The 46,551-nt window shown below is 56.5% G+C and carries 44 protein-coding genes and 1 pseudogene (1 of these 45 only partly in view); 20 read left to right on the forward strand and 25 right to left on the reverse strand.

The genetic code is table 11. From position 1 onward, the window contains the following. The 3 genes from aroC to cobO form a co-directional block, all read left to right on the forward strand. Positions 1-734 carry the 3' portion of a chorismate synthase gene (aroC, locus tag V7730_RS06320; protein WP_335746749.1) on the forward strand. The gene continues 370 nt to the left of window position 1, outside the view, so the window shows 734 of its 1,104 coding nt (coding positions 371-1,104); its start codon lies off the left edge, out of view; it ends in the stop codon at positions 732-734. 99 nt (positions 735-833) lie between these two features. Next, entirely contained in the window at positions 834-1,811 is a 978-nt protein-coding gene (locus V7730_RS06325) for a DMT family transporter (RefSeq protein WP_335746750.1), read from the forward strand. Positions 1,812-1,833: 22 nt separating this feature from the next. Next, positions 1,834-2,433, forward strand: coding sequence for a cob(I)yrinic acid a,c-diamide adenosyltransferase (gene cobO / locus V7730_RS06330; RefSeq protein ID WP_335746751.1), 600 nt, complete (start codon positions 1,834-1,836; stop codon positions 2,431-2,433). 23 nt (positions 2,434-2,456) lie between these two features. On the opposite strand, the pseudogene V7730_RS06335 reads toward cobO, so the two are convergent. Beyond that, positions 2,457-3,607, reverse strand: a pseudogene (locus tag V7730_RS06335) (amidohydrolase). A 237-nt stretch (positions 3,608-3,844) separates the two neighbouring features. Between V7730_RS06335 and V7730_RS06340 the strand changes: the two are divergent. Further along, the gene (locus tag V7730_RS06340; RefSeq protein WP_335746752.1) at positions 3,845-4,792 is read left to right on the forward strand and encodes a cyclase family protein; all 948 of its coding nucleotides are present in this window, start codon (positions 3,845-3,847) and stop codon (positions 4,790-4,792) included. A gap of 78 nt (positions 4,793-4,870) precedes the next feature. Here V7730_RS06340 and V7730_RS06345 read toward each other — a convergent pair whose 3' ends face one another. Then, positions 4,871-5,740, reverse strand: a complete 870-nt coding sequence (locus tag V7730_RS06345) for a branched-chain amino acid aminotransferase (protein WP_335746753.1) — start codon at positions 5,738-5,740, stop codon at positions 4,871-4,873. A gap of 163 nt (positions 5,741-5,903) precedes the next feature. Between V7730_RS06345 and V7730_RS06350 the strand changes: the two genes are divergently transcribed. The 5 genes from V7730_RS06350 (at position 5,904) to dxs (ending at position 10,303) form a co-directional block, all read left to right on the forward strand. Then, positions 5,904-6,413, forward strand: coding sequence for a MarR family winged helix-turn-helix transcriptional regulator (locus tag V7730_RS06350; protein WP_335746754.1), 510 nt, complete (start codon positions 5,904-5,906; stop codon positions 6,411-6,413). Beyond that, the gene (locus V7730_RS06355; protein ID WP_335746755.1) at positions 6,410-7,111 is read left to right on the forward strand and encodes a response regulator; all 702 of its coding nucleotides are present in this window, start codon (positions 6,410-6,412) and stop codon (positions 7,109-7,111) included. Before V7730_RS06350 ends, V7730_RS06355 begins: the two co-directional genes overlap by 4 nt. Positions 7,112-7,252: 141 nt before the next feature. After that, complete coding sequence (locus tag V7730_RS06360) at positions 7,253-7,495, forward strand: exodeoxyribonuclease VII small subunit (RefSeq protein WP_335746756.1); 243 nt, start codon at positions 7,253-7,255, stop codon at positions 7,493-7,495. 2 nt (positions 7,496-7,497) lie between these two features. Next, the gene (locus V7730_RS06365) at positions 7,498-8,364 is read left to right on the forward strand and encodes a polyprenyl synthetase family protein (protein WP_335746757.1); all 867 of its coding nucleotides are present in this window, start codon (positions 7,498-7,500) and stop codon (positions 8,362-8,364) included. Positions 8,365-8,374: 10 nt separating this feature from the next. After that, positions 8,375-10,303 carry a 1-deoxy-D-xylulose-5-phosphate synthase gene (gene dxs, locus V7730_RS06370; protein ID WP_335746758.1) on the forward strand — a complete coding sequence of 643 codons (1,929 nt, stop codon included), beginning with the start codon at positions 8,375-8,377 and terminating at the stop codon, positions 10,301-10,303. On the opposite strand, the gene V7730_RS06375 is transcribed toward dxs, so the two are convergent. From V7730_RS06375 to V7730_RS06410, 8 genes are all read right to left on the reverse strand, one after another. After that, positions 10,300-11,088, reverse strand: coding sequence for an ion transporter (locus V7730_RS06375; protein WP_335746759.1), 789 nt, complete (start codon positions 11,086-11,088; stop codon positions 10,300-10,302). The two genes, dxs and V7730_RS06375, sit on opposite strands and share 4 nt — an antisense overlap. A gap of 203 nt (positions 11,089-11,291) precedes the next feature. Further along, the gene (locus V7730_RS06380) at positions 11,292-11,495 is read right to left on the reverse strand and encodes an exopolysaccharide biosynthesis protein (protein WP_335746760.1); all 204 of its coding nucleotides are present in this window, start codon (positions 11,493-11,495) and stop codon (positions 11,292-11,294) included. A gap of 221 nt (positions 11,496-11,716) precedes the next feature. Beyond that, positions 11,717-12,583, reverse strand: a complete 867-nt coding sequence (locus tag V7730_RS06385; RefSeq protein WP_335746761.1) for an SDR family oxidoreductase — start codon at positions 12,581-12,583, stop codon at positions 11,717-11,719. Positions 12,584-12,686: 103 nt separating this feature from the next. Continuing rightward, a complete protein-coding gene (locus tag V7730_RS06390) occupies positions 12,687-12,923 on the reverse strand; it encodes a hypothetical protein (RefSeq protein ID WP_335746762.1) in 237 nt (78 codons plus the stop codon). 138 nt (positions 12,924-13,061) lie between these two features. Further along, positions 13,062-13,772 (reverse strand): YjbF family lipoprotein, encoded by a 711-nt coding sequence (locus V7730_RS06395; RefSeq protein WP_335746763.1) that lies wholly within the window; start codon positions 13,770-13,772, stop codon positions 13,062-13,064. Beyond that, on the reverse strand, positions 13,769-15,931 hold the full coding sequence (locus tag V7730_RS06400; RefSeq protein ID WP_335746764.1) for a YjbH domain-containing protein: 2,163 nt from the start codon (positions 15,929-15,931) through the stop codon (positions 13,769-13,771). Before V7730_RS06400 ends, V7730_RS06395 begins: the two co-directional genes overlap by 4 nt. 124 nt (positions 15,932-16,055) lie before the next feature. Further along, positions 16,056-17,942: a polysaccharide biosynthesis protein gene (locus tag V7730_RS06405; protein WP_335746765.1), complete on the reverse strand. Its 1,887-nt coding sequence runs from the start codon at positions 17,940-17,942 to the stop codon at positions 16,056-16,058. 140 nt (positions 17,943-18,082) lie between these two features. Beyond that, on the reverse strand, positions 18,083-18,700 hold the full coding sequence (locus tag V7730_RS06410) for a sugar transferase (protein WP_335746766.1): 618 nt from the start codon (positions 18,698-18,700) through the stop codon (positions 18,083-18,085). A gap of 480 nt (positions 18,701-19,180) precedes the next feature. On the opposite strand from V7730_RS06410, the gene V7730_RS06415 reads away from it, so the two are divergent. Further along, positions 19,181-20,290: a polysaccharide biosynthesis/export family protein gene (locus V7730_RS06415; RefSeq protein WP_335746767.1), complete on the forward strand. Its 1,110-nt coding sequence runs from the start codon at positions 19,181-19,183 to the stop codon at positions 20,288-20,290. Positions 20,291-20,298: 8 nt separating this feature from the next. On the opposite strand, the gene V7730_RS06420 is transcribed toward V7730_RS06415, so the two are convergent. The 6 genes from V7730_RS06420 to V7730_RS06445 form a co-directional block, all read right to left on the reverse strand. Next, entirely contained in the window at positions 20,299-21,549 is a 1,251-nt protein-coding gene (locus tag V7730_RS06420; RefSeq protein WP_335746768.1) for a glycosyltransferase family 4 protein, read from the reverse strand. 72 nt (positions 21,550-21,621) lie between these two features. Continuing rightward, on the reverse strand, positions 21,622-22,401 hold the full coding sequence (locus V7730_RS06425) for a carnitinyl-CoA dehydratase (protein ID WP_335746769.1): 780 nt from the start codon (positions 22,399-22,401) through the stop codon (positions 21,622-21,624). 12 nt (positions 22,402-22,413) lie between these two features. After that, the gene (locus V7730_RS06430) at positions 22,414-24,429 is read right to left on the reverse strand and encodes an acetate--CoA ligase family protein (protein WP_335746770.1); all 2,016 of its coding nucleotides are present in this window, start codon (positions 24,427-24,429) and stop codon (positions 22,414-22,416) included. 24 nt (positions 24,430-24,453) lie between these two features. Next, positions 24,454-25,614 (reverse strand): acyl-CoA dehydrogenase family protein, encoded by a 1,161-nt coding sequence (locus tag V7730_RS06435; RefSeq protein ID WP_335746771.1) that lies wholly within the window; start codon positions 25,612-25,614, stop codon positions 24,454-24,456. 74 nt (positions 25,615-25,688) lie between these two features. Then, entirely contained in the window at positions 25,689-26,444 is a 756-nt protein-coding gene (locus tag V7730_RS06440) for a class II aldolase and adducin N-terminal domain-containing protein (RefSeq protein WP_335746772.1), read from the reverse strand. Between the two features lie 73 nt (positions 26,445-26,517). Further along, a complete protein-coding gene (locus tag V7730_RS06445; RefSeq protein ID WP_335746773.1) occupies positions 26,518-26,943 on the reverse strand; it encodes a VOC family protein in 426 nt (141 codons plus the stop codon). 49 nt (positions 26,944-26,992) lie between these two features. Here V7730_RS06445 and ade point away from each other — a divergent pair, with 49 nt between their 5' ends. The 7 genes from ade to V7730_RS06480 all read left to right on the forward strand — a co-directional run bounded on the left by ade (position 26,993) and on the right by V7730_RS06480 (position 34,740). Next, on the forward strand, positions 26,993-28,789 hold the full coding sequence (gene ade / locus V7730_RS06450) for an adenine deaminase (RefSeq protein ID WP_335746774.1): 1,797 nt from the start codon (positions 26,993-26,995) through the stop codon (positions 28,787-28,789). Continuing rightward, on the forward strand, positions 28,786-29,592 hold the full coding sequence (locus V7730_RS06455) for a hypothetical protein (RefSeq protein WP_335746775.1): 807 nt from the start codon (positions 28,786-28,788) through the stop codon (positions 29,590-29,592). The genes ade and V7730_RS06455 overlap by 4 nt, the downstream gene beginning before the upstream one ends. Positions 29,593-29,603: 11 nt before the next feature. After that, positions 29,604-31,073, forward strand: coding sequence for an AMP nucleosidase (locus tag V7730_RS06460; RefSeq protein WP_335746776.1), 1,470 nt, complete (start codon positions 29,604-29,606; stop codon positions 31,071-31,073). Positions 31,074-31,209: 136 nt separating this feature from the next. Next, complete coding sequence (locus V7730_RS06465; RefSeq protein ID WP_335746777.1) at positions 31,210-31,500, forward strand: HU family DNA-binding protein; 291 nt, start codon at positions 31,210-31,212, stop codon at positions 31,498-31,500. 150 nt (positions 31,501-31,650) lie between these two features. Further along, the gene (locus tag V7730_RS06470; RefSeq protein ID WP_335746778.1) at positions 31,651-32,745 is read left to right on the forward strand and encodes a sensor histidine kinase; all 1,095 of its coding nucleotides are present in this window, start codon (positions 31,651-31,653) and stop codon (positions 32,743-32,745) included. A gap of 68 nt (positions 32,746-32,813) precedes the next feature. Continuing rightward, the gene (locus V7730_RS06475; RefSeq protein WP_335746779.1) at positions 32,814-33,683 is read left to right on the forward strand and encodes a DMT family transporter; all 870 of its coding nucleotides are present in this window, start codon (positions 32,814-32,816) and stop codon (positions 33,681-33,683) included. Positions 33,684-33,747: 64 nt separating this feature from the next. Continuing rightward, entirely contained in the window at positions 33,748-34,740 is a 993-nt protein-coding gene (locus tag V7730_RS06480) for a GlxA family transcriptional regulator (RefSeq protein ID WP_335746780.1), read from the forward strand. Here V7730_RS06480 and V7730_RS06485 read toward each other — a convergent pair. Beyond that, positions 34,737-35,255 (reverse strand): glutathione peroxidase, encoded by a 519-nt coding sequence (locus tag V7730_RS06485; protein WP_335746781.1) that lies wholly within the window; start codon positions 35,253-35,255, stop codon positions 34,737-34,739. The two genes, V7730_RS06480 and V7730_RS06485, sit on opposite strands and share 4 nt — an antisense overlap. A gap of 134 nt (positions 35,256-35,389) precedes the next feature. Here V7730_RS06485 and msrB point away from each other — a divergent pair, with 134 nt between their 5' ends. Both msrB and msrA read left to right on the forward strand, forming a co-directional pair. Continuing rightward, entirely contained in the window at positions 35,390-35,839 is a 450-nt protein-coding gene (gene msrB / locus V7730_RS06490; protein ID WP_335746782.1) for a peptide-methionine (R)-S-oxide reductase MsrB, read from the forward strand. Beyond that, positions 35,836-36,345 carry a peptide-methionine (S)-S-oxide reductase MsrA gene (msrA, locus tag V7730_RS06495; RefSeq protein WP_335746783.1) on the forward strand — a complete coding sequence of 170 codons (510 nt, stop codon included), beginning with the start codon at positions 35,836-35,838 and terminating at the stop codon, positions 36,343-36,345. Before msrB ends, msrA begins: the two co-directional genes overlap by 4 nt. 534 nt (positions 36,346-36,879) lie before the next feature. Here msrA and V7730_RS06500 read toward each other — a convergent pair. From V7730_RS06500 to V7730_RS06535, 8 genes are all read right to left on the reverse strand, one after another. Continuing rightward, positions 36,880-37,767 carry a CopD family protein gene (locus tag V7730_RS06500; RefSeq protein ID WP_335746784.1) on the reverse strand — a complete coding sequence of 296 codons (888 nt, stop codon included), beginning with the start codon at positions 37,765-37,767 and terminating at the stop codon, positions 36,880-36,882. A 6-nt stretch (positions 37,768-37,773) separates the two neighbouring features. Continuing rightward, positions 37,774-38,127, reverse strand: a complete 354-nt coding sequence (locus tag V7730_RS06505; protein WP_335746785.1) for a copper resistance CopC family protein — start codon at positions 38,125-38,127, stop codon at positions 37,774-37,776. Positions 38,128-38,139: 12 nt separating this feature from the next. Beyond that, positions 38,140-38,511: a c-type cytochrome gene (locus tag V7730_RS06510; protein WP_335746786.1), complete on the reverse strand. Its 372-nt coding sequence runs from the start codon at positions 38,509-38,511 to the stop codon at positions 38,140-38,142. A 128-nt stretch (positions 38,512-38,639) separates the two neighbouring features. After that, the gene (locus V7730_RS06515) at positions 38,640-38,999 is read right to left on the reverse strand and encodes a copper-binding protein (protein ID WP_335746787.1); all 360 of its coding nucleotides are present in this window, start codon (positions 38,997-38,999) and stop codon (positions 38,640-38,642) included. Positions 39,000-39,024: 25 nt separating this feature from the next. Further along, entirely contained in the window at positions 39,025-42,204 is a 3,180-nt protein-coding gene (locus tag V7730_RS06520) for an efflux RND transporter permease subunit (protein ID WP_335746788.1), read from the reverse strand. Next, on the reverse strand, positions 42,201-44,225 hold the full coding sequence (locus tag V7730_RS06525) for an efflux RND transporter periplasmic adaptor subunit (RefSeq protein ID WP_335746789.1): 2,025 nt from the start codon (positions 44,223-44,225) through the stop codon (positions 42,201-42,203). The genes V7730_RS06520 and V7730_RS06525 overlap by 4 nt, the downstream gene beginning before the upstream one ends. 275 nt (positions 44,226-44,500) lie before the next feature. Further along, positions 44,501-44,893 (reverse strand): hypothetical protein, encoded by a 393-nt coding sequence (locus tag V7730_RS06530; RefSeq protein ID WP_335746790.1) that lies wholly within the window; start codon positions 44,891-44,893, stop codon positions 44,501-44,503. A gap of 74 nt (positions 44,894-44,967) precedes the next feature. After that, a complete protein-coding gene (locus tag V7730_RS06535; RefSeq protein WP_335746791.1) occupies positions 44,968-45,426 on the reverse strand; it encodes a Crp/Fnr family transcriptional regulator in 459 nt (152 codons plus the stop codon). Between the two features lie 215 nt (positions 45,427-45,641). Here V7730_RS06535 and V7730_RS06540 point away from each other — a divergent pair, with 215 nt between their 5' ends. Beyond that, positions 45,642-46,202 carry a hypothetical protein gene (locus V7730_RS06540; RefSeq protein WP_335746792.1) on the forward strand — a complete coding sequence of 187 codons (561 nt, stop codon included), beginning with the start codon at positions 45,642-45,644 and terminating at the stop codon, positions 46,200-46,202. Positions 46,203-46,551: the final 349 nt, after the last annotated feature.

Genomic DNA, 46,551 nt, shown 5'->3' on the forward strand with positions numbered 1-46,551 from the left:
GCCGTTCCTCTGCGCGCGAAACCGCATCGCGGGTGGCAGCGGGTGGATTGGCACGCGAAGCGATCAAGGCCATCGCGCCGAATGTGGAGATCACTGGCTACATGGTCCAGATGGGCCCTCACCAGATTGACCGTAACGCCTTCGACTGGAACCAAATCGAACAGAACCCATTTTGGGTGCCAGACGCACAAGCAGCGACTGACTGGGCGGCTTATCTGGACGGCTTGCGCAAGTCAGGCTCGTCTGTGGGCGCGATTATCGAAGTCACAGCACGCGGCGTCCCCGCTGGCATCGGCGCACCCGTCTATGGAAAGCTCGACACCGATCTGGCCGCTGCAATGATGAGCATCAATGCAGTTAAAGGCGTAGAGATTGGCGAAGGCATGTCTGCCGCCATGCTCACCGGAGAATTGAACGCTGACGAAATTTTTATGGGGCCGGACGGACAGCCAGCCTATTTCTCCAACCACTCCGGCGGCATCCTTGGTGGGATTAGCACGGGTCAGGACATCGTCGTGCGCTTTGCGGTCAAGCCGACCTCGTCTATCCTCACCACCCGCAAAACGATCACGAAATCCGGCGAGGAGACCGAGATCATTACCAAAGGTCGTCACGATCCTTGTGTCGGTATTCGGGCGGTTCCGGTGGGCGAGGCGATGATGGCTTGCGTCATTCTGGATCACCTGTTGCTGCACCGTGGCCAGATCGGTGAGAATCGCGGTATCATCGGCTAATAGACCGAAATTCTGGCAAATTCCGATCCCTAACTCTCAAACATTTCGCGGCGACAATCACCTGCTTGATCTTTGTCTTTTGAAGGCGCAGACAAAAGCATGCCTCAAGACATGACCCAGAATAAGCCGGGCACGGCCATTGCTCTTCGGCTGTCCTCACTCTTTTTGTTCATGGTCATGGCCGCGCTTATCAAAGCCGCTTCTGAGACTGTTCCGCCCCCCCAGGCCGTCTTTTTCCGCTCTCTCTTTGCGTTTCCTGTGATCCTGATATGGCTTTGGCAAAAGCACGATCTGCGGCGCGGCCTGATTCCCCAAAACTTCATGGGCCATGTATGGCGCGGTCTTTTCGGGACCACGGCCATGGCGCTTACGTTTGGTGGGCTTGGCTTGTTACCGCTGCCCGAAGTCACCGCGATTGGCTATGCCACACCCATGTTCACCGTCCTGTTTGCTGCTCTGCTGCTGGGTGAGCGAGTGCGTCTGTTTCGCCTCTCTGCTGTAGCGCTCGGGCTGATCGGTGTGATGATCGTACTGGCGCCGCGTCTGTCGCTCGACAGCGATGCTGTCACGCGCACAGCAACCATCGGCGCGCTTATGGTTGTTGGCGCCTCGGTCCTGCGGGCACTGGTGCAAATTCATGTCAGAAAGCTGGTCCAGACCGAGAACACAGCGGCGATTGTTTTCTACTTTTCACTCACCGCGACCTGCCTGTCGCTGCTGACATACCCCTTGGGGGAATGGACGGGCTGGGCCGGACTTGACTGGGTCACGCCAAGCTGGCGCGTCGCGGGATATATGATTACTGTCGGCCTGATTGGTGGGATAGCGCAAATTCTGGTCACGTCGTCCTTGCGGTTCGGAGCTGCCTCTATGCTGGCACCATTTGACTACTCCTCAATGATCTTCGCGAGCTTTATTGGCTGGGTGGTCTTTGGAGAACTCCCAACCCCTGCCATTCTGGCTGGTGCCGCTCTTGTCATTGCCGGCGGTGTGCTGATTATCTGGCGCGAACGGCAATTGGGGCTGGACAGAAGCAAAGCAAAAGCCAATGTGGCGCCCCAAGGCGCCCCTGAATAACGCCGAATGATTGGAGACTCCCATGACAGACAGCAATGATCACAAGCAAAAGATGCAAGAGCGTCAGGCCGAACAGCGCAAACGCGTTTCTGAGCTGCAAGACCCTGAAAAAGGTCTGGTACTGGTGCACACTGGTGCGGGCAAAGGCAAATCTTCCTCCGCTTTCGGCGTGGTCGTGCGCGCCTTGGGTTGGAAGCAGAAAGTGGGCGTAATCCAGTTTATCAAAGGCAAATGGAAAACCGGCGAGCGGCAGTTCTTTGATCGGCTGGGCGAAGTGACATGGCACACCATGGGTGAAGGCTTCACTTGGGACACGCAAGACAAAGACCGCGACATTGCCGCAGCGCAAGCCGCCTTTGCCAAGGGCCGCGAAATGATGGAAAGCGGCGACTATGACCTCATCGTGATGGACGAGATCAACATCGCCATGCGCTATGATTATCTGTCAGTCGAGGATGTCATTACCGGCCTGAACGCACGCGACAAGCGGACCGGCGTGATCCTGACAGGACGCGACGCCAAGCCCGAGCTGTGTGAATATGCCGATCTGGTCACCGAAATGACCGAAGTGAAGCATCCGTTCAAAGCAGGCATCAAAGCCCAGCGCGGCGTCGACTTTTAGAGCAGGCGTCGTTCACCCGAAGGTCAGGCCGTCCCCAACAGATCTCGTGCGATCCGTTCAAAGATGGCTGACCCGATTGGGATCAGATCATCGTCAAAATCATAGTCAGGGTTGTGCAATACGGCATAATCCTGACCCGGTCCAAGGCAGAGCATTGCTGCCTTGGCGCCCCAGCCAAACACACCGAAATCCTCGGACGCCCGCATGGGCACGCCCGCGTCCCCATGCGGCACGTTGATGGATTCCATAGCTGCCACTGCGACCTGATAGGCTTCTGGGTAGTTGATTGACGCGCAAAATTATCTTGAACATCAAATTCGATACTCAATCCGAATTCGTCCGCCACTGAACTGGCAATGGCGCGTGCATCTGCCTCGATCTGTGCCATGCCTTCATCTAGTTAGGTCCGCAAAGTCGCATAAACGACAGCCGCGCCGGGGGCCACGCCGAACGAAGGGTCCCCGATCTGCGCATGTGTGATCGTGACCAACCGGAAGTCATCGTCAAGCTTCCCACCATGCCCAAGCGCATCACGCGCCGGAATGAGCTTTGCCACCGCGAGCGTCGGCGAGACTCCGTCTTCGGGATCAGCCGCATGGGCAGTCTTGCCAACCAGCTTGATCTGCAACCCCAATGAGGCACAGTTGATCAATCCCGAACAGGTCGAGACATACCCGAACGGACGTCCCGGTTCGATGTGGATAGCAAAGGCCCAATCGGCCTGAATATCTTTATACGCCGGATCAGCGACCACAGCTTTTGCCCCGCTGCCATCTTCTTCGGCGGGTTAAAACATCAGTACGACGCGTCCTTTGGCAACTGGCCTTCGTACGATCATCCGCCCAAGCGCAAGCAGCATCGTCATATGCCCGTCATGTCCACAGACATGGCTTTTGCCCAGCGCTTGTGATGCCCACGGGATGTCGTTGATTTCTTCAATCGGCAACGCATCAAGCACGGCCCTGAATAGGACGGCGGGGCCATCCACGCCACTGTCAAATACCGCCGCAACACCAAACCCGCCAAGGCCGGTCAGGATGCGTGTTGGTGCCAGCTGTTTCAGGGCAGCCGCGATGGTGCGCGCGGTTTGCACCTCTTCACCTGATATTTCAGGATAACGATGCAATTCACGGCGAAACGCGGTCAGTTCCATCAGATCAAGAGTTGTGAGCATGAGGCCCCCTGTTACTGAAATCAGCGTCGCAGTTGGACGGTTCGACGCCAAATTATCAGAATTGAGCGCGCAATTGTATCGCTAACCATCTGTTTAATTTACCTGTCCTGAAAAGAAATCCACCCCATCACCAAAGGAATTATTCCTGCCATACGGGAATCCCGTGCTAGCGTACCCTTACCGACAGGGCGAATCGTCCCGCCAGAGGACACGCCTGTCTAACCGTGGAAGATTGAAATGACTTTGAAAAATATTGCCGCACTTTGCCTTGGGCTGACGCTGGGCACAGGGGCCGCTTGGGCGGAGTGCAGCTCAACCAGCCAATGGGGCCCGGAAGACACTCTTGGCTCCGCCAATCTTGTGACCCCTGAGCGGACGCTGGAAACGGCCAAGCTGATCAAACAGGGCAAATCAATGCCGCTTGGCATCGCGATTGGCCCGAACACCCCGGCATTCCCGCCGCGCTCGCTCAACCTACAGATTGTGCAACCGAACCAGCAGGGCGGGCAAAAACTGTCCAGCTTTGGGTACGAGGGCAACTATAATGACGACATCCTGCAAACATGGATTGGCATCGGCTCACAACTTGACGGGTTGGGGCACCTTGGCGAAGGCGGGCACTATTACAACTGCCTCGACGAGAAAGAGATCAGCGCCATCACGGGCCTAACAAAGCTGGGCACACATGCGGTGCCCCCGCTGGTGGGCCGCGCGGTAATTCTGGATATGGCCGCACACGCTGGTGTTGAAGTGATGGCCGCCGGTCAGCATTTCGGTTCGGAAGACGTCAAAGCGGCAGCAGAAGCGCAGGGCGTGACGATGGGTGAAGGGGATATCATCCTGTTTCACACCGGCTGGACCGAAGGCATGCTGGAAAGCGACCCTGCCGCTTGGGGTGGGACCGAACCGGGCCTGAACAACGAAGGCGCGGTTTATGTCGCCTCGCTTAACCCGATGGCTGTTGGCGCGGACACTTGGGGGCTTGAACCGATCCCTGCCCCACAGGGAGATAAAGTGTTCTATGGGCACGTTACCCTGCTCAAGGAAAACGGCATCTATATTCTTGAGACGATGAACGTGGGCCCGCTGCTGCGCGAGGGCGTGAACGAGTTCATGTTTGTTCTGGGACAGCCACGGATCGTCGGCACGGTACAAGCCATGATCAATCCGGTAGCGCTGTATTGAGATGAGGATTTGCGCGGCCTGACGGCCGCGTTACGCCGCCAGCCAGAGCTGCGCTCTGGCTGGCGGCTATAATATAGATCAGGCGCGAACCAGCTGTTCGTAGCTTTCCGCGATGTCACGCGTCAGTGCACCCACTTCGAATGTATAGTCGCCGATCTGGCCGACTGGGGTGACTTCAGCTGCGGTGCCTGTCAGCCAGCACTGCTCAAAACCAGCAAGCTCTTCTGGCAGAATGTGACGCTCATGCACGGTGATGCCGCGCTCTTTGAGCATGCCGATCACGGTTTGGCGCGTGATCCCATTGAGGAAGCAATCAGGGTCCGGTGTGTGCACTTCGCCGTCTTTCACGAAGAAGATATTCGCGCCTGTCGCCTCGGCCACATAACCGCGGTAGTCAAACATCATTGCATCAGAGCACCCTTTCGCCTCGGCTGCGTGTTTGGACATGGTGCAGATCATGTACAGACCTGACGCCTTTGCATGGCACGGGATTGTCTCAGGTGAGGGGCGCTTCCACTTGGAGATATCAAGCTTTGCACCTTTCATCTTGGCGTCGCCATAATACGCGCCCCATTCCCATGCTGCGATGGCCATGCGGACAGGGTTGCGTAACGACGCCACGCCCATGTCTTCGCCTGCACCGCGCCACGCAACGGCACGCACATAGGCGTCCTGCAAACCAGATGCTTTGAGAACCTCGGCCTTTGCCGCCTCAATTTCGTCGATCGAATAGGGAATTTCGAAATCAATCATCTGGGCAGAGCGCTTGAGCCGCTCGGAGTGCTCACGACTTTTGAAAATCTTGCCGTTATAGGCGCGCTCGCCCTCAAAAACGGAGGAAGCATAGTGCATCGCGTGGGTCAGGATATGCACATTGGCATCCCGCCACGGGATCATCTTCCCGTCCATCCAGATGTGCCCGTCACGGTCATCATATCCGCCAGCCATACTATTTCCTTCCGAAGTTCTTCGTTATTTTCCATATATTGCGTAAAAGTCCAGATAATGGACATATAGTTACGTAAAACTAGGAACGGCCTAGCCTTTCAGGGTTGGAGTGTCAACAACACTGACATAAACTCACCTGCACACTATCCCAAGGAGACGACCCATGGACAGGCGTACATCCAGCCCCTCCAGCGGCGAGGCGCTGCTGTTTCTGACTGACGAACAACTCAGGCAGGGGATCGAGGCGATGTTTTTTGCCTATCGCGGGTTTACCGCTGATCCTGACCGGATTTTAGCAGATATGGCTTACGGGCGTGCCCACCATAGGGCCATCCACTTTATCGGCCGCGCCCCGGGAACCACTGTGAACAACCTGCTCAACATCCTCGGCGTCACAAAGCAATCGCTGAACCGTGTATTGCGCACTTTGATCGCTGATGGTCTGGTAGAGAGCAAAGTGGGACGCCAGGACAAACGCGAACGGCATCTCAACCTCACGCAGGCGGGACGGACCTTGGAACAAACCTTATCAGACGCCCAGCGTGCACGAATGCGCGCGGCCTTCCGCGAAGCAGGGCCAGAAGCTGTCGCCGGATTTCGCACCGTGCTAGAAGCGATGATGGATAGCGAAATGCGCTCTAGCTTTGGGCGCCTGAAGGATAGTGCTGCATGAACGCCCCTGACGCCCACCTATTGATCGTCGATGACGATGAGCGCATCCGCACTCTGTTGCAAAAATTCCTGATGCGTCATGGATTTCTAGTCACTGCCGCGCGCGACGCCGCCCATGCGCGGCGACTGCTGTCAGGACTGGAATTCGATATGATCGTCCTTGATGTGATGATGCCCGGCGAGGACGGCCTGAGCCTGACACGCTCATTGCGCGAAACGATGACAACGCCAATTCTGCTGCTGACTGCCAAAGGCGACACCGACAATCGGATCGAAGGACTAGAAGCTGGCGCCGACGATTACCTTGGCAAACCGTTCGAGCCTAAGGAACTGTTGCTACGGATCAACGCAATCTTGCGCCGCGTCCCTGAACCCGCCTCGCACGATACGGCACCGAAAGTGCTTACTCTTGGCCCAATCCGCTATGACATCGAGCGCGGAGAGATGTGGGAAGGAGAGGAGTTGGTGCGGCTGACAGCAACAGAAATCCAGCTCATGAAGATATTTGCAGCCAAGCCCGGCGAAGCCTTAAGCCGGTCAAATCTGGTGGAGGAACTGGGGCGCGACCGCGGACAGGCACAAGAGCGCGCAGTGGATGTACAAATCACCCGTCTGCGCCGCAAGATCGAAGCCGACCCCAAACAACCACGCTATCTGCAGACCGTGCGAGGCGCCGGGTACATGTTGGCGCCTGACTGACACCGTCGGACCAAGGGCCAGCCGAAACCGCCTCCGAAACGTTTTACCCAAAGAAAATAGGCAAGTTGACGCCATCCGTGCGCTGGCCATGAGACGGATGGGGCGGTATGGTCTGCGCGACATCAGACAAGAGAGATTTCTATGAGCGATACACCTGTTGAAGAGATGAGCTTTGAGGCTGCGATGGCAGAACTTGAGACGGTTCTGGGTAAGCTGGAGCGGGGCGATGTCGCGCTGGACGAGAGCATCACGCTGTATGAACGTGGGGCACTCTTGAAGGCACGCTGCGAGGCCAAGCTGAAGGAAGCCGAGGAAAAAGTTGCAGCGATCACGCTGGACGGGGACGGTAACCCAGAAGGACTGAAGCCGGTCGAGGGTCTCTGACCATGGGACTTCTGGCGCGGGCACTACAGGATGCAAGTGCGCTTGCTACACAAAGAATCGCTGCTGCGCTGGAGGGGACCGAAGGGTCGGTCCGAGATGCGATGCTGTATGCAACCACCGGAGGCAAAGGGTTGCGCGCGTTTCTGGTGCTGGAAAGCGCGCGGCTTCACGGTGTAAACGCGCAAGATGCGGCGCCCGCGGCTGCGGCAATTGAAGCGCTGCACGCCTATTCACTGATGCATGATGATTTGCCCTGCATGGATGACGACGACTTGCGTCGTGGGCAGCCGACCGTTCATCGCAAATGGGACGAGGCGACCGCTGTGTTGGCAGGTGATGCCCTTCAAACACTAGCATTTGAGCTAGTTGCCCAGTCAGGTTGCGCGGATGCTGCGCGTCTCACTTTGGTGCGCGGCCTTGCGTCAGCTTCCGGTGTGCGGGGCATGGTTGGCGGGCAAGCATTGGACATCGCGGCAGAAACGGCCCATGAGCCTTTGAATCTGGCTGAGATCACCAGACTACAAGCCGGAAAGACGGGCGCATTGATTGAATGGGCCGCCACCGCAGGTCCACATATGGCGCAGGCTGACGCGACCGCCTTGGGACTTTATGCGCGCGATCTTGGTCTCGCCTTTCAAATTGCAGACGACATTCTGGACGTGGAAGGTGATGCCGCGACGGTGGGCAAGGCTGTGGGCAAGGACGCGAACGCAGGTAAAGCCACTTTCGTGTCACTACTAGGGCTTGATGGCGCCAAGGCACGGGCGCAAACACTCGTGACGTCAGCCTGTGACGTGCTATCTGTTTATGGCACGCAGGCCGATACGCTGCGCGAAGCAGCACAGTTTGTTGTTGCACGCAAAAGCTAGGGACAAAGATATGACTGACAAACCGAACACCCCCTTGCTGGACCGGATCAGCCGCCCTGCGGATATGAAAAACCTGTCTGACCGTGAGTTGACGCAGCTTGCTGCAGAAGTGCGGGACGAGACGGTTTCAGCCGTATCGGTGACGGGCGGGCATTTGGGTGCCGGTTTGGGAGTGGTCGAGCTGACGGTGGCATTGCATGCCGTGTTTGACACGCCGCGCGACAAAATCATCTGGGACGTGGGTCACCAATGCTATCCCCACAAAATACTGACAGAGCGGCGCGACCGTATCCGCAGCCTTCGAATGAAGGACGGTCTGAGCGGTTTCACCAAACGCTCCGAAAGCCCCTATGACCCGTTCGGTGCGGCCCATAGCTCCACTTCTATTTCTGCTGCCCTTGGCTTTGCAGTTGCGCGCGATCTGGGTGGTGTGGTGCCCGAGGGCCTTGGCGATGCGATTGCGGTGATCGGTGATGGCTCGATGTCTGCGGGCATGGCCTATGAAGCGATGAATAACGCGGGTCATCTAAAAAAGCGCCTGATCGTGATCCTGAATGATAACGAGATGAGCATCGCGCCGCCGGTTGGCGCAATGTCCGCCTACCTGAGCCGTCTTTACGCCGAAGAGCCGTTTCAGGAATTCAAATCCGCTGCGAAGGGCGCTGTAAGCCTTCTCCCCAACCCCTTTCGTGAAGGCGCAAAGCGCGCCAAGGACATGCTCAAAGGTCTGACAGTTGGCGGCACATTGTTCGAACAATTGGGCTTTAGCTATCTTGGTCCTATTGATGGCCACGACATGGACCAGCTGCTGCCAGTGCTGCGCACGGTCAAGGCCCGCGCGACGGGGCCGATACTGATCCATGTGCTCACGAAGAAGGGCAAAGGGTACGGCCCTGCGGAAGCGGCCCGAGATAAGGGGCATGCCACCGCCAAGTTTAACGTGATCACAGGCGAGCAGAAAAAAGCACCAAGCAACGCGCCAAGCTACACAAACGTCTTCGCCAACAGCCTGCTGCAACTGGCTGCCGAAGACGACAAGATTTGCGCGGTCACTGCCGCGATGCCCGATGGCACCGGCCTGAACCTGTTCATGGAGCGCTATCCCTCACGATGTTTCGACGTTGGTATCGCAGAGCAACATGGGGTGACCTTCTCGGGTGCGCTGGCAGCTGGCGGGATGAAGCCGTTTTGCGCGATGTACTCCACCTTCCTGCAACGCGGCTACGATCAGGTCGTGCACGACGTGGCAATCCAACGGCTTCCTGTCCGCTTTGCAATTGACCGCGCGGGATTGGTGGGCGCGGATGGCGCAACGCATGCAGGTTCGTTCGATGTAGCGTTCCTTGCCAACCTTCCCGGCTTTGTCGTGATGGCTGCCGCTGATGAGGCCGAGCTTAAGCACATGGTCGCCACTGCGGCAGCTTATGATGATGGCCCGATCGCCTTCCGCTTTCCGCGTGGCGAAGGACGCGGAGTTGATATGCCCGAACGCGGCGTACCGCTGGAGATAGGAAAAGGCCGGATGATCCGCGAAGGCAAACGCGTAGCGCTGCTGTCCTTCGGCACCCGCCTTGAAGAAGTTGAAAAGGCCGCAGAAGCCCTTGAGGCAAAAGGCATCACTCCGACCATCGCAGATGCGCGTTTTGCCAAACCGTTGGACCGTGACCTGATTTTGTCACTGGCGCGAGACCACGAAGCGCTGATCACCGTCGAAGAAGGCGCCATCGGTGGCTTTGGTAGCCACGTGGCACAGCTTTTGGCGGAAGAAGGCGTGTTCGACAGCGGGCTGAAGTACCGTTCGATGGTGCTGCCGGATATCTTTATCGATCAGGCAAGCCCTGAGGACATGTATGCGGCCGCCGCCATGAACGCCGAGCACATCGAGGCGAAAGTCCTGAAAACACTTGGCATCGCGCAGATTGGCGCGCAGCGCGCCTAGTCTTTTTGCGCAGCGATCAGCGCATCCAACTTTGCCTCAAGCGCGTTGAGCTTTTCAGTCACTCCCAAGCGGTAGGCGTCGGTGCTGGCAACTGTTTCCTCTTGGTGCGCATCCTGCATTGAGTTCACGATAAGACCGACAAGCAGGTTCACCACAGCAAAGGTGGTCACCATGATGAATGGCACAAAGAACAACCACGCCTGCGGATAGACCTCCATCACGGGCCGGACGATTCCCATGGACCAGCTCTCAAGCGTCATGATCTGGAACAGCGAATACCCCGAGCGGCCCAGCGTTCCGAACCATTCATCAAATGCGCTTCCGAACAGCTTTGTCGCCATCACGGCGGCGATATAGAAGATCAGAGCCATCAGCAAAAACACCGATGCCATACCGGGCAGCGCGGTCACGAACCCTTCGACCACACGGCGCAAGCGCGGCGCGACCGAGACGACGCGCAGCACACGTAGGATGCGCAGCGCACGCAGGGCAGAGAACCCCTGCGCCAGGGGCACCAGTGAAATTCCAACGATGACAAAGTCGAAAATATTCCATCCGTCGCGGAAGAACCGCGTGCGATATGCAACCAGTTTAGCAAACAGCTCGACCACGAATACGGCAAGACAAAGCTTGTCGAGAAACACGATCAGGTCGCCGGCTCGTGCCATAATTGGCTTTGATGTCTCCATTCCCAAAATCACGGCGTTAAATAGAATAACGCCAAGGATCACGTTCCGAACACGATCGGATTCAAGATAGGTGGCAAGCTTGTCAGTGAAGGTCATTTGGGCTCCATGATCCGCAGTTAGAGCCTATATGGCCCGTCACCGGTACTGGGACAAGGCACTCCTACAATAGAAAATATGAAGCAATACCAATCGTCAGCGCGATCATGCCGTAGCCTGCCAGCACATAGAGGCCGTCGCGCGTAAACAGCCCGAAAACTAGCAGCGCTAGTGGTTAGGGCTCCCGTAGATGACACCAGCGGTCAGACCTCTAGAAAGGGCCTGCCCATCGGGATGATCACGCAAGCAGCCAGCGTAATGATCCGCATAGGCCCTTGGGTGAACAAGGCGAGTCTCGGGTGCGTGTGGCGGTCTACAAGACGCGAAGGCTTACGCAACCATCCCACCATTGATGACAGCCGCTTGCCCGACACCTTGCGCCTCAGCAGGATATCGGGGAGCCACAAATGTCTTCGCCCTGCCAGCGCCTGAACCGCCTAAAGGATGATGAGGCAGGCTGAGATGCTCGGGACACCCGATATCGGAGACAACGAGAATTACAGGAGTGATGGATCGATCACCCAGCTCGGTTAACACATCACGTATACTTTACCTGATCAGGTTCCTGCGCGGCGGCCGCAACACGGTCCAACAAAGCGTTCAAGTCACGGTGGCGTGGGTTGATCATTCAGCTTTCGGTATCACCGTGCTGCGCCAGCATCGCGGCAAGACCGCTCCGATAATCAGGGTATGCGGGTTCCCAGCCCAACGCGCGCTTGATGTGATCGTTCCGAACACGTTTGCTTTCGGCGTAGAAGCTACGCGCCATTGGCGTCAGATCTGCCGTCTCAAACGCTACGGCTGGAGGCATCGGCAACCCTAACAATTCTGCGGCATAGCCAATCACATCCTGCGGCGGCGCAGGATCATCATCACACATGTTGTATATGTCACCACCTTTTGGAGAAGCGAGCGACAGCTCAAGCCCAAGCGCGATATCCTCGACGTGGATACGGCTAAAGACCTGATCATACTTTATGATACGCCGTGCTGTGCCCTTGCGGACCTTTTCGAACGGCCCCCTGCCCGGCCCATAAATACCCGCCAAACGAAAGATGTGCAGCGGTAGACCCGCAATAGACTGCCATGCACGCTCGGCATCTACTCTGGCCTGCCCTCTCTTGGTGGAGGGAGAAAGCGGCGTCTGTTCATCAACCCAGCCACCGGCATGATCCCCGTAAACACCAGTGGTCGAGAGATAGCCAAGCCAGTGCATCCCGCCTGCCGCTTGCTCAAAGGAACTGCGCAGTGATGCCAATACTGGATCCCCGTCATGGCCCGGACCGGCAGAAATCAGAATGTTCGGAAATTCGTCGATCAGGGGTGCAAGATCAGTTCCCGGCCATAATACAGGTTCAACGCCTGTAGCAGAAATCCCGTCCATCTTGTCAGCGCTTCGGGTAGTGCCTACGATGTGCCACCCCTCTGGCACCAACCGCTTTGCCAATGCTCGCGCACTGAACCCGTGACCGATAGACAAGAGCCGTTTGTCCATGTGCACTCCACTTCTTTCGGGGCCATACGACAAAACCTAGCCCCGAAAACAGAAACAGCCTCCCGCTATGGAAGGCCGCTCCTCAAAACTAATCGACTAAAACTTAGTCAGCTGTTTCTGTAACTGTTGCCGTTGATTCGTCGTCATCGTTGGAAATCATAGCAGCAACTGCGCCTCCGAGCAGAAGGCCACCGATGATTACTGGCGCGCCGATGCCGGTGCCTTTTACTGGCAGAGCTTCTTTTACAGGCTCTGCTTCGTATGTTGTGTTCAAAGAACCAGCGAAAGAAGCTGTTGCGGATGCGAGCACGAGTGCTGCAATGGATACTGTTTTCATCATTTTTTTGAATTCCTTTTTAAAGTTCGCTGGGAATACACCCTTAGCCGTTTGATAGTAGAGTTAGTTTTTTTTCACAACGACATTTCCACTTTTTCAGTCAAAATTCAGGCGCACTATCGCCGATTGTGGTAACTTTGCCTATTTTCTAATAACTATGATCTCGAAGTGACCGGCTGACGGGCTGACCCATTGGCGTGATTTTCGAACCAGACCAGAGCCCGGCTGCACCCAATAATCGTTGCTCAAACGGACTATTTTCTGATGCCCACCAATGCAAACTTCCGTCATATGGATAGCTTCAAGCGATTGATTTGCAACACTAATTTCTTCACGCCCCAAATTACGCAAATCGCAGCTGAAGACATAGTCGGTTGTCGTGACGTCACCATCAGAAATCGTGTAGCGGCGGACCCCGCTTGCGTTTGCGCCTGATTGCAGTGCCCTGACTGTCACATTTGCATCTGCAGCAATTATATCGCTTCCAACACCCCGAGTTCCCACAAGAACGCCATTCCGCAGGATAATTTGCGCATTGTCGGACGAATTCCACACCTCAACCGTACCCAAAACCGAATCGTGGCGCGTTGCGGCGCGTGTCAAAAAATCGCTGCCACCTAACACCTCAGGATTGATCTGAATCACAGGTACGGTGATCTTCGACAGAATATCCGGAGTGACTACAGTCTTCTCGGGCGGGCCCGCACGGCGCGAAGTGAGTATCTTCTTTCCGATGGTGCTGAGCTGCGCTACCGAACTGGTCTCTTGGTCGTCGCGCGAGGAGTAGCTGCATCCGGCCAATAGAACGGCCAGTAGAGTTGCGCCTGTCAGATGTCGCATTGCGTAGTTCATTCCCATACTCCAGACCAGTTGCCGACCAAGCCTGCGCGATGGCCGCTGCGCACCTGTTCGTACAGGCGACCCGGCACACTGAGCCGCGCCCCGCCATCACGCTGGATCGGCCGGATCGTCAAAGATCTGAGATCCTTGCTTGGCTTGCCTACGAACCAGCTTAACGGGATTGTCAGCTTCATACCCTTGTCGAAAGACCCCTCACCAAATTCCTCTTTGGACACATCCGTGAGGGTGAAAAAGCCCCCTAGCCGCCAGCCATTCGAAAACTCGCGTTCAAGAGTAACAGTAGCTCCAACATCGCCTGCAAGGTAGCGCCCGACATCCAACTGGCCGGTAAAGCCATTTTTGAACTCGTAATATGCCGAAGCATGCCCCGTCGCGATACTATAGTCTTGAAAGCCAAGCAGGTCATCAAAGGTGCGCTGCTTCACATAATTAGCCTCAACACCAAGGGCGAGCCTGCTCGCAACCGGTTTCCACAAAACCTCGCCCGATAGACCGCCATACATTCGCTCAAGATAGCCGCCAGTGACACGTGCATAGACTTCTGGTGACACCTTCCATTGCTTGCTCAGATATAGATTATTGACGGATGTATTGCCGCCCTGATCATATTCAGCAGCATTCGTACGGACGCGAGGTAGCAAGTAGTTGTCGGTGGTTTCTGTATCATCAAGATTGCCGGTCAGACGGTGTTGCAGACTGCCTGCCAGCCTCCAGCCCGGTGCAGGTTGGAAAGACGCGGACACTTCAATGCCGGCGTCATAGCGTACAGGTTCATTTGGGTCAAAATAGCGCTGTCTGAGGTAGGGACCGATCGACCAGTTATAGGCTGGGAAAAGGTCCTCGTTGCGCGCACTACCAGCAAGAACTGGCTCAGCGCCTTCAAAACCGGTGACCGCCAGCAATGCGTTGGGCGCGTCAGATGAAAACTCCAACGCTTCCAGATCCGAGCGACGGAAAACTACGGTCGATTGCGCCAGATTTTCCACGACTGGTACGATCCGGAAAGTCTCAACCGAGTCAGGCAAAAGCCGCGCCAGCACACGTGCAACACGTCCAACCGAAACAGCCGTCGCCGCATAACGGCCGTTACTATAACGCACCTCAGTCTCGGACGGGGTTGTCCGCACCTCGATTAGGGTCAGGCCTTCGGCCTCTAGCAGCGGCACCAACGCGTCACGAATAAGGATCGAGCCACCTTCCTGTGAAGTGTACCAGTCTGTATTATAAGACTCCGGATTTTCGCGACGGTTTGGCCTTTTGTAATAGGGCCGCGGCGCTGGTATGCGCAAATTTGTGATGGGGCGATTTGGATGCAGCTGCATCTGGAGGTTTACCCCAACTTCGGAGCCAAACAGGTAGTAACCACCTAGACGGATACGCTCCGAGACCTGATATTCGGTCGCGAAGTTGAAGCGCGACTTACGATCGAAGTTTCCGTTGTTTGTTTCCAGTGTATACGCATCCGAGCTGTACTCAGCCTTCAGACCCCATTTATCACTCACCTGCCATTCCACGCCAGCAAAAGGCGCGGCATCACCGCGGAACCATTGGTCGACAGATAGCTCACCACCGGAATCTCCCGGTGTGAATGATGGACGGTCAGATCCAAATGGCGCACCGATGCTGCCCGAGCTGCCCAGACGCCCCCAACCAAGGCCCACTGTCGCTTTGATCGTGCCCGGAATGCGTTCTCCGGAAAAATTCTTGGTCGCGGCAATGAACTCACCCGCATAAATGCCGGTGCCTGCAAAATCCTGAAGTCCAACGGTCACGGAAGGCAAATAGCGGCTTTCACGATTGAGAAGGAACCTCACATCAAAGCTGCGGTCCCTATAGGTATCAAAGTTGCTGAAATCAGCATCCTTAATCCCGGAGTAGCGAAAGCTGGCCTGAATGCGTGGAAGCGCCTGAAAGGTAAGCGTGGTGCGGGTCTGGCCGGCAAAGTTTGACACCCCCACCGCGACCTGTCCGTCAGGCAGCGCCTCACCGGATGGCATATCGATCAAGCCCGGCACACCGTAAAAATTGAGTGTGGGGCGGCCCACCAGATTGAAGAAAGCATCCTCATCTTGTGCGGACGTAGCCGCAGGCCAAACCGCGGCACAGCCTAAAAGGGAAGCACTAAGGGCGGTTATTTTAGGAAATTGCATTTTTCTGCTCTCTGCCCGTTATTAATTTTTTTGCGCAAGTAATGCACGCCATCAGAATGAGTGCAACAATCCCGAGGTAAAGCGGGAATGATAGCGCCCCTGCGTGACAAATCTGCGCATCGCGTTAGGATACATCGGCCTTTGACATCACATCGTCAAACCCTTCAACCCAGCGCCGTACGACATTACGCGCCATGTCTTCGTCACAAGCCACGAAAGCCTCTCGAAGGCGCCGTAAAGCGCTGGCAATCTCGATTTGCGAAAGACCTTTTTCGCGTGTCATGAAGATTTTGGGATAGGCTGTTCCGAACAGGTCATTTGACAGCGTGAGCTCTTCTGACATTTTTTCGCCTGGGCGCAGGCCCGTAATCTCAATCTCAACATCCCCATCAGGGTTGTTCTCGTCACGTACCTCGTATCCGGCACTCTCAATCACTTGGCGCGCCAGCTGCAATATCGGCACCGGCTGCCCCATGTCCAAAACGAACACCTCCGCCCCTTGGCTGACCGAACAAGCCTGAAGCACTAACTGGACAGCCTCCTGAACAGTCATGAAATACCGTTCAACCCCCTTGTCGGTCACTGTCAGCGGCCCGCCACGGCTCAATTGTTCCTGAAACAGCGGCACAACAGAGCCGGAAGACCCAAGCACATTCCCAAAACGCACCATTGAGAACACCGTCCCGTCAGGCCCCTGACGCTTTGCCAAATCCTGCAAGACAAGTTCGGCCAGCCGCTTGGAGGCGCCCATTACATTTGTTGGACGCACGGCCTTGTCCGAAGATATTAGCATAAAACGCTCAACGCCCGCATTCACGGCCTGTTCAGCCAGCGTTTGGGTCCCAAAGACATTGTTGACCAAACCAGTCAAAGGGTTTGCTTCGACCAATGGCACATGTTTGTAGGCAGCAGCATGCAAGACAATGTTAACGCTGTGATTGGTCATCAACTTCCGAACCTGCCGACTGTCCGTAACCGAGCCAAGTACTGACACCAGTTCGATGTCGAGCGCGTCATGCCGCATCATGCCGCGCAGTTCCATGTCGATATTATACAAGCCAAGCTCGCTAAGCTCAAACAGGATCAATTTGGACGGCTTGCATTCGATCACCTGACGACACAACTCAGAGCCTATCGACCCCCCCGCGCCGGAAATCAGCACCACCTTGCCTTTATAACAAAGACTTGCATCGCCCAACGGGTGTGCAACTTCGGCGCGCCCCAGAAAACTGCGCGCAGACACAGGCGTCAACTTGTTCACCAGCGCGTCGGCTCCAATCAGCTGAGAGAATGATGGCAGCGTCTGTACTTCCAACCCCATCCGCTCCAGCCGACGCGCGATCTGCGCCTGCTTCAGGCGGTTCAACGATGGGACGGCAAGCAGCACGCGATCGATCTGCTTTTCCTTCACGATTTCCGCAATGCTCATCGGTGAGTATACTGGCAGGCGGTGTACACGCATCCCTTGTAAGCTTTTGCTATCATCTACAAACGCGACCACATGAATCGCCTCGTGTCCGCGCAGCGCCGCAACAAGTTGCACACCGGTTGTACCTGCGCCATAGATCAACACCCGCGTCCGCTTGCTCGAATTGCGGTAAACAGCAAAAACGAGTTGAAGCAACATCGCGCGACTTCCGACAGCGAGGCAGAAGAACACAACCCCAAAGATCAAATGCAGCCCAAGATTCAGATCAAGACCGGCAATATCTGCGAAAATACCAGAAGCGACTCCCAGCAACATCGCGTGAAGTGCAGTCAGACCAACCGATGCTGCATCATACGCGCTTACCTGGATATCGTTGATACCGAACCAGATCGAAACCCCAACCGCGATGACCACCATGTATGGCATCAGCAGCATGTAGCTACCAAGATTCCCCATCACGCCGCCGGGCAACGGATACGCAGCAAAGGCTATCGCCAGCGCAACAAGCACCAGTACACCGTCTAGCAAAAGCATGATCCGGCGCTTGTGCACCTTGTTCAGAGACTTAACCCAGTTCAACATGACCCGACCCACCCGTTTCACCATACGACCGGCAAAAATTCAAAACACCAAGCACCCCTCGGCGCACCTAAACGCTATCCACGCATTACCTTAACCGCAATGGATACGTTTTCATAACAAATCATCTGCTTCTAAATGGTTTAGACTTTTGTCCGCCTAAAGAGATTTCCAATCGTCTGGAAGACCAGATCAAAGTCATAACAGACATTCTGGTGACGCTGGTAAATCAGATCGAGCTTTGCCTTACGCGGTATGCAAATGCGACAATAAACATCATCGGTTTTCTCTGCCGTGTCACAGCGGGTCAGCAGCCGTTCTTCGTGCTTATGAAACCGGATCGTTGCCAGCCCCGTCACGCCCGGACGGGATTTCAGGACCTTACCATAAATCTCCGGGAACCGCTCGACGTATTCCCGCAACGGAGGCCGCGGGCCGACAAATGAAAGATCCCCCTTCAATATGTTCCAGAGCTGGGGAAATTCGTCTAGTCGCTTCGACCGCAACCTGGCTCCCAACAGCGTGACCCGGGAGGCTTTGTTCGCCCCTGAAACACCTTGATCCTGATCTACAACCGTCATGGTGCGAAATTTGATCAAGCCGAAAGACTCATCTGGCGCCTTCATACGCTCAGCAACGTAAAACAAAGGACGCCCCTGCTTGAGATAAATGTAGATCACCAACAACAAGATCACAGGCCCCAAAATGACCACCAACAGGCTCGCAAAGAACAGATCAAAAAGGCGTTTTCGCATTGTCATGATGGTCAGGATCCTTGTGTGGGTATCGCATCGCGTTTGCATCGGTTTCGCGGGGGTAGCCGCGCGGTTGCTGAGCAGCGCAGCCAGCATGGCTGATACCAGCTTTGGGAAAATAGATGCGAGCAGCTCCATTGGGGCGCATCTAAAACCCGCACAACTGTGGCTGTTCTGCCGCACTACAGAGGCTCACGATAGGCGACTTTCCGACCATCCTGTAGAACCGCATGGCTCGGTCCACTGTTCACCTTTGGCCAACCCGCTCCGCATCTGTCTATCGCCAGTGTGCTTTCTTTCGGTCCTGCAGCACCAAAATCGCCTTCCGGTGGTAAAAATGCCGATGCGGCTATGGATCATTACGCCGAACAGATTGACCTTGAGGCGTCATAGAGTATCTTGCCCGACAATAGTGATCAACGCGAACCCGCTGGCTACAAAGCGCGTAAGAAGTGTTGGATAAGCAATAGATGAGCGGTGGCGTAAATGAGTAAGTTGACCAAATACCTCCTATGGGCTGTGCTCTGCTTCTCAATGGCAGCCTGCGGAACGTTGCCACGCGGCGCAGCTATTCGAGCGGAGATAGTCAAAGGGTCGAATACGCCAGAAGCTGATTTTGCAGTATATCCAGTATCAAAATCATTCCTGCCCAGTCTTACTGAATGGCCATCCACCGGAGAGCGCCACTATAGCTGGCTTTCGCATAGCCACGGGTCAAACGCCCAAATTATCCGACCCGGTGATACACTTGACGTTGTAATCTGGGACAGTTCGGAAAATTCTCTCCTACTGAGCCCCGGGGCACGCAACACAAACCTTTCCGCTGTTCGCGTCTCGGAAAGCGGCACGGTCTTTGTGCCTTACGTAGGTAAAGTGCGCGTTGCAGACCGCACCCCCGATAGCGCACGCGAGTTGTTGCAGCGCCAACTTGAGGCTGTCGCACCGGGTGCGCAGGTTCAATTGTCGATGGCCGAAGGCCGCTTCAACTCGGTTGATATGGTCAGCGGAGTACGCACACCCGGCAACATCAAGTTGCCAGATCAGAATTTTTCAGTGCTTGCTGCGATATCGGCCTCTGGCGGCGCCAACGCGGCGCTCAAAAACCCGCAGGTCAAGCTGGTCCGCGGCCACAACACCTATCGCACCTCGCTAAATCGGCTGTTCGACAATCCGAAACTTGATACCCGCTTGAATGGTGGCGACCAGATCATCGTTGAAGCCGACAACCGCTATTTCCTTGCCCTTGGGGCCACCGGTACTGAAAACCAGTTCGACTTCAACCGCGACCAGATTTCCGCACTTGATGCGCTATCCATCATGGGCGGGGTGAACGACAACCGTGCTAACCCCAAAGGCGTACTGGTCTTGCGTGAGTACCCTGCATCAGCGCTCAGCTCGGGTCAGCGTGGCCCACGCAAACAGCGCGTTGTGTTTACCATTGACCTGACAACATCAGACGGCCTGTTTTCGGCACGGAATTTCTATATCAGCTCCGGCGATCTTGTCCTCGCCACCGAAAGCCCGATTTCAAGTGCCAGAGTAGTATTTGGACTTGTTGGATCGGCCTTCGGGTTGCTGAACGCAACCACGAACTAAACCGGCTATTACGGCATGGCTATTTGTTTGTCCTGTGGCAGCAGGGCATTCATTTCCGCGATATGTTCTGGCAAGCATTTTGTCAGAAAGTCATAGTGCTCAACCACATGGCGGCGCGCAGCTGGTCCAAGATGGGCAAAATCTTGCGGCCGCTCAAGCACCTTAACCACCTGCTGCGCCAGTGCTTTGTGGTCATGGAAATCAACCAGCAAACCAGTCTCACCATGAGTCATCGCCTCGCGGACCGGTTCGACGTCAGAGGCCACAATGGTCGCCTCCATAGACATGGCTTCGAGAAGCGACCAAGACAGCACAAACGGCATTGTCATATAGATATGGCAGCGGCTTATCTGGATGATTTTCTGGTATTCAGCGTAAGGCACCTGTCCCAGAAAATGCACCCGGCTCCAATCCACACGATCGCCAACTTCGGCCTCCATCTCTCCGCGTAGACCTCCGGGGCTTTTGCTTTTGGAACCGTAGGATACCTCGTTACCGCCAATAACCAAAACGCGGGCATTTGGTCTGGCCTCTAGGATATCGGGCAAAGCGCGCATGAATTTGTGAAACCCCCGCATCCGTTCAAGATTGCGCGCCATATAGGTAACGATTTCATCTCCACGGCCCACTGGCTTTTCGATTCGCCCCAGTTTCAGCTGCGCGTTTTGGCCCGGCTTGAGCTTGTCTGTCCGAATGCCGTCATGACACACATAAATCTTGCTGTGCATTTCTGGCGGAAAGCAGTCGCGCTGCCATTTCGTCGGGCTTAGGCCTCGATCCACTGACGTAATGTTCAAGGCGGGGACGACATTGCGCGCATGAAGCAGGAAAGGCGTGTGCGCATTGACGGGCTCTTCCTTGTCAAAGTTCACAGGCCCGCCAAAAAGGCGGTAGTAGTATTCAAAAAAGCCGATAATCGGGACATCCGGCCAGATCTGCTTGAAGAACGTCAGCTCGCCCCAACCGACATGTCCCACAACGAGATCGGGCTTGAACTCTTCGTCACGCTCAATCTTCTGGCAGGCCAGAGCCGCACCAAAGCCAGCACCGGTCGTTTCCTCCCAGACGTTACTCAGACCGTAGGCTTCTTTCGTCGGACTGTGATGGGGAGTGTAGAGGCGCGTCTCCACACCCGCAATCTTGGGTGCGTTTTTCCGTTGGGTAAGGAAATAAATCCGATGCTCGCCCTGTTCAGCCAACCATTGCACGAGTTCGCGGTACTGACCTGGCATATTCTGGTGCACAAACATAATATTCATTTGAAAATTCAGCCTTTTGTCATCTCAAAATTAAACCTGAATAACCCACTAAGTCCAGTTTTGGCAAATTTACTATTTACCCTTCCAGACGGGGTCCCGCTTTTCCGCAAAGGCACGCGCACCTTCCATCTGGTCCTCAGAGGAATAAAGTATATCTACGCTGCGCAGCTGCCGCCGCGTGATCCGGTTCATCGCGTCCTGAAATTTGGCATCTTCAGCGTCGCGCACAATTTCTTTGATCGCCGCATAAACCAGTGGCGGGCCAGAGGCCAATAGCCGCGCCAATTCCCACGCGCGGTCCATCAAGTCAGTTGCAGGGAGAATTTCATTGATCAGGCCCCAGCCCTTGCCTTCTCGCGCGTCAAACCAACGACCAGTCAGCAAAAGTTCCATCGCGATGTGGTAGGGGATACGCTTGGGCAACTTCACACTCGCCGCATCCGCCACAGTGCCAGAGCGGATTTCGGGAAGGGCGAAGGTCGCGTGATCCGCGGCAAGGATCATGTCAGCGCTCAATGCCAACTCAAGCCCGCCGCCGCAACAGATACCGTTCACCGCGGCAATCACCGGCTTGTTCAGGCCGGGCAATTCCTGAAGGCCACCAAAACCACCAACCCCATAGTCACCGTCAACAGCATCGCCGTCAGCAGCCGCTTTTAGATCCCACCCGGGGCAAAAGAACTTATCACCGCCGCCAGTGATAATCGCCACCCGCAACTCGGGGTCATCGCGAAATCCGGCAAAGACCTCACCCATTCGGCGCGAGGTGACTAGATCAATTGCATTGGCTTTGGGCCGGTCCAGCGTCACTTCTAGAATGGCACCTTCGCGACGGATTTTGATGGGGTCCATGGTCTCTTCTCCTCAGGCTTGACGCAGCAGCGCATCCACGGCCACTGCCGCATCGGGGGTACACATAAGCGGATTGATCTCTACCTCGCTGACAGAAGCAGCATTGGCAATGACATAGTCCTGAACCGCCATTACTGCGGCAATGATTGCGTCCAGATCAGCGCCGGGTTTCCCGCGATAGCCCTCAATCATCGGCCAAATGCGCAAACGCCGCAAAGCCTTTTCTACGGCTTGCGGATGGGCCGGAACCAACAACGATGCGGTGTCTTGCCAAAGCTCCGTTAGGATCCCTCCGGCGCCCAGCGTAAGAACAAATCCGTGCGCAGGATCGCGCAGCACGCCAATCAATAACTCTGCAACCGCACCCTGCACCATCTCCTCAATCAGATAGCCTGCGTCCGGCATATGCTCAGCCGTCGCCGAAACCTCTTCGGGCGCTAACCCAAGCCGGACGCCACCCGCTTCGGACTTGTGCGCAAGGCCGGTAACCTTCAGGACCAAAGGGCCTTCCAAAGTAGCCGCTGCCGCATCCAGTCCGGCGCGTTGATCAACGGCCACACCCTTTGGGACTGGCACACCAAAGCCGCTCAGCGCGGCCTTAGCTGTTGCTTCCTGCATCAAAGCCACCTCGCGGTCAGCGCCGGAAAAAAGCACAGGCAACTCATCAGGTTTACAAATGGTTGTAGCCACGGCTGCCGCCGCGATGGCCTCGCTTAGGCCATTCATCGGGACAACACCGCCGGCGGCCAGTTTGGCAGCGACGTCCAAGGGCATCAGCTCGGGCAACGTCGCGACAACAGCAACTGGTCTGCCGCTTTGCGCGCGGACCGCCAGTGCTGCCTCGGTTGCACAGACCCAATCAGTGGCATCGGTATGCGGATAGTCTACAATGATCATCGTCAGGCCGATATGAGGCGCGGCCATCGGCAACCAAGCCGCTGTCATTCTCTGTACGTCGCGCCAAATATAGGTGTGGTAGTCCAGCGGATTGCTCAGCGCGACCATTGGCCCAAGTGCCGCCGACAAATCAGCGCGCTGAACATCTGTAAGCGGTGGCAAAGAAACCCCTGACCCAACAGCCGTATCTGCTGCCAGACTGGCCTCTCCACCCGAACAGCTGATGGAAGACAACGTTGGCGCGTCCAGCGGGCCCACCATATGCAACAGTTTAAGTGTTTCCAGAAATACCGGCAGGCTCGTAACGCGCCCAATCCCCAAACGCTCCAACAGCGCGGTAGCCCCTGCATCGCTGCCAGCCAGAGAGGCCGTATGCGATATCGCAGCCCGCTGGGCCTGATTCGAACGCCCAACTTTCAGCGCAATCAAGGGGATGCCCTTTTCATACGCTCTACATGCCAGCGCATGCCAATCAGCCAAATCTCCAAACCCTTCGATATGCAGGCCAATCGCGGTCACGCGTGGATCGTCCAGCAGCTCCAACGCAATCTTTGCCTGCGTCGTCTGCGCCATGTTCCCGCAAGCGACCACATAAGCGATGGGCACGCCTCTAAGCTGCATCGAAAGGTTTATGGCGATGTTGGACGACTGGGTCAGGATCGCGACACCACTTTCCACGCGTGCACAGCCGTGCTGGTCTGGCCACAACAACGCACCGTCCAATGCATTTATGAAACCATAGCAGTTAGGCCCCAAAATGGGCATCTCGCCTGCGGCATCAACGAGGGCGGCCTGCAAATCCGCCCCGCTACCATCCTCTGCTGCCGCTTCGGAAAAGCCTGACGCAAAACATACAGCACCGCCTGCTCCCATCGCAGAAAGCTCACGGACAACCTCGATAGAAGCGACCCGGTTCACCCCGACGAAAACCGCGTCAGGGGCATGATCAAGAGAACTCAACGAGGGAAGTGACTGCACGCCCTCAATGACCTCCGAACGCGGATGAATAACGTCAATCCGACCTGTGAAATTCATCCCACGAGATTGCCTGACAATCTGCGCACACCAAGCGCCGCCACCAATCACTGCAATGGAATTAGGGCGCAGCAACCGCGAAAGATCACGCGACATTGTAGAGGTCCATCGAAGAGGTGGTCATGCGCCCAAGGCCCGCAACATTTCGCGGCTGATGATGTGCCGTTGGATTTCCGACGTCCCGTCCCAGATTCTTTCTACCCGCGCATCACGCCAGAACCGCTCAAGCGGGTAGTCGTCCATCAAACCCATCCCTCCGTGAACCTGTATCGTCGCATCCGTAACACGGGCGAGCATTTCGCTCGCATAGAGCTTTGCGCTGGCGATCTCCCGATTTGCAGGCAGCCCCTTATCAAGCCGGTCGGCGGCGGCAAGTGTGAGCAAGTCTGCTGCATCTATTTCGGTCACCATATCGGCCAATTGGAAAGAAACACCTTGGAACTTGCCGATCTTCTGGCCGAACTGTTCACGCTCGGCGGCATAGTTGAGCGCGTAATCAAATACACGTCTGGCCCTGCCAACGCTCATGGTCGCCACCGTGATGCGGGTGGCATAGAGCCACGTGTTCATCACCTCAAAACCACTATCGACCTCACCCAGAACTTGGGCGTCAGGCAGACGGCAATCGTCAAAATCCAGAATCATGTTTTTGTAGCCGCGATGGCTCACCGATTTATAGCCATCACGGATGGTGAAACCCGGCGTGCCCCGATCCACAAGAAAAGCGGTGATGCGTTTCTTGGGCCCTTTTGGCGTCTGGTCTTCACCGGTTGCGATGAACACGATGATAAAGTCCGCATGCTCCGCACCAGAGATGAAGTGCTTGGTTCCGTTCACCACCCAATCACCGCCATCGCGCACAGCGCTACACTTCATTCCGCGCACGTCTGATCCCGCGCCCGGCTCTGTCATGGCAAGCGCGTCCATCCGTTCTCCGCGCACGGCGGGCATCAGATAACGCTCAATCTGGTCGCCTTCGCAGGCCATCAGAATGTTTTGCGGCCGTCCAAAGAAGTGGTTTAACGCCATTGAACCGCGCCCCAGCTCTCGCTCTACCAACGCGAATTCAACGTGGGAAAGACTGGCACAGCCAACACTTTCCGGAAAGTTGCAGGCATAGAAACCCAGATCAATTGTCTTTTGCTTGATATGTTGGGCGATCTCGGCAGGGACTTCGCCGGTGCGTTCCACCAGTTCTTCGTGGGGATAGATTTCTTTCTCGACGAAAGTGCGCACTGTGTCCGCAATCATCTGGTGCTCTTCGGTCAGCCCGTAAATCATATTCAGCTCTCTCTATTCAGTCGGACATTGAACGGCACGGTGCCGCATGAATTTCTTTTGGCGCAAACACCATGTCATTTTGCATAATCGCTTCCTTCCGAATCCAGGATTGCTTTCAACTCGGCCAGATGCCGCGCGTCTTGTTCGGGGTAGTTTTCCAGTTCCCGTGCCGTTTTTTCTGCGATCTCGTCACTGATCCGGCGCAGGGGTAGGCCGGTTTGCAGCGCGCGGATATAGGTCTCGGCAGCGCGCTCGAAATAGTAGAGACGATTGAACGTGTCAGCGACGGTGTCGCCAATCACCATGACGCCATGGCTACCCATGACCATCACTTTTTGCTTGGGGTCTGTCAGGAGCGTGGCACAGCGCGCGCCCTCATCCGCGAAGGCCAAACCGCCATAGTCTTCATCAATCACAACGCGATCAAAGAAGGTACAGCAATTCTGGTCGATTGGTGGCAACCGGCTGTCTTGCAGGCACGCCAGCACCGTCGCGAAGATCGAATGCACGTGCATCACGCAACGTGCATGGCCGCATACCGCATGCACTCCGCCGTGCAGGCCCCATGCAGTCGGGTCCGGTGCGCTAGGCCCTTCATAAGTCTCGGGGTCATCCGCATCAATCAGCAGCAGGTCGCTTGCCTTGACCCTGCTGAAATGCACCTGATTGGGGTTCATCAAAAACTTTGATCCGCTGTCATTCACCGCAAGAGAGAAGTGATTGGCCACGCCTTCATGCATGTTCAACCGCGCGGTCCAGCGAAAGGCTGCCGCCAGATCTACACGTTCCTGCCAGTGATCCATGTTTGGCTTCATCTGAGTCACATTCATCTGCTTGTTCCTTCTTGTTGTTTCACAGGACAATTCCGCAATCTGTCAGTCCGTCTTGTTTGCGACATCATGCCTACGCTTCTAATGACCGGCTTGGTACCCACGCGTAGCCGTTCGTGCACAGGATATATGCTTCGCGCAGACCATGCGGCTTGTCCGTGGGTGTTTGCAAGACCGTGCCGCCCGCGGCTTCAGCCAAAGCACAGGCCGCATCTGGGTCCGTGTCGTAAAGCCGGATTTCGATTCCCGCTCCGCGCGGCGGCGTTTCCGGCAACAGGCCCAGCAACGGGTTCGAATGATAGGTCCCGTCGCTGTGCAACTGAAAGACCTGATCCGAATATTTCATGATGGCAAAATCCGTGGTTGGTTGGTACGATTTCATGCCAAAGACCGCCTCTAAAAAGGCAATCTGGGATGTCACATCGCGGACTAGCAGGTTCAGTCCGAACCCACGCAAGCTGCTACCGAACGCAGCGGCACCAACCTTATCATAGTCCATCCTACCCACCCCCGCTTGAACCCGCGCTGACCCTGTGAAAGATTGGGACATGACACAAGCAATATTTCCCTCTTGGCCCGATGTGGCCGCTGATCTGGTCAAGGTCGCGGCAGGCCGCGCGCATGCCGATATGATCATCACCAGTGGCACTTGGGTGAACGTTCACACCCGCGAAGCGCTGCCAAATCACGACGTCGCCATTGTGCGGGGCCGCATCGCCTTTGTTGGGCCGTCGGCTGCGCATTGTCGCGGGCCGGATACGCAGATGATCGACGCGCAAGGCCGCTACATGATCCCCGGCCTGTGCGACGGGCACATGCATATCGAATCCGGCATGCTAACACCGGCCGAGTTTGCCCGCGCCGTGATCCCGCATGGCACCACCTCCATGTTCACCGATCCCCATGAGATCGCGAACGTACTGGGCTTGGAAGGCGTGCGCATGATGCACGACGAGGCACTGTTGCAACCCGTCAATATCTTCACCCAGATGCCGTCCTGCGCGCCTTCGGCACCGGGAATGGAAACGACAGGATTCGAGATCAGCGCCGAGGATGTAGCCGAAGCGATGGCGTGGCCCGGCATCATCGGTCTGGGCGAAATGATGAACTTCCCCGGCGTATCCAATGCTGATCCGCAGATGTTGGCGGAAATTGCCGCCACACAGCGGGCGGGTAAAACCGTCGGCGGACACTATGCCTCACCCGATCTTGGGCCTGCCTTTGCGGCCTATGTGGCTGGCGGTCCCGCGGATGATCATGAGGGCACCTGCGAGGCGGACGCGATAGCGCGGATGCGGCAGGGGATGCGCTCGATGATCAGACTAGGCTCTGCTTGGTATGACGTAGAAAGCCAGATCACCGCGATCACCGCGAGGGGTCTTGATTCGCGCAACATGATCTTGTGCACAGATGATTGCCACTCCGGCACCTTGGTAAATGACGGACACATGAACCGCGTGGTTCGCCACGCGATTGACTGCGGCTGTGACCCGCTGGTGGCGCTGCAAATGGCGACGATCAACACCGCCACCCACTTTGGGCTGGAGCGCGAGATCGGCTCGCTGACCCCCGGCCGACGCGCCGATGTGATCTTGAGCTCTGACCTCAAAACCCTCCCGATAGAGACTGTTATTGCCCGTGGTCAGGTTGTGGCGCAGGACGGTGTCTGCCTTGTGGACTGCCCGCACTACAACTGGCCCAAGCACGCACGCCAGACCGTTAACATGGCACGCGATCTTAAGCCGGACGACTTCACCATCTGCGCCCCTGCTGGCGCCAATGCAGTGACTGCAAACGTGATTGGTGTCGTAGAAAATCAGGCTCCGACAAAGGCGCTCCAGTTTGAACTTCCGGTGACCGAAGGTCGCGTGACCGCGCACGGCGATATAGCGCAGATCGCATTGGTAGAGCGGCACCGCGCTACAGGCGGCGTGGTCAATGCACTAGTCTCGGGCTTTGGCTATACGGGCCAAATGGCCATGGCCTCGACCGTGGCGCACGACAGCCACCACATGATCGTCGTTGGCACAGATACCGATCAAATGGCGCTGGCAGCAAACCATCTGCGCGCTCTTGGTGGTGGCATCACGATCTTCAAGGACGGCGCGGAACTGGCCACCATCGATTTGCCAATTGCAGGGTTGATGTCAGACAATCCCGCCGCAGACGTTGCTGCAAAAACCGATGCGATGATGCAGGCCATGCGCGATTGCGGCTGCATGCTCAACAACGCCTACATGCAGCACTCCCTGCTGGCGCTTGTCGTGATTCCAGAGCTGCGAATTTCAGATCTTGGGCTTGTTGACGTGCGCAACTTTGAATTTATCGATGTCATTGTGTCATGAAAACCTTTGCGCAGAACCTTGCTTCCTTGATGCCCAATGGCATCACTTTGCCGATTGAGTTGGTGGAAGCCTTCGGCTGGCTTGAGGATCAGGGCTGGCACAACATCCGAGGGGCCGGAGCGCCAGAGGACCACTGGCTGTCTATCTATCCCTCAGACCTTCTGAACCATCCAGTCAGCTGCCACGTCATCTTTGGCGGCACCAGTCTGCCCTATACCGATCATTGGGCCACACCCGACCCTACAATTGATGCCCGCATCGCCGAGATTGGCGAGACATCAGGCGATGGCGGGCGCGTAGCGATCTGGCTTGATGAAGCGGGCAATCAACAGTTTGTGCATATCGGCCATAGCAGCCTTGGCGTCATCACCGATGATCCGCTGATCCTTTTGCAGTTCTTCGCGATGGGCTACCCAGAACCGGGCACGTTGGAGCGGACAGACATTACCCCTGTTCAGGCCATTCTGGACACCCACGGCATCGCTGATCTGGAGGCCCTTGGCCCCAATGACCAGCCCATCATACCCGAGGCCTTTCAAACGTTTCTAAAACAGCGCTTCGGGGTTGATATCCCGACTGCAGCGCGCGATCTGGGCATCACTAATTTTGCACAGTATCATGATAGTGACACCACCGATCCTTTTGCTCGCTGGATCGCTACCGCGTCGCCGGAACCAAGCGAGGCAGAGCTTGCTTATGGACTGGAGTTGATGCGCACAGTCGAAGCGCTTGATATCAAGGACACCGACAGTACAGACGTAATTATGGGCAAAATCGGCTCCCTCTTCCAAAGTAAAGACTAGAAAGCAGTGTCATGCAGCACCATCAAATCCTGACCCCCGATGCGCCTTCAGCCGAAGCCTTCACCAACGCGACCGCTGCCGTTGACCGGTTGACCGAACTTTATAATGAGGCGGTCGAATTTCTGCGCGAGCATTTCACAGCCGCGATGGCCGACGCACCACCCGACAGCCGTATCCGCGCCTTTTACCCTGAGGTTCGTTTCACAACGTCTTCCTACGCGCAGGTGGACACGCGCCTAAGCTTTGGTCACGTCTCTGCCCCCGGCACCTATGCCGCATCAATCACACGGCCCGACCTGTTTCGAAACTATCTGATCCAGCAAATCGGCCTGCTGATCAAAAACCACGGCCAGCCTGTTTACATCGGACCGTCTGAAACGCCGATCCCCGTGCATTTTGCTATGGCGAGCGATTCCGGCATCACTGTACCGCAACAGGGTGCCGCAGATTTTACGCTGCGCGATGTGTTCGATGTACCCGATCTTAGCACCACCAATGATGACATAGTAAACGGCACCTACGTGCCAACCGATGGCGTGGGGCCATTGGCCCCCTTTACGGCCCAGCGCATTGACTATTCGCTTGCCCGTCTGGCGCATTACACCGCCACAGACCCTGATCATTTCCAGTGCCACGTGCTGTTCACAAACTACCAGTTCTATGTGAGCGAGTTTGAAGAATATGCCCGCACGCAGTTGCGTGATCCGGCTAGCGGCTACACCTCTTTCGTCTCCATCGGCAATCAGGAGATCACAGATCCGGATGCACCGATTGCGGTCTCGGCCAAGCTACCGCAGATGCCGACATATCACCTCAAACGCACTGACGGCTCCGGCATTACGCTCGTCAACATCGGTGTGGGTCCGTCGAACGCCAAAACCGCAACCGATCACATCGCAGTACTACGTCCGCATGCATGGCTGATGGTCGGCCACTGTGCGGGCTTGCGCAACACGCAAGAGTTGGGCGACTTTGTACTCGCCCACGCCTATCTGCGCGAAGATCACGTGCTGGATGACGATCTGCCGGTTTGGGTCCCGATCCCTGCCTTGGCGGAAATCCAGATCGCATTGGAAAGCGCCGTGGCTCAGGTAACCCAGCTGGAGGGGTACGAGCTTAAGCGGATCATGCGTACCGGCACCGTCGCCACCATCGACAACCGCAACTGGGAATTGCGCGACCAGTCCGGCCCCGTGCAACGCCTCAGCCAGTCGCGTGCCATCGCACTGGACATGGAGAGCGCCACCATCGCCGCCAACGGCTACCGTTTCCGCGTCCCTTACGGCACGCTATTATGTGTGTCAGATAAGCCGCTGCACGGAGAGCTCAAGCTGCCTGGCATGGCGTCAGACTTCTACAAATCACAGGTTTCGCGCCATTTGATGATTGGTATTCGCGCCATGGAACAGCTTCGCGGCATGCCGCTGGAGCGGATTCACAGTAGGAAATTACGCTCATTTGACGAAACCGCCTTCCTCTGACCCCGCCAGCAGCAGAAAAACTACAAAAAACCCGATATTTCGTTGAAAATATCGCCACTATTCGTTGTGTTTGCCGACTACATACCGTTACATTCCGCGGATGAGGCCCAACATTCGGGCAGTCGAGGAGAATAAAATGGCGACCAAACCAATGACAAAGACCCAACTCGTAGCCGCACTGGCTGATGAAATGGGCACCGACAAGAAAAACGCGAGCGCTGCTCTGGATGCAGTATGCGCGTTGATCACCAAAGAAGTTTCAGGCGGCGGTGCTGTGACTCTTCCAGGCGTTGGCAAAATCTACTGCCGTGAGCGCCCCGAGCGTATGGTTCGCAACCCTGCGACCGGCGAACAGTTCAAGAAGGAAGCCGACAAGGTTGTTAAGATGACAATCGCAAAAGCGCTGAAAGACAGCGTTAACGGCTAAGACAGCAGCTGCTGTTTTCGGTTAAAGGGGGAGGCCTAATTGGCAGCCCCCTTTTCTTTTGTATGATGTCATCTAGATTTTTCGAATCTTTCTGCAACAATGCGGAACAATGTTCAGGACCAGCCTTCGCGCTGCTAACCGGAGACTGTAATGAGAGCGGCCCCCCATCCCGATAACGAAAAGCGCATCGCGGCACTCCGCAGCTACGGCATCCTCGACACCCCACGCGAAAGCGACTTCGACGATATCGTAGCCCTCGCCGCACGTATCTGCGAGACGCCCATATCTGTGGTGAACCTGATCGACAATGATCGCCAATGGTTCAAAGCAGAAGTGGGCCTGAACGCCCGCGAAACACCGCTTGATACGTCGATCTGCTCACATGTGATCCTTGATGATGAGTTTGTCGAAATTCCAGACACCCTCACTGATCCACGGATGGCAGACAATCCGCTGTGTCGGGGCAATCCGGGGCTTCGATTTTATGCGGGTGCGCAACTGATAACAGATACAGGTCTGCCGCTGGGGACGTTGTGCGTTTTGGGAAATGAGCCCCGCGAGCTGAATGATCTTCAAAGGGAAACGCTCAAGGTTCTGTCGCGGCAGGTGATGAACCAGTTGGACCTGCGCCGCGCCCTGCACAACGAACAAATTCTCCGCGCTGAGATGGACCACCGGATCAAGAACTCGCTTCAGGCGACCTCTTCACTTGTTCGCCTTTACACACGCGCCGTGAAGAATGACACGGCCCGCGAAGCGCTTGAGGCCGTGCACCGCCGGATTGACGGCATGTCCGCCCTACACGACCATCTTCAACGCTCCAACTTGCAAGGCAGCATCGGGATGTCCGGCTACCTTGAAGACTTGGTCGCCAGCCTGCGCGAGACCACACCGGAAAATATCACCGTGACGCTACGGGTCGAAGACATCTCTTTACCCTTCAGTTTCGCAACGGATGTGGGGATCATCCTGTCCGAGTTTGTGGCAAACACGATCAAATACGGCCACCCCAACGGCGCAGAAGGCACGGTTGATATCGTGCTGGACAAATCAGATGACGGAACGCTGATCCTGCATGCCACTGACAATGGCCTCGGCTCTGCCGCGCCTCCGCCAGAAGCAAGCCGTGTCAGCGGCATCGGCAACAAGATCGTTGCGGCGGCTGCATCCAATCTGGGCGGCACCCTTACCCAGAACCTTACTGAAAACGGCGCCCAGCTCACATTGATGTTTGAAGCGCACTAAGCGCGGTTGTGCTTGACCCACTTCTGCCCGATGGTCGGGCAGGAAACGCAGGCACAGGACTTCAGGCCATGGAATTACGCGCAATCGGACTGGGCCTTGCTTTCGCGCTCATGTGGTCCTCTGCTTTCACATCGGCCCGCATCATTGTTGCCGATGCCTCGCCGCTTTTCGCGCTCTCGTTACGCTACCTGGTTTCAGGGATCATTGGTATCGCACTGGCACGCGCACTCGGCCAAAGCTGGCACCTCACGCGGGCCCAGTGGCGGGCAACGATTATCTTTGGCATTTTGCAAAACACGGTCTACCTCGGACTGTTCTTCATCGCCATGCAAACGATCGAAGCGTCCTTCGCCGCCATCATAGCCTCGACCATGCCCTTAATGGTCGCGCTGGCGGCATGGTTGTTTATGGGCGAACGACTAGGCCCGTTGGGCATTGCTGGTCTGGTCGCGGGACTGGCCGGTGTCGCGCTTATCATGGGCACGCGGATCACGCAGGGCGCCGATCTGACAAGCGTTGCAATATGCATCATCGGGGTTCTGGCACTGACCATCGCCACCCTCACCGTGCGCGGCGCATCCAGTGGGGGGAATCTGCTGATGGTGGTGGGGCTGCAAATGCTCGTGGGTTGCGTTACGCTCAGCATTGCAACGCTGCTGTTTGAAACCCCTCAAGTAAACCCAAGCTGGACACTCGCGCTGGCATTTATCTACACCTGCCTCGTTCCGGGGCTGATGGCAACGTGGGTCTGGTTCAATCTGGTCGGGCGTATCGGCGCCACCCGCGCGGCCACATTCCACTTTCTTAACCCGTTTTTCGGTGTCGCCATTGCGGCGGTTCTGCTGGGGGAATCGCTTGGTTCGCGTGACATTGTAGGCGTTGGCATCATTGCCGCTGGCATTCTTGCAGTACAGATATCGCGTCAGACTAAGGCGTAAATCCGACACATACACGCCGCAGAAAGCCCAGACCTGCAGTCTCTAGGGCAATAAGCTGTTGTCTATGACCGACATGACCCCATCAAAGGCATATGCCTTCCTGCTAATCCCCGGGTTTTCCACGCTGGGATTTTCCTGCGCACTGGACGCGCTGTCGCTTGCCAATCATCACCCTTCAAGGCGCAAGTTCTACCGCTGGCGGCTACTGTCTGAAACAGGCGCGCCAGTGGAAGCATATAATGGCGTCAAAGTCGCTGCGGACAGCGCTCTTACCCCACTGGAGCGGGGTGAGACGTTGATCATCTGCGCAGGCGAGAACGCGGGCCAATCCAGCTCGAAGACGGTCCTGAGTTGGCTGCGACGCGAAGCGCGGCGCGGCGGTGATCTGGGCGCACTATCGTCAGGAACATATATATTAGCGCTGGCGGGATTGATCGCCGGCAAACGCGTAACAACCCATTGGGAGTACAAAATAGCGCTGGCTGAGATGCTGCCGGACGTCATTATGGAAGACACGATATTTTCCGTAGACGGACGCATCTTTACCTCTGCCGGCGGAGCAGCCTCATTGGATATGATGTTACACCGATTGCGTGATGACTATGGCCCCGATCTGGCCACATGGGTAGCCGACCAGATGGTCTATACCGTGCCACGTCTTCATTCCGACGCCCAGCGCGCCTCACTCCAATCTCGCCCCGAAGTGCGTAATCCCAAACTACTGATGGCGATGCGAGTGATGGAGAACAACATCGAAGATCCGCTCACACCGGATGAGATCGCCGACGTGGTCGGCCTTTCCACCCGCCAACTAGAACGGTTGTTTGCAAAATATCTCAGCATATCACCCAAGCGAAACTACCTGCGCATCCGGCTTGAAAAAGGTCGCAACCTGTTGCGCCAAACTGATCTGTCCGTCACGGATGTGTGCGTGGCCTGTGGCTTCAAATCTCTGTCGCACTTCTCGAAAAGCTACCGCGCGAACTACGGTATTCCGCCGGGGCTGGAGGCAAGCGACGGCAAAGTGCTTTGGTCGGACAAATCCGCGAAAACTTAATTCAGCAAGGCCTCGATAGCTCGAGGGATCGCACCGCTGTCAGGTTTCGCATTCGATCCCCATGTTTCGACCACCTGACCGTCCAGACCGATCAATACCTTGTTGAAATTCCAGCGCGGGATGAAGCCCGTCTGCGCTTTTACGTCTTTGTAGAACGAATGCGCCCGCGTGCCCCGCACATTTGTCATGTCCGTCATCGGCAGGGTAAGGTTAAAGTTGATCTCGCAGAACTCTTTGACCTCTTCGGCGCTGTCCAGTTCTTGATTGAAATCATCCGAGGGGACAGCCAGCACTACTAATCCGCGATCCCGGTAACGGTCATAAAGCGCCTGAAGCCCGTCATATTGGTAGGTAAATCCGCATTGTGACGCTGTATTGACCACAAGCACGGGCCGACCTGCCAAATCGCTCAACGCGATGTCACCGCCATCAATGGAAGGAAAGACCGCATCCAGCGGAGCCGCGGCGACAATGTTTGCCCAGATGGATAAAATAAGCCCCGAAATCAGCCGCATTTCACGTCCTCCTCAGAATTATACGCTTCACACACGCAAGAAGATCACAATGAGTTGCACGAGATGCGCGCAGCCCTTTGATTTTTCCATAAAAGCACCATCTAATACAGCAACAACAGCGCAAGGAGCATCCCGTGCCAGAGTACACCAAAAATCCCGACGTCGTCGCGACCCTGTCGGAAGAACAATTCTATGTAACCCAACGAAGCGGGACAGAGCGTCCCGGCGCCGGCAAGCTGCTCAGCAACAAAGAACCGGGCATCTACGTTGATATCGTCTCGGGAGAGCCGCTGTTTGCCTCCGGTGACAAATACGAGAGCGGCTGCGGTTGGCCGAGCTTTACCAAGCCGATCGAACCGGCCCATGTGCAGGAATTGACCGATTCCACCCTTGGCATGGTCCGCACCGAAGTGCGCAGCAAACACGGGGACAGCCATCTTGGCCACGTCTTTCCCGATGGTCCACAGGACCGCGGCGGCCTGCGTTATTGCATCAACTCGGCGTCACTGCGGTTTATCCACCGAGACGACATGGAGGCCGAAGGATATGGTCAATACATTAACCAAGTGGAGGACGTAGCATGAGCAACGAACGCGTAGTACTGGCAGGCGGATGTTTCTGGGGCATGCAGGACCTGATCCGCAAACGAAAAGGCGTAATTAGCACACGCGTCGGATACTCTGGCGGCGATGTGCCGAATGCGACTTACCGCAACCACGGCACCCACGCCGAAGCGATTGAAGTCGTCTTTAACCCCGGTCAGCTTAGCTATCGTGAGATACTGGAGCTGTTTTTCCAGATTCACGACCCCACCACCGCCAACCGGCAGGGCAATGATCTGGGCGTGAGCTACCGCTCAGCGATCTACTACGTAGACGAGGATCAAAAGGCCGTCGCGCTGGATACGATTGCCGACGTAGAAGCGTCCGGCCTTTGGCCCGGCAAAGTCGTGACTGAAGTAGAGCCTGTATCAGATTTCTGGGAAGCGGAACCAGAGCATCAGGACTACCTCGAACGCACGCCCAACGGCTACACCTGCCACTTCCCCCGCCCTGATTGGGTCCTGCCAAAACGCGCAGCAGCGGAGTGACATTGAGGGCTGCCCGCTTTTGCGGGTGGCCCCTTTTTTTGAACACAGTGAAAGTCGGCTTAGAGCCCGCTTTGCCGATTTTCTGTGCCGCAGCTAAAGTCAGCTTTCGGGGAACCAGACAATCACTCGCCGGAAACACGGTCCGTAGCGGACATTGGTAAATACAAACTCTGCTGCGGTACAGCTTCCTGAAACGAGCCATTTGTTCAAACACAATTTCCTGTGTGCGCCTGATGTTCGATGAGCCCACGACGCGTGAATACGACCAGCATATTACTGCAGTAGCAATCAGCTCAAAGTCGACTTCCTCATTGCACTTCTTGCTGCAATTCAACTCTTATGCTACCCAACCAATCTGATGAAAATGCTTGAACATAAATAGCAAAAGGTAGCGGGCTAGCCCCAGTTGGGGCAGATGTTCCGGAGACCTCTGAATGGAAAAGTGATCATTCGATCTTTACCAAAATATCAGCCGGAAATGTTACTCACAATTTTCAAAATTGTATTAGATCTCAATGACGTACAGAGAGGATTTTAGAGAAAAACAGGCGCGCTTAACGTGGTCAGCGTAGCTGTTGTGAAAAGAACCAAGAACACGAGGTATGCCTCCCATCGAATTGACCTTCGCAATCTGCCGCTGGCAATTGGATCGCCGCGTAGCAACGCAGGGGTGATCTGCATTTTGTTCCATGCGGCAAGACTGATAACAGCCAGAAACAGACCCAGCTTGAGCAGGAAAAACTGCCCGTAAGGCGTGAAGGCTGCAGCGACAGGATTGCCAGTTAAGAGCCAAAGAGTGATGCCGCCTGCGACGGTAAGACTGGTGACTACATAAACCGCTTTGTGCCCGAACTCATGGGCAAGTTGCGCCGCGCTATTTCTATGATCTATTCCAGCTACGCGGTATAAGGGCACAAACGCCCCGACCCAGAAGGCCAGCCCAAGAAAATGCACGGTGATCAGAGCGCCCAGCAGAAGCCGTGGTTCTTCCAATGCGTGTCCTCGCAGCACAAATGATGCAGCAACAAAGAACGCGCCAAAGCCCGCTGCGATCTTGCCCCAGCGGGCGGGGATCAACACGGTGAGGATCAACGCAAGACCGATCAGCCGAACTGCGATACTTATTCCCAGAGGGCTCTGCGCCACCATGCTGAGGATCATTGGATCTGTTCCACCCTGCCATGTGCCGCCCATCAGAAAACTCGCCCGCAAGGGTATCCGCAGGAGCGACAAGACCGCAGCGGTAAGTGCCAGCCATACCGCGAACCGTTTGAGCACATCCACCTCGGATGCAGGGAGAGTGCGTAGGAAGATAATACACAAGACGCTCCCCGCTGCGGTCAGGGAGGTCGCATAGACCAGCGCCTTGACGCAGATGGAAACCCACGTGAGGGCATCGGCAGAGGCTACCTCGTTCAGCATGACGGGTTACTCGGACACTTCAAAGCTGAACGCTCCTTGCATCGGGTGTCCGTCATCCGCCAAACCACGCCATGCGACCGAATACAGGCCTGCTGGCAAATTCGGAACGGCCGCGTTGAACTCAGTGACGGGTTGCATATTATCGGTACGGATCAGCTCATGGGCCACACTATCTTGGTCCGTTAGCGTAATCAGCGTCACCTGCAGCGGCATATCGAATGTCATCGCAATCATGTCAGGCGATGCCTCAAGGACGGCACCGTTTGCTGGCACTGATGCCTCCTTTTTCGAATGCGCCCCTGCTTGGCCAATTCCCATCGCCAGTGCAAACAGTGCAACCCAGATTATTTTCCCGTTCATGTCCTATACCCCTTAATTGATGCCGTTGGTGCGCTGGATCGCGCGAACGTAGGCCGTGATGTCTGTGATGTCAGAGGGGGCGCCCCCCGCGACGGCAGGCATATTCCCGAACGGCCAGTGATGCGCTTGAACTCCGTTCGACGCGGCCAGTTGGAACGACATGTCGCCGTGATGGCTTGGCTCGTAGATTTTGTGGATCAAGGGCGGCGCGATGCCGTCACGACCTGCGCCATTATCACCGTGACACGCCGCGCAATTTGCGTTGAAGGCTGTTTCGCCCATCTGCTGCTGCATGGTGAAACTGGCGGGCAGAATCACCTCGACCATCGCGGCACCTTCCGTATTGCTCGGCTGCTCCGCCATCTCTGGAGGCTTCAGGAACATCCACCAACCGCCGACGATCAACAGGCTTATCGCCCCCGAGAGATATTATTAGGCGCATCGCAATTTCTCCTTGTGTGCTGTCGGGTTAAGTCTGGGCCAAAAGCACCGCCTCTGGCTCATTTAGCCGCTTATCCTGGCATGATAGCGCCAATGGCATACATGCCGTCTTCGCCCTTAATCAGCATGAAGGTGACGGCATCCCCTGCCGCGACATCGCCCATCATCTGGGCGTCCGGCAGCAAGGTCAGGTCCATCGTCATCGCAGGCCAGCCGATATCAGGGATCGGTTCATGGCTGACGTTTACCGTGCCATCGCCAAAGCTGTTGACGATAGCCTTAGTATGCAAAGCACCTTCCATCTTCTCGTGGCTCATCGTCATGTTTGAATGGTCCATCGTGGAATGGTTCGCGGATGAGTGGGTCGTCTGTGCAATGGCGAGCGGGGCGTTGAGAACCAGAACACAAAGCGCAAGGCAGAGAGTTTTCATAGGTCGTCCTTTCAGGTTGGGTTGATTATTCGGCAGGCAGAGGTGCTACGTCCCCCTCCTCGGGATGCAGTATGGCGCGGTTCACCCGTTTCAGGGCGAGCCGCTTCCAGATCACAAAGATCGATGGAATGACAAAAAGTGTAAGTAGAGTCGCAGTGGCCATGCCCCCCACCATCGGGGCGGCGATCCGTTGCATGATCTCGGATCCTGTGCCGGTGCCGTACATGATGGGAATGAGGCCCGCAAAAATGGTGGCGACGGTCATTACCTTGGGCCGTACGCGCAGCAGAGCGCCTTCAAACACGACCTCCTCCACATCCAGCGGAGTCATCTCCCGCCGCTCGGCAGCGGCCTGTTTGCGCCGCTTGTCCCATGCAAGGTTGAGATAGAGCAGCATCACAATCGCCGTTTCCACCGCCACACCAGCAAGGGCGATGAACCCCACCAGCACAGCCACGGATATGTCAAAGCTGAGATACCACAAGAACCACACGCCCCCCGCCAGTGCGACAGGCAGCGCGGCGAGGATAATCCCCACCTCAATCACGCGGTTGAAGGCCATGAACAGCATGAGCGTAATGATCAGTAGCGTCGCAGGGGCCACCAGCTTGAGCCGCTCCTGCATCCGCTCAATATACTCATATTGGCCCGACCATGTGATCGAATAGCCCGCAGGCAGAACCACGTGTTCGGCCACAGCCGCCCGCACTTCCTCTACATAGCCGCCCAGATCGCGGCCCGAGATGTCGATGAACACAAACCCTGTGCGCCGCGCGTTTTCAGAGCGGATCATGCCCGGCCCATCGACCACTTTGATCTCGGCCAGCGTGCCCAGCGGGATATGCGCACCCGAAGGCGTGACCACAGGCAGATCGCGCAACCGCTCGGGGGAGTTGCGCCAGTCCTGGGGGTAGCGCAAGTTGATCGGGAAGCGTTCCAGCCCTTCGACGGATTCCGACACTTGCATGCCGCCGATGGCTGTCTGCACCACATCCTGAATGTCGCGCACGCTCATCATGTAGCGCGCGGCGGCCTCGCGGTCGGGGTTGATCTCGATGAACCGCCCACCAATGGGCCGCTCGGCATAGGTCGAAGTCGTGCCCTCGATCTGGCCTGAAATCCGTTCGACTTCGATCCCGATCTGTTCGATTACGCGCAGGTCGGCACCGGATATTTTGACCCCCACAGGCGTTTTGATGCCCGTGGCCAGCATGTCGATGCGGTTCTTGATCGGTTGAATCCAGACATTCGTCACACCGGGGATTTGCACCACACGGTCCAGCTCTGCACGGATTCCCTCCATGGTGATCCCCTCGCGCCAGTCGGCCTCGGGTTTCAGCTGGATCGTCGTCTCGATCATCGTGAGCGGCGCGGGGTCTGTCGCCGTATCGGCACGCCCCAGTTTGCCATGTACTGTCAGCACTTCGGGCACTGTGGCGATCAGGCGGTCGGTCTGTTGCAGCACCTCACGCGCCTTGCCGATGGACACGCCAGGATAGAGCGACGGCATGTAGAGGAAATCACCCTCGTTCAGCTCTGGCATGAACTCGCTCCCGATGCGTTGCAGCGGCCACCACATGGAGGCAACCAGCAGACCTGCGAGCATTGTCGTGGCCCAAGGCCAAGCGACAGCAGCGTCCAAGAACGGACGGTAGACAAAGATCACCAAACGGTTGAGCGGGTTGCGATGCTCCGGCACAATCCGGCCGCGCACGAAATACCCCATGAGCACGGGCACCAGCGTGATCGACAAAATCGCGGCGGCGGCCATGGCGTAGGTCTTGGTGAAGGCCAGCGGTTTGAACAACCGCCCCTCCTGACTTTCCAACACGAACACAGGCAGGAAACTCACCGCGATAATGGCAAGTGAGAAGAACAGCGCAGGCCCCACCTCCTCGCAGCATTCCGTGACAATCCGCCAGCGGTTCTTGTTGGTGAGGGCTTCCTTCTCCAGCCGTCGGTGCATCGCTTCGATCATCACAATCGCCGCGTCCACCATCGCGCCAATGGCAATGGCGATGCCCCCCAGCGACATGATGTTGGCGTTCACGCCCTGCAGTTTCATGATGATAAACGCCGCAAAGATGCCCAGCGGCAGCGACAGCAGGATCACCAGCGAGGAGCGGACGTGCAGCAGAAAGGCCGCGCAGACCAGAATGACAACGATGAATTCCTCGGTCAGCTTCTTTTGCAGGTTCTCGATGGCCCGCTCGATCACGCCAGCACGGTTATAGGTTGTTACGATCTCAACGCCCTCGGGCAGGCTTTGCCGCAGCTCGTCGATCCGCGTCTCCACCGCTTTGATCGTCGAGAGTGCGTTGCCGCCCCAGCGCAGGATCACAACGCCTCCGACGGCATCACCCTCACCATCAAGCTCGCCAACACCACGGCGCATTTCCGGCCCCAGCCGGATGTCGGCCACATCGCCCAACGTAATCGCCGCACCGCGCGCATTCACCATCAGCGGCGCTTTCGCCAGATCGGCGATCTCATCAACATAACCAGTCGAGCGAACCATAAATTCGGCCTCGCCCATCTCGATCACGCTGCCGCCTGTCTCACGGTTGGCACCCTGAATGGCGGCCTGAATTTGCGCCAGCGTGATGTTATAGGCGCGCAGTTTATTTGGATCGACCACAACCTGATATTGTTTGACCATGCCCCCGATGGTGGCGACCTCGGACACGCCATCGACAGTCTGCAATTCGTATTTGAGAAACCAGTCCTGTATCGTGCGCAACTGTGCCAGATCATGCCCGCCCGTGCGGTCGATCAGGGCATATTGGTAAATCCATCCCACACCCGTGGCATCCGGCCCCAGCTGGGGCGAGACACCCTCCGGCAGATTCGCGGTGATCTGACCGAGGTATTCCAGCACCCGCGTGCGCGCCCAATAGAGATCGGTGCCATCCTCGAAAACAACGTATACAAAACTATCCCCGAAGAAGGAAAACCCGCGCACATCACTGGCCCCGGGCACGGCAAGCATGGCGGTGGCGATGGGATAGGTGACCTGATCCTCAACCACCTGCGGCGCTTGGCCTGCATAGGGCGTGCGCACGATCACCTGCACGTCCGACAGATCGGGGATTGCATCCACGGGCGTGGTGCGGATCGCCCAGATGCCTGTCACGGCCATCATCATCGCCAGTGCAAGGATGATAATGCGGTTCACAATCGAGCCGCGAATGATGGCGGCGATCATTGCCCCACCTCCGCCGCTGTTGCGATCCCTACGAGGGTCATTGAGAAGTCAGGAGTGCGGTGCAGTTGAAGTAAAATCTCCTTACCAACAGGCAACGATTCCGAACCTACAGCAGGATCCACCATGAACTCCATGGTCATCCCCGGCATCCCGATCTCCATCATCGGGCCGTGGGTAATGTTGGCCATACCTGTTGCAGGGTCTACGGTATTGATTGTGCCTGACACCTCCATTGGAGGGACCACAGGCTCGGCCGCTGCAAGCAGCATCGTCATCCCATCGGGGCGCGCAAAGGTAAGCGTCATCTCTTTACCCATGACAAGTGTTGCGGGGTCCAGAATGTCATCCAGCGCAAAGCCCATCGTCATACCGGGCATGCCGATTTCCATCATCGGACCATGGGTGATCGTGGCCATGCCTGTCGCAGGGTCTATCGCGTCAATCGTGCCAGACACGATGACCGGAGGGATGGTGGCGTCAGGTTTTTGCGCCACAGGCTCGACCATAGGCGTCTCTGCCTTGATCGCCATCACATCACCGCGAAGAGCAACGATGGTAAACAGCCCATCCTCCCCCTTGGTCAGGTCAAACTCGACGGGTTGGTCCAATGCGACATCGCCTACGTCGATACCGGCCACATCCATATCCATCTGCATCGCAGGCCAGCCCAGTTCGGGGATCGGATCATGCTCCATCGTGAGCTTACCATCGGCAGTGACTGCCAGAACCTTGCCTTTCCCAGTTGCGGCAATACCGTCGTCAGAGCCAAGCTCAATCAGGCTCAGAAGACCGTCTGCACCGCGCGCGGCACGAAACGCGACCTGCTGACCAATTTCCAGCCGTTCCAGCGCGATATCGCTGCGCAGCGCAAAGCGCGAGGTCATCGCAGGCCAGTCCAGCGTTTCAAACGCCGCATTCCGGATCGTCGCCATGCGCGTTTCCGGATCGAGCGCCACCAGTTCACCTGTCCCGCGTGCCGGAGCCTGATCCGTCGGTGCCATCCGCATCAGGCCAGCACTGAGCGCGCTTTCACTGTCGATCAGGAATTGAGCGGAGGCCACAACTTCCTCGCCTGGAGCCAAGCCCTGAACAACCTCGGTGCGCCCGCCACCGCCAAAGGTGTCCCGCAGGCCCGTGGTGATCAGGCGCGGTTTGAAGGTGCCTTCACCGGTCTTGAGAATAACCCGCTCCTCCGAACCGGTGCGAATGATGGCTTCGGTGGGCACAGTCAACGCCATGCGTGTCTCATTCGGGATCAGGCTTACGTTGCCAAACATATTGGGGCGCAGCAGCCCCTCGCTGTTGTCGAACCGCAAGCGCACAGGCAGCGTTCGGGTCTGCGCATCCAGTGCGGGATAGACGTAGTCGATGACACCCGCAAAGGTTCGCCCGTTCAGATGCTCGAACCGCGCGACCGCGCGCATATCATTGGTCATGCGCGCAATATCACGCTCGAACACATCAACGATGAGCCAGACAGCGCTGAGATCGGTCAGCGATACGGCCCGCACTCCTGGCTGGAGAAACATGCCGTCTGCCGCTTCAAGGCCTGTGACAACGCCGTCCTGTGGGGCGATGATTTCGATATTGCGGGCGATCTCACCTCTTTCCTCTATGCGGGCAATCTGTGCGTCGGACATGCCGTGACTGTGCAGTTTGCCACGCGCGGCATCGATGATCCTTTGATCCCCCGCCTCAATCGCCCGCAGCAGATCACCCGAGGATGATCCAATAATCTGCGAGAACATCTCAAACAGGACATCGCCCTTGCGCACGGGATCACCAACTGCGCGCACGTTCAGGGCTTCGATCCAGCCATCTACGCGGGTGTGGACATGACTTGTGAGATGCTCGTCATAGCCAACAAACCCTACCGTCTCGATCCGGCCGGATATCTCGGAGGTTTGAGCAATCGCGGTGCGCACGCCAATAGCGTTGATTTCCGCGGCGGAAAGCATGACTTCGGAAGGATCACCGGAAGGTTCTTGGCCCGCCATGACAGGAATCAGGTCCATTCCCATGGGAGATTTCCCCGGACCGGGCTGACGGAAATTAGCATCCATTGGAGCTACCCAATAGAGGATTTGAGGTCCTTCATTTACGCCCATATCCGAAGGGTTAAGATACAACCGCTCCAGAAAAACACCACCACCAACGCCCGCGCACAGTGCTAGTACACTCAGGGCTGAATATCGTCCACGCATGGTCACCTCGACCCCGGCTTCCCCGTGATGGAAGCCGTTTCCAATCAATAACAATTACGCAGCCCGAAGTCTGGGCGCGCAGCGGCAATCGATCAGATGTGTTGTGGAGGGCGGTCTTTTGAAATCCGCAGATGCGATGGTAGGGTCATCCCCTGTTCAATGCCCTTGCCATTGGGCAGCAAAACGTCTGAAGCGACCAGTTTGAAAGGCGTAGAGGTCTCTTGAAAGCAGCACATGAAGGCCATGCAATACGCAGCGCCTTGGTGGTGAGCATCCATTTCAGCCATGTCGTGGTCCATTCCTGCGACGTCGGAATGCCCCATACCGCTGTGATCCATTACCATGTGGTGTTCATCCACCGATGCAGCAGAGGGTACTGCAAGGGCCGGAGCAACGAATTGCACTACCATAACGCAAATCAGCAGCATAAAGCTCAGCGGCCGAAGGGCCGTTTTGATTTGCGCGAGGTCATTGATGTTGCTCATCTTGATGACATGATACCTATCATCGTCTATTTCAAGTCAGAAATTCGTGAGGTCTGTTCAGAGACGACTCATTGCTACCTCACCAGCCGAACGCGCCCGCGTGCGGGCCGGACAATACGACCGTCTTTTTCAAGCTGCGCCAGCGCGCGGTAGAGTGCTGGTCCCGTCACGCCCAGATCATCGGCCAAAGACAGCAGCGCCACCTCTTTTTGCAGTGTTCCGTCAGCGTCCACCACCTCCGCCAACCGTGCCAGCACCCCTTCGCCCAGCGGCCCTATAGCGCGCAATTCGAGGATACGCCGCGTCCTCATCAACGATTGCGCCAGATCAGCAGAGAAGCGGTTTGAGAGCCCTGGGTCCAGAGTAAACGCCGCCAAGACTTCTGTTCTTGGTAAAATACAGACTTCGGAAGCAACCCGCGCGACAGCGTCGCAGTGGCAAGTTTCTGCAAAGAGTGACGCTTCGGCAAAGGTCTGGCTCTGTTTTGCCGTATGGATGCGCACCCCACTCCCCACCTTGCGTCCAGCGGACAAGCTCAAGCTCCCCGCTGACAACAAGGATCAATCCAAGGGGCGCGTCCCCTTGGTGAAACAGTGCTTGGCCCGCTTGCAACACCGCCTGTTTTGCGATGGTAGCCGCGCAACGGGCCTGTAGCTCCATAAAGAAATCGGCAGATGACATGATCACGATCATAGGGAAGGTCTGCGCCGGATGCTATCCTGAGGATAGTAATCCAAAAGGAACACCCATGAGAATCGCACCCTTTGCCTGCGCCGCCCTGCTAATCACACTCGGCATGACCAGCGCGGCCCTTGCCCAGCATGCAGGCCACACGGGCCATGCCACCAATCATTCGCAGGCCGCATTCCCGGCCGAGCGCGGCGATGCAAATTTTGCGGCGATTGCCGAGATTGTGCAGATACTCAGCCAAGACCCCGAGACCGATTGGAGCCGCGTCAATATCGATGCTTTGCGGACACATCTTGTTGACATGAGCATGTTAACCAGCAATGCGATTGTAAAAACTGACCTGATCGAGAACGGAGTCGAGATGCAGGTTTCCCGCAGCGGGCGCGCAGGCGAAGCCGCATCGCGGATGGTCCCCGCCCATGGACCCGTGCTCGAAGCCGAGACTGGCTGGATCTCGCAGGTCAGTACCAGCGATGCGTTCATCAGTTGGACTGTGACCTCACTGACCGAAGCGCAGGCGCAACAAATCAAAGCCCTCGGCTTTTTCGGCTTGATGGCGACCGGAGATCATCACCGCGCCCACCACATCGCCATCGCCAAAGGTGCTGCCTCACATTGAGTTTCCTTCCGTTGATAGGCCCACTAATTCTTGGGTAAAAGGTTGTAACCAAAAGCCGCTGAGGCATCGACACTCCCTGCAGATGTGGCTTCGTTTTTCCGCGTAAAAAGGGGCGTGAAATTGTTTGCCTCATCGAAACAAGACCCCCCCTCCACGACATAGATTCAGTTTTTGTGCAGGGCGGATCTTTGTACATTGCGCAGCGAAGATCCGTTTCCCGCTCAAGGTCCTTTTCACTGCCGGTGCAATATTTGAAAAGCGGCCGTTGACCACGCGGACGGCAATGTCGGGTTTGTCCGGCGATTTCAACGGGTCGACGCAACACTTTAGTCTTTAGCCAAAGATGGAG

Source organism: Sulfitobacter sp. (assembly GCF_036961165.1).
GTDB lineage: Bacteria > Pseudomonadota > Alphaproteobacteria > Rhodobacterales > Rhodobacteraceae > Sulfitobacter.

Coding starts and splice junctions, on each gene's coding strand:
- V7730_RS06390 (WP_335746762.1), bottom strand. CDS start 12,923: ATGATGAAAACAGTATCCATTGCAGCACTCGTGCTCGCATCCGCAACA.
- V7730_RS06360 (WP_335746756.1), top strand. CDS start 7,253: ATGAGCGATACACCTGTTGAAGAGATGAGCTTTGAGGCTGCGATGGCA.
- cobO (WP_335746751.1), top strand. CDS start 1,834: ATGACAGACAGCAATGATCACAAGCAAAAGATGCAAGAGCGTCAGGCC.
- V7730_RS06525 (WP_335746789.1), bottom strand. CDS start 44,225: ATGGGAATGGACCTGATTCCTGTCATGGCGGGCCAAGAACCTTCCGGT.
- V7730_RS06460 (WP_335746776.1), top strand. CDS start 29,604: ATGCAGCACCATCAAATCCTGACCCCCGATGCGCCTTCAGCCGAAGCC.
- V7730_RS06405 (WP_335746765.1), bottom strand. CDS start 17,942: ATGTTGAACTGGGTTAAGTCTCTGAACAAGGTGCACAAGCGCCGGATC.
- V7730_RS06420 (WP_335746768.1), bottom strand. CDS start 21,549: ATGAATATTATGTTTGTGCACCAGAATATGCCAGGTCAGTACCGCGAA.
- V7730_RS06520 (WP_335746788.1), bottom strand. CDS start 42,204: ATGATCGCCGCCATCATTCGCGGCTCGATTGTGAACCGCATTATCATC.
- V7730_RS06465 (WP_335746777.1), top strand. CDS start 31,210: ATGGCGACCAAACCAATGACAAAGACCCAACTCGTAGCCGCACTGGCT.
- V7730_RS06355 (WP_335746755.1), top strand. CDS start 6,410: ATGAACGCCCCTGACGCCCACCTATTGATCGTCGATGACGATGAGCGC.
- dxs (WP_335746758.1), top strand. CDS start 8,375: ATGACTGACAAACCGAACACCCCCTTGCTGGACCGGATCAGCCGCCCT.
- V7730_RS06500 (WP_335746784.1), bottom strand. CDS start 37,767: ATGCTGAACGAGGTAGCCTCTGCCGATGCCCTCACGTGGGTTTCCATC.
- V7730_RS06365 (WP_335746757.1), top strand. CDS start 7,498: ATGGGACTTCTGGCGCGGGCACTACAGGATGCAAGTGCGCTTGCTACA.
- V7730_RS06480 (WP_335746780.1), top strand. CDS start 33,748: ATGACCGACATGACCCCATCAAAGGCATATGCCTTCCTGCTAATCCCC.
- V7730_RS06345 (WP_335746753.1), bottom strand. CDS start 5,740: ATGGCTGGCGGATATGATGACCGTGACGGGCACATCTGGATGGACGGG.
- V7730_RS06485 (WP_335746781.1), bottom strand. CDS start 35,255: ATGCGGCTGATTTCGGGGCTTATTTTATCCATCTGGGCAAACATTGTC.
- V7730_RS06505 (WP_335746785.1), bottom strand. CDS start 38,127: ATGAACGGGAAAATAATCTGGGTTGCACTGTTTGCACTGGCGATGGGA.
- msrA (WP_335746783.1), top strand. CDS start 35,836: ATGAGCAACGAACGCGTAGTACTGGCAGGCGGATGTTTCTGGGGCATG.
- V7730_RS06440 (WP_335746772.1), bottom strand. CDS start 26,444: ATGAATGTGACTCAGATGAAGCCAAACATGGATCACTGGCAGGAACGT.
- V7730_RS06415 (WP_335746767.1), top strand. CDS start 19,181: ATGAGTAAGTTGACCAAATACCTCCTATGGGCTGTGCTCTGCTTCTCA.
- V7730_RS06530 (WP_335746790.1), bottom strand. CDS start 44,893: ATGAGCAACATCAATGACCTCGCGCAAATCAAAACGGCCCTTCGGCCG.
- V7730_RS06430 (WP_335746770.1), bottom strand. CDS start 24,429: ATGTCGCGTGATCTTTCGCGGTTGCTGCGCCCTAATTCCATTGCAGTG.
- V7730_RS06350 (WP_335746754.1), top strand. CDS start 5,904: ATGGACAGGCGTACATCCAGCCCCTCCAGCGGCGAGGCGCTGCTGTTT.
- V7730_RS06395 (WP_335746763.1), bottom strand. CDS start 13,772: ATGAACTACGCAATGCGACATCTGACAGGCGCAACTCTACTGGCCGTT.
- V7730_RS06540 (WP_335746792.1), top strand. CDS start 45,642: ATGAGAATCGCACCCTTTGCCTGCGCCGCCCTGCTAATCACACTCGGC.
- V7730_RS06515 (WP_335746787.1), bottom strand. CDS start 38,999: ATGAAAACTCTCTGCCTTGCGCTTTGTGTTCTGGTTCTCAACGCCCCG.
- ade (WP_335746774.1), top strand. CDS start 26,993: ATGACACAAGCAATATTTCCCTCTTGGCCCGATGTGGCCGCTGATCTG.
- V7730_RS06475 (WP_335746779.1), top strand. CDS start 32,814: ATGGAATTACGCGCAATCGGACTGGGCCTTGCTTTCGCGCTCATGTGG.
- V7730_RS06410 (WP_335746766.1), bottom strand. CDS start 18,700: ATGACAATGCGAAAACGCCTTTTTGATCTGTTCTTTGCGAGCCTGTTG.
- V7730_RS06325 (WP_335746750.1), top strand. CDS start 834: ATGCCTCAAGACATGACCCAGAATAAGCCGGGCACGGCCATTGCTCTT.
- V7730_RS06400 (WP_335746764.1), bottom strand. CDS start 15,931: ATGCAATTTCCTAAAATAACCGCCCTTAGTGCTTCCCTTTTAGGCTGT.
- V7730_RS06455 (WP_335746775.1), top strand. CDS start 28,786: ATGAAAACCTTTGCGCAGAACCTTGCTTCCTTGATGCCCAATGGCATC.
- V7730_RS06510 (WP_335746786.1), bottom strand. CDS start 38,511: ATGTTCCTGAAGCCTCCAGAGATGGCGGAGCAGCCGAGCAATACGGAA.
- V7730_RS06470 (WP_335746778.1), top strand. CDS start 31,651: ATGAGAGCGGCCCCCCATCCCGATAACGAAAAGCGCATCGCGGCACTC.
- V7730_RS06375 (WP_335746759.1), bottom strand. CDS start 11,088: ATGACCTTCACTGACAAGCTTGCCACCTATCTTGAATCCGATCGTGTT.
- V7730_RS06385 (WP_335746761.1), bottom strand. CDS start 12,583: ATGGACAAACGGCTCTTGTCTATCGGTCACGGGTTCAGTGCGCGAGCA.
- V7730_RS06340 (WP_335746752.1), top strand. CDS start 3,845: ATGACTTTGAAAAATATTGCCGCACTTTGCCTTGGGCTGACGCTGGGC.
- V7730_RS06425 (WP_335746769.1), bottom strand. CDS start 22,401: ATGGACCCCATCAAAATCCGTCGCGAAGGTGCCATTCTAGAAGTGACG.
- V7730_RS06445 (WP_335746773.1), bottom strand. CDS start 26,943: ATGGACTATGATAAGGTTGGTGCCGCTGCGTTCGGTAGCAGCTTGCGT.
- V7730_RS06435 (WP_335746771.1), bottom strand. CDS start 25,614: ATGATTTACGGGCTGACCGAAGAGCACCAGATGATTGCGGACACAGTG.